The 56,120-nt window shown below is 71.3% G+C and carries 53 protein-coding genes and 3 tRNA genes (1 of these 56 running past the window's edge); 15 read left to right on the top strand and 41 right to left on the bottom strand.

The annotated features are described in order from the left end of the window. The 12 genes from IRX98_RS20540 to IRX98_RS20485 all read right to left on the bottom strand — a co-directional run. A protein-coding gene (locus IRX98_RS20540) for a glycosyltransferase family 2 protein (RefSeq protein ID WP_224279964.1) crosses the window boundary here: on the bottom strand, positions 1-1,442 show its 5' portion. 190 nt of this gene lie to the left of the window's left edge; only the first 1,442 of its 1,632 coding nucleotides appear in the window; it begins with the start codon at positions 1,440-1,442; the stop codon falls past the left edge of the window. Next, entirely contained in the window at positions 1,439-1,798 is a 360-nt protein-coding gene (locus IRX98_RS23675; protein ID WP_224279962.1) for a coiled-coil domain-containing protein, read from the bottom strand. Before IRX98_RS23675 ends, IRX98_RS20540 begins: the two co-directional genes overlap by 4 nt. Before the next feature lie 109 nt (positions 1,799-1,907). Continuing rightward, a complete protein-coding gene (locus tag IRX98_RS20530) occupies positions 1,908-3,881 on the bottom strand; it encodes a TIGR03960 family B12-binding radical SAM protein (RefSeq protein ID WP_224279960.1) in 1,974 nt (657 codons plus the stop codon). Positions 3,882-3,997: 116 nt separating this feature from the next. Next, the gene (gene rodA / locus IRX98_RS20525; protein WP_224279958.1) at positions 3,998-5,200 is read right to left on the bottom strand and encodes a rod shape-determining protein RodA; all 1,203 of its coding nucleotides are present in this window, start codon (positions 5,198-5,200) and stop codon (positions 3,998-4,000) included. A 15-nt stretch (positions 5,201-5,215) separates the two neighbouring features. After that, positions 5,216-7,330, bottom strand: a complete 2,115-nt coding sequence (gene mrdA / locus IRX98_RS20520) for a penicillin-binding protein 2 (protein WP_224279956.1) — start codon at positions 7,328-7,330, stop codon at positions 5,216-5,218. Then, positions 7,327-7,839: a rod shape-determining protein MreD gene (mreD, locus tag IRX98_RS20515; protein WP_224279954.1), complete on the bottom strand. Its 513-nt coding sequence runs from the start codon at positions 7,837-7,839 to the stop codon at positions 7,327-7,329. The genes mrdA and mreD overlap by 4 nt, the downstream gene beginning before the upstream one ends. After that, the gene (gene mreC / locus IRX98_RS20510; RefSeq protein ID WP_224279952.1) at positions 7,836-8,774 is read right to left on the bottom strand and encodes a rod shape-determining protein MreC; all 939 of its coding nucleotides are present in this window, start codon (positions 8,772-8,774) and stop codon (positions 7,836-7,838) included. Before mreC ends, mreD begins: the two co-directional genes overlap by 4 nt. After that, entirely contained in the window at positions 8,774-9,817 is a 1,044-nt protein-coding gene (locus tag IRX98_RS20505) for a rod shape-determining protein (protein ID WP_224279950.1), read from the bottom strand. The genes mreC and IRX98_RS20505 overlap by 1 nt, the downstream gene beginning before the upstream one ends. Positions 9,818-9,988: 171 nt before the next feature. Next, the gene (gene ndk / locus IRX98_RS20500) at positions 9,989-10,420 is read right to left on the bottom strand and encodes a nucleoside-diphosphate kinase (protein WP_224279948.1); all 432 of its coding nucleotides are present in this window, start codon (positions 10,418-10,420) and stop codon (positions 9,989-9,991) included. Positions 10,421-10,457: 37 nt separating this feature from the next. Further along, positions 10,458-10,874, bottom strand: coding sequence for a DUF4233 domain-containing protein (locus IRX98_RS20495; RefSeq protein ID WP_224279946.1), 417 nt, complete (start codon positions 10,872-10,874; stop codon positions 10,458-10,460). Continuing rightward, positions 10,871-12,256, bottom strand: coding sequence for a bifunctional tetrahydrofolate synthase/dihydrofolate synthase (gene folC / locus IRX98_RS20490; RefSeq protein ID WP_224279944.1), 1,386 nt, complete (start codon positions 12,254-12,256; stop codon positions 10,871-10,873). The genes IRX98_RS20495 and folC overlap by 4 nt, the downstream gene beginning before the upstream one ends. Before the next feature lie 34 nt (positions 12,257-12,290). Next, a complete protein-coding gene (locus tag IRX98_RS20485; RefSeq protein ID WP_224279942.1) occupies positions 12,291-13,196 on the bottom strand; it encodes a GNAT family N-acetyltransferase in 906 nt (301 codons plus the stop codon). 77 nt (positions 13,197-13,273) lie between these two features. Here IRX98_RS20485 and valS point away from each other — a divergent pair, with 77 nt between their 5' ends. Further along, entirely contained in the window at positions 13,274-15,892 is a 2,619-nt protein-coding gene (valS, locus tag IRX98_RS20480; protein WP_224279940.1) for a valine--tRNA ligase, read from the top strand. A gap of 100 nt (positions 15,893-15,992) precedes the next feature. On the opposite strand, the gene IRX98_RS20475 is transcribed toward valS, so the two are convergent. The 5 genes from IRX98_RS20475 to IRX98_RS20455 form a co-directional block, all read right to left on the bottom strand. Further along, the gene (locus IRX98_RS20475) at positions 15,993-16,643 is read right to left on the bottom strand and encodes a hypothetical protein (protein WP_224279938.1); all 651 of its coding nucleotides are present in this window, start codon (positions 16,641-16,643) and stop codon (positions 15,993-15,995) included. Positions 16,644-16,836: 193 nt separating this feature from the next. Next, complete coding sequence (clpX, locus tag IRX98_RS20470; RefSeq protein ID WP_224279935.1) at positions 16,837-18,117, bottom strand: ATP-dependent Clp protease ATP-binding subunit ClpX; 1,281 nt, start codon at positions 18,115-18,117, stop codon at positions 16,837-16,839. Between the two features lie 146 nt (positions 18,118-18,263). After that, positions 18,264-18,872, bottom strand: a complete 609-nt coding sequence (locus IRX98_RS20465) for an ATP-dependent Clp protease proteolytic subunit (protein ID WP_207082143.1) — start codon at positions 18,870-18,872, stop codon at positions 18,264-18,266. A 1-nt stretch (position 18,873) separates the two neighbouring features. Next, positions 18,874-19,479, bottom strand: a complete 606-nt coding sequence (locus IRX98_RS20460; protein WP_207085578.1) for an ATP-dependent Clp protease proteolytic subunit — start codon at positions 19,477-19,479, stop codon at positions 18,874-18,876. A 46-nt stretch (positions 19,480-19,525) separates the two neighbouring features. Next, entirely contained in the window at positions 19,526-20,017 is a 492-nt protein-coding gene (locus IRX98_RS20455) for a MarR family winged helix-turn-helix transcriptional regulator (protein ID WP_224279933.1), read from the bottom strand. Positions 20,018-20,041: 24 nt separating this feature from the next. On the opposite strand from IRX98_RS20455, the gene IRX98_RS20450 reads away from it, so the two are divergent. Continuing rightward, positions 20,042-21,247, top strand: coding sequence for a phosphotransferase (locus tag IRX98_RS20450; protein WP_224279932.1), 1,206 nt, complete (start codon positions 20,042-20,044; stop codon positions 21,245-21,247). Between the two features lie 64 nt (positions 21,248-21,311). Here the strand turns inward: IRX98_RS20450 and tig are convergent, their stop codons facing one another. The 11 genes from tig to IRX98_RS20395 form a co-directional block, all read right to left on the bottom strand. Continuing rightward, complete coding sequence (gene tig, locus IRX98_RS20445) at positions 21,312-22,721, bottom strand: trigger factor (protein ID WP_224279930.1); 1,410 nt, start codon at positions 22,719-22,721, stop codon at positions 21,312-21,314. A 137-nt stretch (positions 22,722-22,858) separates the two neighbouring features. Next, a tRNA-Pro gene (locus IRX98_RS20440) sits at positions 22,859-22,931 on the bottom strand. Between the two features lie 46 nt (positions 22,932-22,977). Further along, a tRNA-Gly gene (locus tag IRX98_RS20435) sits at positions 22,978-23,051 on the bottom strand. A 96-nt stretch (positions 23,052-23,147) separates the two neighbouring features. Further along, a complete protein-coding gene (locus IRX98_RS23670) occupies positions 23,148-24,236 on the bottom strand; it encodes a PP2C family protein-serine/threonine phosphatase (RefSeq protein WP_224279928.1) in 1,089 nt (362 codons plus the stop codon). Next, the gene (locus tag IRX98_RS20425) at positions 24,233-25,123 is read right to left on the bottom strand and encodes an Fpg/Nei family DNA glycosylase (protein WP_224279925.1); all 891 of its coding nucleotides are present in this window, start codon (positions 25,121-25,123) and stop codon (positions 24,233-24,235) included. Before IRX98_RS20425 ends, IRX98_RS23670 begins: the two co-directional genes overlap by 4 nt. After that, positions 25,116-25,652, bottom strand: a complete 537-nt coding sequence (locus tag IRX98_RS20420; protein WP_224279923.1) for a ribose-5-phosphate isomerase — start codon at positions 25,650-25,652, stop codon at positions 25,116-25,118. The genes IRX98_RS20425 and IRX98_RS20420 overlap by 8 nt, the downstream gene beginning before the upstream one ends. Before the next feature lie 21 nt (positions 25,653-25,673). Then, a complete protein-coding gene (locus IRX98_RS20415) occupies positions 25,674-26,558 on the bottom strand; it encodes an alpha/beta hydrolase (RefSeq protein ID WP_224279921.1) in 885 nt (294 codons plus the stop codon). Next, positions 26,558-27,139 carry an LURP-one-related family protein gene (locus tag IRX98_RS20410; RefSeq protein ID WP_224279919.1) on the bottom strand — a complete coding sequence of 194 codons (582 nt, stop codon included), beginning with the start codon at positions 27,137-27,139 and terminating at the stop codon, positions 26,558-26,560. The genes IRX98_RS20415 and IRX98_RS20410 overlap by 1 nt, the downstream gene beginning before the upstream one ends. A gap of 13 nt (positions 27,140-27,152) precedes the next feature. Beyond that, complete coding sequence (metG, locus tag IRX98_RS20405) at positions 27,153-28,955, bottom strand: methionine--tRNA ligase (protein WP_224279917.1); 1,803 nt, start codon at positions 28,953-28,955, stop codon at positions 27,153-27,155. A gap of 65 nt (positions 28,956-29,020) precedes the next feature. Then, positions 29,021-29,284: a hypothetical protein gene (locus IRX98_RS20400; RefSeq protein WP_224279915.1), complete on the bottom strand. Its 264-nt coding sequence runs from the start codon at positions 29,282-29,284 to the stop codon at positions 29,021-29,023. Positions 29,285-29,349: 65 nt separating this feature from the next. After that, positions 29,350-29,949, bottom strand: a complete 600-nt coding sequence (locus tag IRX98_RS20395) for a mycothiol-dependent nitroreductase Rv2466c family protein (RefSeq protein ID WP_224279904.1) — start codon at positions 29,947-29,949, stop codon at positions 29,350-29,352. A gap of 80 nt (positions 29,950-30,029) precedes the next feature. On the opposite strand from IRX98_RS20395, the gene pepN reads away from it, so the two are divergent. Next, positions 30,030-32,585: an aminopeptidase N gene (gene pepN / locus IRX98_RS20390; protein WP_224279903.1), complete on the top strand. Its 2,556-nt coding sequence runs from the start codon at positions 30,030-30,032 to the stop codon at positions 32,583-32,585. A 102-nt stretch (positions 32,586-32,687) separates the two neighbouring features. Here the strand turns inward: pepN and IRX98_RS20385 are convergent, their stop codons facing one another. Together IRX98_RS20385 and IRX98_RS20380 are read right to left on the bottom strand one after the other, a co-directional pair. Then, entirely contained in the window at positions 32,688-33,071 is a 384-nt protein-coding gene (locus tag IRX98_RS20385) for a DUF5130 family protein (protein ID WP_224279902.1), read from the bottom strand. After that, positions 33,058-33,459 (bottom strand): hypothetical protein, encoded by a 402-nt coding sequence (locus IRX98_RS20380; protein WP_224279901.1) that lies wholly within the window; start codon positions 33,457-33,459, stop codon positions 33,058-33,060. The genes IRX98_RS20385 and IRX98_RS20380 overlap by 14 nt, the downstream gene beginning before the upstream one ends. 31 nt (positions 33,460-33,490) lie before the next feature. Between IRX98_RS20380 and IRX98_RS20375 the strand changes: the two genes are divergently transcribed. Together IRX98_RS20375 and IRX98_RS20370 are read left to right on the top strand one after the other, a co-directional pair. Continuing rightward, entirely contained in the window at positions 33,491-34,615 is a 1,125-nt protein-coding gene (locus IRX98_RS20375; RefSeq protein ID WP_224279900.1) for a mechanosensitive ion channel family protein, read from the top strand. Positions 34,616-34,658: 43 nt separating this feature from the next. Then, positions 34,659-35,036: a globin gene (locus IRX98_RS20370; RefSeq protein WP_224279898.1), complete on the top strand. Its 378-nt coding sequence runs from the start codon at positions 34,659-34,661 to the stop codon at positions 35,034-35,036. Here the strand turns inward: IRX98_RS20370 and IRX98_RS20365 are convergent. Both IRX98_RS20365 and IRX98_RS20360 read right to left on the bottom strand, forming a co-directional pair. Further along, on the bottom strand, positions 35,020-35,868 hold the full coding sequence (locus tag IRX98_RS20365) for an acyl-CoA thioesterase (RefSeq protein ID WP_224279896.1): 849 nt from the start codon (positions 35,866-35,868) through the stop codon (positions 35,020-35,022). The two genes, IRX98_RS20370 and IRX98_RS20365, sit on opposite strands and share 17 nt — an antisense overlap. A 102-nt stretch (positions 35,869-35,970) precedes the next feature. After that, on the bottom strand, positions 35,971-36,150 hold the full coding sequence (locus IRX98_RS20360; protein WP_224279894.1) for a hypothetical protein: 180 nt from the start codon (positions 36,148-36,150) through the stop codon (positions 35,971-35,973). 120 nt (positions 36,151-36,270) lie between these two features. Between IRX98_RS20360 and IRX98_RS20355 the strand changes: the two genes are divergently transcribed. The 3 genes from IRX98_RS20355 to IRX98_RS20345 all read left to right on the top strand — a co-directional run bounded on the left by IRX98_RS20355 (position 36,271) and on the right by IRX98_RS20345 (position 38,704). Further along, positions 36,271-36,873 (top strand): TetR/AcrR family transcriptional regulator, encoded by a 603-nt coding sequence (locus tag IRX98_RS20355; RefSeq protein WP_224279892.1) that lies wholly within the window; start codon positions 36,271-36,273, stop codon positions 36,871-36,873. An 86-nt stretch (positions 36,874-36,959) separates the two neighbouring features. Next, a complete protein-coding gene (locus IRX98_RS20350) occupies positions 36,960-38,174 on the top strand; it encodes an acetyl-CoA C-acetyltransferase (protein ID WP_224279890.1) in 1,215 nt (404 codons plus the stop codon). A 35-nt stretch (positions 38,175-38,209) separates the two neighbouring features. Continuing rightward, positions 38,210-38,704 (top strand): MarR family winged helix-turn-helix transcriptional regulator, encoded by a 495-nt coding sequence (locus tag IRX98_RS20345; protein ID WP_224279888.1) that lies wholly within the window; start codon positions 38,210-38,212, stop codon positions 38,702-38,704. Positions 38,705-38,813: 109 nt separating this feature from the next. Here the strand turns inward: IRX98_RS20345 and ettA are convergent, their stop codons facing one another. Next, the gene (gene ettA / locus IRX98_RS20340; protein WP_224279886.1) at positions 38,814-40,496 is read right to left on the bottom strand and encodes an energy-dependent translational throttle protein EttA; all 1,683 of its coding nucleotides are present in this window, start codon (positions 40,494-40,496) and stop codon (positions 38,814-38,816) included. Between the two features lie 137 nt (positions 40,497-40,633). On the opposite strand from ettA, the gene IRX98_RS20335 reads away from it, so the two are divergent. Together IRX98_RS20335 and IRX98_RS20330 are read left to right on the top strand one after the other, a co-directional pair. Next, the gene (locus IRX98_RS20335; RefSeq protein ID WP_224279884.1) at positions 40,634-41,155 is read left to right on the top strand and encodes a SigE family RNA polymerase sigma factor; all 522 of its coding nucleotides are present in this window, start codon (positions 40,634-40,636) and stop codon (positions 41,153-41,155) included. Beyond that, positions 41,152-42,024 (top strand): hypothetical protein, encoded by an 873-nt coding sequence (locus tag IRX98_RS20330; protein ID WP_224279882.1) that lies wholly within the window; start codon positions 41,152-41,154, stop codon positions 42,022-42,024. The genes IRX98_RS20335 and IRX98_RS20330 overlap by 4 nt, the downstream gene beginning before the upstream one ends. A gap of 2 nt (positions 42,025-42,026) precedes the next feature. Here the strand turns inward: IRX98_RS20330 and IRX98_RS20325 are convergent, their stop codons facing one another. The 4 genes from IRX98_RS20325 to IRX98_RS20310 all read right to left on the bottom strand — a co-directional run bounded on the left by IRX98_RS20325 (position 42,027) and on the right by IRX98_RS20310 (position 47,321). Next, positions 42,027-42,437: a single-stranded DNA-binding protein gene (locus IRX98_RS20325; protein ID WP_224279880.1), complete on the bottom strand. Its 411-nt coding sequence runs from the start codon at positions 42,435-42,437 to the stop codon at positions 42,027-42,029. Positions 42,438-42,722: 285 nt separating this feature from the next. Next, positions 42,723-44,378, bottom strand: a complete 1,656-nt coding sequence (locus IRX98_RS20320; RefSeq protein WP_224279877.1) for a YfjP family GTPase — start codon at positions 44,376-44,378, stop codon at positions 42,723-42,725. A gap of 43 nt (positions 44,379-44,421) precedes the next feature. Then, entirely contained in the window at positions 44,422-46,215 is a 1,794-nt protein-coding gene (locus IRX98_RS20315) for a dynamin family protein (RefSeq protein ID WP_224279875.1), read from the bottom strand. Then, positions 46,212-47,321, bottom strand: coding sequence for a PrsW family intramembrane metalloprotease (locus IRX98_RS20310; protein WP_224279874.1), 1,110 nt, complete (start codon positions 47,319-47,321; stop codon positions 46,212-46,214). The genes IRX98_RS20315 and IRX98_RS20310 overlap by 4 nt, the downstream gene beginning before the upstream one ends. A gap of 105 nt (positions 47,322-47,426) precedes the next feature. Between IRX98_RS20310 and IRX98_RS20305 the strand changes: the two genes are divergently transcribed. Both IRX98_RS20305 and rlmC read left to right on the top strand, forming a co-directional pair. Beyond that, positions 47,427-48,797: an aminopeptidase P family protein gene (locus IRX98_RS20305; RefSeq protein ID WP_224279872.1), complete on the top strand. Its 1,371-nt coding sequence runs from the start codon at positions 47,427-47,429 to the stop codon at positions 48,795-48,797. 53 nt (positions 48,798-48,850) lie between these two features. Continuing rightward, positions 48,851-49,966, top strand: a complete 1,116-nt coding sequence (gene rlmC, locus IRX98_RS20300) for a 23S rRNA (uracil(747)-C(5))-methyltransferase RlmC (protein WP_224279870.1) — start codon at positions 48,851-48,853, stop codon at positions 49,964-49,966. Between the two features lie 3 nt (positions 49,967-49,969). On the opposite strand, the gene IRX98_RS20295 is transcribed toward rlmC, so the two are convergent. From IRX98_RS20295 to IRX98_RS20280, 4 genes are all read right to left on the bottom strand, one after another. After that, entirely contained in the window at positions 49,970-50,761 is a 792-nt protein-coding gene (locus IRX98_RS20295) for an SDR family oxidoreductase (protein ID WP_224279869.1), read from the bottom strand. A gap of 56 nt (positions 50,762-50,817) precedes the next feature. Then, complete coding sequence (locus tag IRX98_RS20290) at positions 50,818-52,491, bottom strand: alpha-amylase family protein (RefSeq protein ID WP_224279868.1); 1,674 nt, start codon at positions 52,489-52,491, stop codon at positions 50,818-50,820. Positions 52,492-52,493: 2 nt separating this feature from the next. Beyond that, positions 52,494-53,474: a TIGR03885 family FMN-dependent LLM class oxidoreductase gene (locus IRX98_RS20285; protein ID WP_224279867.1), complete on the bottom strand. Its 981-nt coding sequence runs from the start codon at positions 53,472-53,474 to the stop codon at positions 52,494-52,496. 105 nt (positions 53,475-53,579) lie between these two features. Beyond that, positions 53,580-54,182, bottom strand: a complete 603-nt coding sequence (locus IRX98_RS20280; RefSeq protein WP_224279866.1) for a hypothetical protein — start codon at positions 54,180-54,182, stop codon at positions 53,580-53,582. Positions 54,183-54,261: 79 nt separating this feature from the next. On the opposite strand from IRX98_RS20280, the gene IRX98_RS23230 reads away from it, so the two are divergent. From IRX98_RS23230 to IRX98_RS20270, 3 genes are all read left to right on the top strand, one after another. Further along, complete coding sequence (locus IRX98_RS23230; protein ID WP_268929069.1) at positions 54,262-54,390, top strand: hypothetical protein; 129 nt, start codon at positions 54,262-54,264, stop codon at positions 54,388-54,390. 67 nt (positions 54,391-54,457) lie between these two features. Then, entirely contained in the window at positions 54,458-55,855 is a 1,398-nt protein-coding gene (locus IRX98_RS20275; protein WP_224279865.1) for a dicarboxylate/amino acid:cation symporter, read from the top strand. 61 nt (positions 55,856-55,916) lie between these two features. Further along, a tRNA-Arg gene (locus tag IRX98_RS20270) sits at positions 55,917-55,992 on the top strand. The last annotated feature ends 128 nt before the right edge of the window (positions 55,993-56,120 follow it).

The raw sequence follows: 56,120 nt of genomic DNA, 5'->3' as shown, positions 1-56,120 counted from the left end.
AAGAGCGTGCGCAGGCCCGCGGCGCGGACCTTGTAGCAGAGGTCGACGTCGTTGAAGTTGCCCGGCAGCGTCTCGCTGAACCCGCCGATGGCGAAGAACGTGTCACGGCGCATCGCCGCACACGCGGCCGTCACCCCGGTGACCTCGCGGTTGACCACGAGCTCGCCGAAGGGGCCGACCTCGTCGCGGGTCCAGAACTTGAACGGGTGGTGGTAGCCGGCGTTGTAGTAGGCGTGGCCGGCGTGCTGGACGGTCTGGTCGCCGAAGTAGAGCTTGGCCCCGGTCAGCCCCACGTCCGGCTCGTCGAGCGGGGCGACGAGCTGCTCGAGCCAGCCCTGGGAGATCGCCTCGATGTCGTCGTTGAGGAAGACCAGCCGGTCGCCGGAGGCGTGGCAGACGCCGACGTTGACCTTCTCGCTGAAGTTGAAGGGGCGGTCGAAGGGCACCAGCACGAGCCGCTCCCGCGCGATCGCCCGGAGCTCGTCGAGCACCGCGGGCGGCGTCGGGGTGTCGTGCACGACGACGACCTCCACCCGGTCGTGGTCGGTGCGCTCCAGCAGCGAGCGGACCGCCTCGACCACCAGCACCGCGCGCCGGCCGCGCACCAGGGCGGACTGGCCGGCGGTGGGGATGACGACGGAGACGGTGCGCTCGGGCGCGAGGCGACGGCGTACGACGTAGCGGCCCGGCTCCGCGCCCGGGCCGGCCTCGGCGTCGATGCCGACCCGGTCGAGGTGCTCCTGCACGGCGCGGATCCCGGCGGTCTCGGCGTACGGCTTGGCCTCGATGTCGACCGCGGTCGAGCCCTCGACGGCGCGCCAGTGGTAGAGCACCTCCGGGACGTGGACGACCCGGCGCGCGCGCTCGGTGACGCGCAGCACGAGGTCGTGGTCCTGGGAGCCCTCGAAGCCCTCGCGGAAGCCGCCGACCTCGCGGACCAGGCTGGTGCGCAGCACCGAGAGGTGGGAGGTGTACATCTGGCCGCGCAGGCGCTCGGGCGACCAGTCGGGCTTGGCGAAGGCGCCGTAGGTCGTGCCGTCCGCGGTGACCTTGTCCTCGTCGGTGTAGAGGTAGTCGACGTCGTCGTGGCGGTCGATGGCCTCGACGACGCGCGACAGAGCGTGCGGCACGAGGAGGTCGTCGTGGTCGAGCAGGGCGATGAACTCGCCCCGCGCCGCGTCCACCCCGTCGTTGGAGGCCGCGACGATGTGGCCGTTGACGTCGCGCTCGATGAGGGTGATCCGCGGGTCCTGCTGGGCGTAGTGGCCGATCACCGTCGGCACGGCGGCCTGGGTGGAGAAGTCGTCGACCATGATGAGCTCCCAGTCCTGGAAGTCCTGGGCGAGGACCGACTCGATGCACTCCTTGAGCACGTCGATCGGCGGGTCGTAGACGGGCGTGACGATCGAGAAGCGCGGGGTGGCGCTGCGGCGCGGGCTCACCGCAGGGCGCTCCGCACCCGACGCGCGGCGCGGCGGGCCAGCGACGGGCCGCCGCCGCTGCGGGAGCCCTCGAGCTGCGCGACCCGGGCGCGGTTGCGCTCCAGGCGGGTGCGGACGTCCTGGAGCTTCGTGCGCAGGTCGTCGCGCTGGCCGGTGAGGTTCTTCACGCGCTTGCGCAGCTGGCGCAGCTCGGCGGTGACGCGGATGAGGTCGCGGTTGAGGCGGCCGTTCTCGGCCTCGAGGCCCACGATGTGGTCCTGCACGGTGAGCAGGTGGTGCCGGGCCTCGGCGACCTCCTCGCGGAGCCGCTCGAGCTCGCTCCCGTCGCCGGTCGGCGGCGTCGCGTCCTGGGTCACCCTGTCTCCTCCGTGGTGCTGCGCGTGTGTGCGCGGGCCTGCTGCGTGCGCGCGTCAGGCTATCCCAACGGGGCGGGTCAGCCGGTCGGCACGATGCCGGTGCGCGGCGTCAGACCACCGAGAGCGGAAGCAGCCTCTGGCCCGTGGGGCCGACCTGGATCTCGGTGCCCATCTCCGGGCAGACCCCGCAGTCGTAGCACGGGGTCCAGCGGCAGTCCTCGATCTCGATGTCGGCGCCGTCGGCGGCCGCGAGGGCGTCCTCCCAGTCACCCCACAGCCAGTCCTTGTCGAGGCCGGAGTCGAGGTGCTCCCAGGGCAGCACCTCGTCGTAGTCGCGCTCGCGGGTGGTGTACCAGTCGACGTCGACGCCCGTGCCGGCGAGACCGCGTCCGGCGGCCTCCATCCAGCGGTCGTAGGAGAAGTGCTCGCTCCAGCCGTCGAAGCGGCCGCCGTCGCGCCAGACCTCCTCGATGACCCGCCCGACGCGGCGGTCGCCGCGCGAGAGCAGTCCCTCGACGATGCCGGGCTTGCCGTCGTGGTAGCGGAAGCCGATGGCGCGGGCGAACAACTTGTCGTCGCGCACGGTGTCGCGCAGCTTCTTCAGCCGCGCGTCGGTCGCCTCGTGGTCGAGCTGTGCCGCCCACTGGAAGGGCGTGTGCGGCTTGGGCACGAAGCCGCCGATCGAGACGGTGCAGCGGATGTCGTTGCGGCCCGAGACCTCGCGGCCGGTGGCGATCACGCGCTTGGCGAGCTCGGCGACCTGCAGCACGTCCTCGTCGGTCTCGGTGGGCAGGCCGACCATGAAGTAGAGCTTCACCTGGCGCCAGCCGTGGGAGTACGCCGCCGCGACCGTGCGGATCAGGTCCTCCTCGCTGACCATCTTGTTGATGACCTTGCGCATCCGCTCCGAGCCGCCCTCGGGCGCGAACGTCAGGCCCGAGCGGCGACCATTGCGGGAGAACTCGTTGGCGAGGGTGATGTTGAAGGCGTCGACACGCGTGCTGGGCAGCGACAGGGAGACGTTGGTGCCCTCGTAGCGGTCGGCGAGGTCCTTGGCGACCTCCCCGATCTCGGTGTGGTCGGCGCTGGACAGCGACAGCAGGCCGACCTCCTCGAAGCCGGACTTGCGGATGCCGTTCTCGACCATCGCGCCGATGGTCTCGATGGAGCGCTCGCGCACCGGGCGGGTGATCATGCCGGCCTGGCAGAAGCGGCAGCCGCGGGTGCAGCCGCGGAAGATCTCGACCGAGAAGCGCTCGTGCACGGTCTCGGCCAGCGGCACGAGCGGGTTGGCCGGGTAGGGCCACTGGTCGAGGTCCATCAGCGTGTGCTTGCGCACCCGGAACGGGATGCCCGGGCGGTTGGGCACCACGGCCTCGATCGAGCCGTCGGCGGCGTAGGCGACGTCGTAGAAGCGCGGGACGTAGATGTTGCCGGTCACCGCGAGGCGGCGCAGCAGCTCCTCGCGACCGCCGGGACGGTCCTCGGACTTCCACTCGCGCACGACGTCGGAGATCGCGAGCACGACCTCCTCGCCGTCGCCGAGCACCGCGGCGTCGACGAAGTCGGCGATCGGCTCGGGGTTGAAGGCGGCGTGGCCGCCGGCGATGACGACGGGGTCGTCCTCGGTCCGGTCGGCGGCGTGCAGCGGGATGCCGGCGAGGTCGAGGGCGTTGAGCATGTTGGTGTAGCCGAGCTCGGTGGAGAAGCTCAGGCCGAACAGGTCGAAGGCACCGACGGGACGGTGGCTGTCCACGGTGAACTGCGGGATCGGGCCCTGCTCGTCACCGGTGCGCATCACCTGCTCCATGTCGGGCCACACCGAGTAGGTGCGCTCGGCGAGGATCCAGTCGCGCTCGTTGAGCACCTCGTAGAGGATCTGCACGCCCTGGTTGGGCAGGCCGACCTCGTAGGCGTCGGGGTACATCAGCGCCCACCGCACGGTGGGGCCGCCCGTCTCGGAGCTGGCGGCGCAGTCCCAGTCCTTGACGACGGAGTTGAGCTCGCCGCCGACGTACTGGATGGGCTTCTGCACCGACGGCAGCTTGCCCTCCAGGCGCGGGAAGACCGACGCGACTGACATGCTCGGGAACACCTCGATCGGGGATGGGGAACAGGGAGGCAGGGTGCGAGCGCCGCCGCAGGACGGCACGTCGCCTCAGTCGGCAAGGGTACGTCGCCGCGCCCGGCGCGGCCTACTCAGCGGGGTGCGGGGAGCAGCCGGGTCGGCACCGCGCCGGCCGAGCGCAGGTGGATGTTCTGCAGCAGCCCGAGGGCCAGCATGCCGGCGAAGAGGGAGCTGCCGCCGTAGGAGACGAACGGCAGCGGCACGCCCGTGACGGGCATAATGCCCAGGCACATGCCGATGTTCTGGAAGCCCTGGAAGCCCCACCAGCAGGCGATGCCGGCCGCGGCCACGCGGCCGAAGAGGTCGCCGGCCTGCGCCGAGATCGCGAGCGCGCGCCAGATGACGACCGCCAGCAGCAGGATCAGGATCCCCGCACCGACCAGGCCGAGCTCCTCTCCGGCGACGGTGAAGATGAAGTCGGTGTGCTGCTCGGGCACGAAGCCCGACCGGGTCTGCGAGCCGTCGAAGAGCCCCTGCCCGAACAGGCCGCCGTTGCCGACGGCGATGCGGGCCTGCTCGGTGTTGTAGCCGGCGCCGCGCGGGTCGAGCGTCGGGTCCGTGAAGGCCAGGAAGCGGTCGACCTGGTAGGGCTTGAGCACCCCCATCGAGACCGCGGCGATCGCTCCTCCGGCCCCGGCGAGGGTGAGGCCGACCAGCCAGCGCCGGGAGGCGCCGGCCACGGCGAGGACCCCGAAGACGGTGGCGGTGAGCACGAGCATGGTGCCGAGGTCGGGCTGGAGCAGGATCAGGACGGCCGGGATCCCGGCGATGGCGAGCATCGCCACCACCTCGAGGCTGCCCACGCCGCGGCCCCAGCGACGCTCGGTGCGCTCGGCGACGACGAGGGCCATGCCGATGACCACGGCGAGCTTGGCGAACTCCGAGGGCTGGATCGACATGCCGCCGACCTGGAGCCACGAGCGCGAGCCGTTGATGGTCGAGCCGGCGACCAGCACCATCACGAGGCCGCCCACGCTGGCGACGTACGCCAGGGGCGCGAGGATGCGCACCCAGCGGTGGTCGGTGGCCACGACGGCCACCATCAGCACCAGCCCGATCGCGACGTTGACGAGCTGCTTGCGCAGGTAGGCGTCGGGGTCGCCGTCGGTGAGGTCCGCGCGCGTGGTGGTGGCGGACCAGACGAGCAGCGTGCCCAGCGTGACGAGGGCCAGGGCGGCGCCCAGCAGCAGCCAGTCGAGGCCGGGGGCCCGCATCCCCGAGGACGGGCCCAGGCGCCCGGGACGCGTGGCGGGACGGTTGGTCAGGACGGTCACGGTGTCACTCCCTGCTCACGGCTTCACGGCCGGCGGCATGATCGAGCCGTCGTCGAGGAACTGCGGCAGCCGGGCGGGCGGCACGGTCCCGGGGGTGGCGGCGCGGGCGGGCCGCACGGTCTCGCCCTCGATGCCGTAGAGCGCCTCCCAGATCGCGCGGATGCCGTCGCCGGTGGAGCCCGACCCGGTGCCGCCCTGGCTGATCATCATGACCACGACGTAGTCCTCGGAGTAGGACGCGACCCAGCCGGTCGACTGCTTGCCGTAGACCTCCGCGGAGCCGGTCTTGGCGCGGATCGTGACCTCGTCGATGGGGAAGCCTCCGAGCTTCCACGCCATCGTGCCGACGCGCGAGACGCTCTCGAGGGCACCGTCGATGTAGTCGAGGTACTTCTGCGGGACGTCGACGCGACCGGACTTGCGCGGCGCGATGCGGCGCAGCACCTCGCCCTCGGGGCTGACGATCGCCTTGGCGACGGTCGGCTCCCAGAGGATGCCGCCGTTGCTCAGCGCGCCGTAGGCGCGGGCGAGCTGCAGCGGGGTGACGATCGTGTCGCCCTGGCCGATGGAGAAGTTCACGGCGTCGCCGGCGCGGTAGAGGTTGCCCTCGAGGCAGAACTCGCGAGCGAACTTGTAGACGAAGTCGCTGGTGTCGTCGGTCTGCGGCTTGCTGCTGAGCTCGCAGTAGTAGTCCTTCTGCGACTCGTAGTAGTCCTGCTTCCAGTGTCGGTCGGCGATGCGGCCGGGCGCCTCGCCGGGCAGGTCGATCCCGGTGCGGGAGCCGAAGCCGAACTCCTTGGCCTCCTCCACCAGCGGGTCGCGCGCGCCGATGTCGGCGGGGTCGCTGCCGTAGCGCTGCCAGAAGTCGTATCCGATGCGGTAGAAGAACGTGTTGCAGGAGACCTCGAGCGCCTTGGCGAAGCCGATGTTGCCGTAGGCGCCGGACTCGTAGTTCTTGAAGACCCGGTTGCCGACCTGGAAGCCCGAGGAGCACGGGAGCGAGGTGTCCATCGCGTAGCCGTTGGTCAGCGCGCCGGCGGTCATGAAGGGCTTCCACGTCGAGCCGGGGGCGAACTGGCCCTGCGTGACGCGCGAGAGCAGCGGGGTGCCGGCCTCCTCGGAGTAGAGACGGGCGAGCTGGGACTCGCTGATGCCGCCGGTCCACACGTCGGGGTCGTACGTCGGCTGGCTGGCCATCGCGATGACCCGACCGGTCTTCGCGTCGAGGACCACCGCGGCACCGGAGTCCGCGGCGAACTTCCGCCCGGTCACCGAGTCGAGCTGGGTGCGCTGGAAGGCGATCCGCTCCGCGAGCTGGCGCTCCACGACCGACTGCACCTTCGCGTCGATCGAGGTGACGAGGGTGTCGCCGGGGGTGCTCTCGACGATCGAGTCGTCGCCCAGCACGCGGCCCATCGAGTCGACCGCGACGCGGCGGTAGCCGGGCAGGCCGCGCAACCACTCGTCGTACTGCTTCTCGACACCGGCGCGCCCGACGACGGAGGCGCCGTTGAGCGAGCGGTCGTCGCGCTCGGCGGCGAGGTCGTACTCGTCCTCGGTGACGGGGCTGAGGTAGCCCAGGACGTGGGCGAGGTTGATCCCGAAGGGGCGCGGGTAGGACCGCACGCTCTGCTGCTCGGCGAGGACGCCCGGGTAGTCCTCGGGCTGCTCGAGCACCCGCAGCGCCACGTCCTTGGAGACGTCGGTCGCGACCGGGACGGGCTGGTAGGGCGAGCCGTTCCAGCACACCTCGGGCACGCTGCCGGGGTCCCCGCATGTGAGCAGGCTCGCCTCCACGTCCGCGGGGTCGGTCTCCACGGCGACGGCCACGCGGCGCACCAGCTCGGTGCGCTGGCGCTCCTCGAGCTTGCCGAGCAGGGTCCGGTCGAGCGAGATCACCCACGAGGTCCGGTTGGCCACGAGCGGGCGGCCCTGGCTGTCGACGATGAGGCCACGCTGCGGCTGGACGACGATGTCGCGCACCGACTGGTCGGCGGCCTGGGCCTGGTAGGACTCGCCGCCGATGACCTGGAGGTAGTAGAGCCGGACGAAGAGCGTGGCGAACAGCGAGAAGGCCAGCACCTGCACCACGACGAGGCGCAGCCGGCTGCGCTGGCTCGACGGGCTCACGTGGTCGCCCACTGGGGACCGAGGCGGGAGAAGAGCTTCATCAGCGGCGGCAGCACGAAGGGCGTGAGCAGCACGTCCCACACGAGGGCGACCAGCACGACCTCGAGCAGCCCCGCGACCGACATCGCCGGGTCGTCGAGCAGGATCCCGGAGAGGGCGAAGATCGACGTGGCGGCGAAGGACGCGGCCGCGACGGTGCCCACCACGTCGAGCGCGCTGGGGCGTACGTCCTGGCGCACGCGCGCGGCGAGGAAGGCGGCGATGGTCAGGGCCAGCGCCCACCGCCCGGCGACGTGGTCGGCCGGCGGGGCGAGGTCGAGCACGAGGCCGGCGGTGAAGCCGAGGACCAGCGCGAACGGCGCCTCGACGGTCAGCGCCGCCGCGACCACGACCAGCAGGCAGAGGTTGGGCACGATCCCGTGCCACGCCAGGTGCGGGAAGAGGGAGACCTGCACGACGAGGGCGAGGAGCACCGCGCCGAGCGCGGCGAGCCAGCGCAGCTGGGTCATCGCAGGCTCCCGTCCGCCTCGATGACGGCGCGGTCGCTCTCGGAGCCGCTGGGCACCATCACGCCCACCACGTCGAGGGCGGAGAAGTCGACGAAGGGCTTGACGACCGCGCGCTGCGACGCCTCGCGAAGCGAGCTGTAGACGTCGGTGATCGTGCCGATCGGCACGCCGGGCGCGTAGGGGCCGGTGGTGCTCCCCCACGTCACGACCGTGTCGCCGCGGGCCGGGACGGAGGCGTCGTCGACCAGGCGCAGGTCGAGCCCGGTCTCCTGGTCCAGCGAGCCGCTCCCGGTGACGAAGCCGATCTCCATGCTCGAGCCGACGCGACCGCCGACCGTGGAGTCGGGGTCGATGACCAGGAGCACGGTCGCGGTGCTGCGGGTGACCCGGAGCACCCGGCCGACGAGGCCGTCGTCGTTGACGACCGTCATGTCCGGGCCGAGCCCGGCGGCCGAGCCGGCGTCGATGGTGACGGTGAGGCTCTGCGACTGGCGCGGCCCCATCGCCACGACGCGGGCCGGGACGAGGGCCGAGCCCAGGTCGGCCGCGGCGGCGGTGAGGCCGTCGTACTGCTCGAGGCGGTTGCGGTCGAAACCGGCCAGCTCGACCTGGCCGCGGAGCTCGGCGTTGCTGGCCTCCAGCTCGCGCACCTCCTCGGCGAGGTCGCCCTTGCTGCGGAACCAGTCCGGCACCGCGGTGAAGGGGCGTACGGCGGTGGCTGCGGCGGACTCGGCGGGGCCGAGGGCCTCCCCGACCACGCGGCGAGCCGGCTCCAGCGGCGAGTCGCCGCCGCCCGAGACGTCGAGCGTGATGAGCGTGATGCTGGCCAGCACGAGGGCGACCAGCAGCGAGCGCGGGGCGCGGTTGCGCGACTCGAGCCGGTCGAGGCCCTTCCAGCGGCGCTCCCGGCCGTCGTGTCCCCCCCAGGCAGCCATCAGAAGCGCCTCGGGTCCGACACGAGCACCTGCTGGAGCGCCTCGAACTCCTCCACGCACTTGCCGGCGCCGTAGGCGACCGACGAGAGCGGGTCCTCGGCGACGTGGACGGGCATGCCGGTCTCGTGGCGCAGCCGCTCGTCGAGGCCGCGGAGCATCGCACCTCCGCCGGTGAGCACGATCCCGCGGTCCATGATGTCGCCGGCCAGCTCGGGCGGCGTCTGGTCGAGGGTGGCGCGGACGGCGTCGATGATGTTGTGCAGCGGCTCCTCGAGCGCCTGGCGCAGCTCGGAGCTGGAGACGACGACGGTGCGCGGCAGGCCGGAGACCATGTCGCGGCCGCGGATCTCGGCATCGGGCTCGGTGGGGAGCGGGAAGGCCGACCCGAGGGTCATCTTCATCTCCTCGGCGGTGCGCTCCCCCAGCATGAGGGAGTACTCCTTCTTCATCCACGCGATGATCGCCTGGTCGAGGTCGTCGCCCGCCGTGCGCACCGAGAGGCTGGTGACGATGCCGCCGAGGCTGATCACGGCCACCTCGGTGGTGCCGCCACCGACGTCGACGACCATGTTGCCGGTCGCCTCGTGGACCGGGAGCCCGGCGCCGATCGCGGCAGCCATCGGCTCCTCGACGATGTAGACCTTGCGGGCGCCGGCCTGGTAGCCGGCCTCCTTGACCGCGCGCTGCTCGACGGCGGTGATGCCGCTGGGCACGCAGATGACCATGCGGGGCTTGGCGAAGTAGCGGCGACGGTGCACCTGGTGGATGAAGTAGCGCAGCATCTGCTCGGTCGCCTCGAAGTCGGCGATGACGCCGTCCTTGAGGGGGCGGATGGCGGCGATGTTGTCAGGGGTGCGCCCGATCATCCGCTTGGCCTCGTGGCCGACGGCGAGGACCTCGCCCGTCGTGGTGTTCATCGCGACGACCGACGGCTCGTCGAGCACGATGCCCTTGCCGCGGACGTAGACCAGCGTGTTGGCCGTGCCGAGGTCGACGGCCATGTCGCGGCCGATGAGGCCGCCGGTCCTTCTGTTCAGTGCCATGCCGCTGTGCCCTCGGGTCGGTCGTGCCGGGAAGAGGGGTCAGCAGCCCTCCCGCCGACCCTGACTCAGGTTAAGGAGCAGCGTCGCCCGTTCCCGGCAGGACACGCGCGGGGCAGGTGGGACTCAGGTGAAAGATGCCTCGCTCACGGGCTGACCGCGAGCGAGCTCGCGTCAGTCCGTGAGCTCGGGAAACCAGATCCCGATCTCGCGCGCCGCCGACTCCGGGGAGTCGGAGCCGTGCACGAGGTTCTGCTGGACCGCCACGCCCCAGTCGCGGCCGAGGTCGCCGCGGATCGTGCCGGGGGCGGCGACGGTCGGGTCGGTGGCACCGGCGAGGGAGCGGAAGCCCTCGATGCAGCGCTCACCCTCGATGACGATGGCGAGGACCGGCCCGGAGAGCATGAACTCCACGAGCGGGGCGTAGAACGGCTTGCCCTCGTGCTCGGCGTAGTGCTCGGCGAGGATCTCGGGGGTCGCGGTGCGGAGCTCGACGGCCGCGAGCGTGTAGCCCTTGGCCTCGATCCGGCGGAGGACCTCGCCCGAGAGGCCACGGCGTACGCCATCGGGCTTGACGAGGACGAGGGAGCGCTGGACGTCGGTCATGGCCGCAGCCTAGCGAGGCCGGGCCGACGGGTGGGGGCTAGCCCTGCTCGGCGCGGTACGCCGCCCACGCCGCGGCGCGCTCGCGCTCGATCTTGCGGCCCAGACCGTCGGCGGCGGCCCAGAGCATGGCGAAGACGAGACCGAGGCCGAACATCACCGGCACCACGAAGCCCAGCGCGATCGCGCCGACCTGGACGGCGTAGCCGGCGAGGTAGGCCCACTCGGCGCGCAGCATCCCGGCCAGCAGCAGGCACACCACGGCGAGGCCGAGGCCGATGGTGACCGCGGTGCCGGCGGCGACGCCGGCGATGGTGATCATCACGGGCGTGGTCAGCCCGAGGGTGATCGCCTCGAGGCTGAGGACCGCCGCGCACATGCCGCGCCGCGGTGAGCGCTGCGTGGTGGCAGGGTCGGGCGCGGAGTCCGGTGCGGTGTCGGGTGCGGTGTCGCTCATCGTCGTCCCTTCAGCAGGCTGCGCGCCTCGCCGACCGTGACCACCGACCCCGTGACGAGCACGGCGCCGGAGCCGATCGAGACATCGATCGCCTCCCCCGCCTCGGCGAGGGTGGCGCCGCGCTCGATGGCGTCGGACAGGTCAGGCACCACGCTGACCCGGTCCTCGCCGAAGACCTCGACCGCGGCCCTGCCGAGCGCTGCGGCCGACATCGAGCGCGGGGTCGAGTTCTGCGTGCAGACCAGGTAGGCGAGGTGCGGCTCCAGCACGTTCAGCAGTCCCTCGTGGTCCTTGTCCTCCATCACGCCCATCACGCCGACCAGCGGGCTGAAGGCGAACGAGTCCTCCAGCGCGGCGGCGAGGGCCTCGGCGCCGTGGGGGTTGTGGGCGGCGTCGAGGACGATGGTGGGGCTGCGTCGGATGATCTCCAGTCGGCCCGGGGAGGTCACCTCGGCGAACGCGGCGCGGACCAGGTCCTCGTCGAGCTCACCGCTGCCGGCGAAGGCCTCGACCGCGGCCAGGGCGACGGCGGCGTTCTGCGCCTGGTGGGCGCCGTAGAGCGGCAGGAACACGTCGTCGTACGCCCCCCGCAGGCCCTGCAACGACACCATCTGGCCGCCGACGGCGGGCGTGCGGGACAGGACGCCGAACTCGACGCCCTCGCGGGCGACGGTCGCGCCGACCTCGGCCGCGCGCTCGAGGAGGACGGCGGCGACCTCGGGGGTCTGCTCGGCGAGCACGGCGACCGAGCCGGGCTTGATGATCCCGGCCTTCTCGCGTGCGATGGCGACGGGGTCGTCGCCGAGGTACTTGGCGTGGTCGACCGCCACCGGGAGCACGACGGCCACGTCGGCGTCGACGACGTTGGTGGCGTCCCAGCTGCCACCCATCCCGACCTCGACCACCGCGACGTCGACGGGCGCGTCGGCGAAGGCGGCGAAGGCCATCGCGACGATGGTCTCGAAGAAGCTGAGCGGGTGGTCCTGGTCGGCGTCGACGAGGTGGGTGTAGGGGGCGACCTCGTTGAAGGCCCGCACGAAGGCCTCGTCGTCGAGGGGCTCGCCGTCGATGCTGATCCGCTCGCTCATCCGCTCCAGGTGCGGGGAGGTGAAGCGACCGGTGCGCAGGTCGAGGGCCCGCAGGAGCGTCTCGATCATCCGGCTGGTGCTGGTCTTGCCGTTCGTGCCGGTCAGGTGCACCGCACGGAAGCTGCGCTGGGGCTCGCCGAGGAGCTCGGTGAACGCCTGGATGCGGTCCAGGCTCGGCTCGAGTCGGGTCTCGGGCCAGCGCGACAGCAGCGCGTCCTCGACCTCGTCGAAGGTCTGGGCGAGCCGCGGGGCGTCGGCGGGGGCTGCGTGGGGCGGGGCGTGGGGGTCAGTCATCTCGCCCCGAGTCTAGGGCCGCGCGCCCGAGGGCTCAGATCCGCACGACGTGCTCGGCCATGTCGACCACCGGGGCGTAGCCGAGGCCGCTGTAGATCTTGTTGGACGTCGGGTTGGCCAGGTCGGTGAACAGGCACATCCGGTGCCCGGCCTCGAGGCCCCGGCGGGTGAGCTCGCCGACGACGTGGGACGCGATGCCGTGCCCGCGGTGCTCGCGGGGCGTGAAGACCGGCCCGATCCGGGAGACGCCGTACGACGGCAGCCCCGCGCCGCTGAGGTGGGCGACGGTCCCGCCCGGGAGCTCCCACAGCCACTCGACGCCCTCGCGGATCCGGACCAGGACGCTGTCGAGCGTGTTGTGCTCCCCCGAGGTGGGGTCGGGCTCGCGGCCGGCCTGCGCGTCAGCCTCGGCGTGGAACGCCTCGAACCACGACAGCACCAGCTCGGCGTCGTCCTCGGTGGCCTGCCGCAGCCGGCCCTCCGGCGCGGGCGGCACCTCGACCGAGGTGGCCTCCCACAGCCGGGTCGCCTTGTCGGTGACCACCTCTCCCCCGGCCAGCCGGGCCGTCTCCCGCGCCAGTGTGGCGGCGCCGGGAAGGGCTCCGTTGGCCCCGCCGAGGAGCTCCCCGCGCTCGTGCAGCGCCGCGGCCAGCGCCCGGGCGGCCTCCTCGTCCATCGGCATCGCGAAGGTCGGGTGCGGCCGGAAGGGGGCGGTGCGCATGGCGGCCGAGACCACCGTCCCGGCGTCGTCGCGCACGGCGACCCACCAGCGGGCGAAGGGGGCGTCCACCCCGGCCCAGGAGTCGTGGCCGTCGGCCAGCTCGCGGGCGGTCCGCTCGCTCACGCTGGCGATCACGCTGCCGAGGACCGGGTCCTGGGCGAGCAGCCCGCCGGCCGCGTCGAGGAAGGGTCGTGGGGTGTCGAAGAACTCCAGCTCCATGGCGCGACGCTAACGACCGGAGCTGCCGGGGTGATACTCGTTTTCGCAGGCCGGAGGCCCGTCAATAGACTCCCGGCATGACTGAGAACCCCACCCAGACCCCGGACGCGACCACGAGCACCGACCAGCGTGCCGTCGTCGTACCCGAGCGTCCGGCGCTGGAGGGCCTGGAGGACAAGTGGTCCCGGGCGTGGGCCGACAACGACACCTACGCCTTCGACCGCACCCAGCCGCGGGAGAACGTCTACTCCATCGACACCCCGCCCCCGACCGTCAGCGGCTCGCTGCACGTCGGCCACGTCTACTCCTACAGCCACACCGACCTCATCGCGCGCTACCAGCGCATGCAGGGCAAGGCCGTCTTCTACCCCATCGGCTGGGACGACAACGGCCTGCCGACCGAGCGCCGCGTGCAGAACTACTTCGGCGTGCGCTGCGACCCCGCCCTGCCCTACGACGCAGACTTCACCCCGCCGGAGAAGCCGGACCCGAAGAAGCAGGTGCCGATCAGCCGGCCCAACTTCATCGAGCTGTGCGAGCAGCTCGTCGTCGAGGACGAGAAGGCCTTCGAGGCGCTGTGGCGCCAGCTCGGCCTCTCGGTCCAGTGGAACCCGACCTACACGACGATCGGCGACCACTCGCGCACGGTCAGCCAGCGCGCGTTCCTGCGCAACTACGCCCGCGGCGAGGCCTACCTCTCCGAGGCGCCGACGCTGTGGGACGTCACCTTCCAGACCGCGGTGGCCCAGGCCGAGCTCGAGGCGCGTGACTACCCGGGTGCCTACCACCGCGTGGCGTTCCACAAGCCGGACGGCAGCCCGGTCCACATCGAGACCACCCGCCCCGAGCTGATCCCGAGCGTCGTGGCGCTGATCGCGCACCCCGACGACGAGCGCTACCAGGACGTCTTCGGCACCACTGTCACCTCGCCGGTCTTCGGCGTCGAGATCCCGGTGCTGGCGCACCACGCGGCCGAGCCCGACAAGGGCGCCGGCATCGCGATGTGCTGCACCTTCGGTGACCTCACCGACGTCATGTGGTGGCGCGAGCTGGACCTCCCGGTCCGCACCGTGGTCGGGCGCGACGGGCGGCTGCTGCGCGAGACGCCCGAGTGGTTGGGCTCCGAGGCGGCCGCGACGGCGTACGCCGAGATGGCGGGCAAGACGACGTTCAGCGCCCGCGAGGCGATGGTCGGCCTGCTCCGCGGGTCCGGCGACCTCGACGGTGAGCCCAAGGCGACCCAGCGGATGGCGAACTTCTACGAGAAGGGCGACAAGCCGCTCGAGATCGTCGCGACCCGCCAGTGGTACATCAAGAACGGCGGCCGGGACGCGGCGCTGCGCAAGGAGATGCTGGTGCGCGGGGAGGAGATCACCTGGATCCCGACCCACATGAAGCACCGCTACGACAACTGGGTCGGCGGCCTCAACGGCGACTGGCTGGTCTCGCGTCAGCGCTTCTTCGGCATCCCGTTCCCGGTCTGGTACCCCCTCGACGCCGACGGCGAGCCCGACCACGACCACCCGCTGATGCCGTCGGAGGACCAGCTCCCGGTCGACCCGTCCACGCAGGCGCCGGAGGGCTACACCGAGGACCAGCGCGGCAAGCCCGGCGGCTTCGTCGGCGACCCCGACGTGATGGACACCTGGGCGACCTCGTCCCTCACGCCGCAGATCGCGGGCATGTGGGGTGTCGACGACGACCTGTTCTCCCGGGTCTTCCCCTACGACCTGGCCACCCAGGCGCACGACATCATCCGCACCTGGCTGTTCTCCCGCGTCGTCCGCTCCGACTTCGAGCACCAGGTGGTGCCGTGGTCGCACGCGATGATCTCCGGCTTCATCGTCGACCCCGACCGCAAGAAGATGTCGAAGTCGAAGGGCAACGTCGTCGTCCCGACCGACATCCTCGACAAGTACGGCGCCGACGCGGTGCGCTGGCGTGCCGCGATCGGTCGTCCCGGCATGGACTCGCCGTTCGACGAGTCCCAGATGAAGATCGGGCGCCGCCTGGCGATGAAGGTGCTCAACGCCTCCAAGTTCGTCCTGGGCAACGTCGGCGCCACCGCGATCGTCCCGAGCGCCGTCAGCGCGCCCGTCGACTGCGCGCTCCTCGGCGGCCTCGAGATCGTGGTGCGCCGGGCGACGGAGGCCTTCGACGCCTATGACTACACCACCGCGCTCGAGGTGACCGAGAAGTTCTTCTGGGAGTTCTGCGACGACTACCTCGAGCTGGTCAAGGAGCGCGCCTACGACACCGACGGCGGTGCTGCGACCGAGTCGGCCAAGGCCACGCTCGCGATCGCGCTGCACACCCAGCTGCGACTGCTCGCACCGTTCCTGCCGTACGCCACCGAGGAGGTCTGGTCGTGGTGGCAGGAGGGGTCCATCCACCACGCCGCCTGGCCCACCGCGGCCGACCTCGGCTCGGCAGCCGCGGCGCAGCCGCTGGTGCTCGACGCCGTGGCCAGCGCGCTCACCGGCATCCGTGGCGCGAAGTCGCAGGCCAAGGCCAAGATGCGCGCCCCACTGTCGCGGGTGGAGATCACCGGGCCTGCGGCACTCGTCGAGGCGGCGCAGCAGGCGCAGGACGACCTGCGTGCCGTCGGCACGATCGTCGGCGACCTCGTCTTCGTCGCCGACGAGTCGGCCACCGAGCTGCGGGTCACCGCCGAGCTCGCCCCGACCGAGGACTGACCCGGCCCCTGAACGCCACGAGCGGTGCCTGAGCCACCTCCCGAGACCTCGGGACGTGGCTGGGGCACCGCCGTCGGGCGTTTCCGGGGACGGGCGTCGCTCAGCGGTGCGAGCGGGCGCCCTTTGCGGCGTCGCGCTCAGCCTTGCGGTCCGCCTTCGCGGCGTCGCGCTCCGCCTTGGCAGCCTCACGCTCGGCCTTGCGCTGCGCCTTCGCAGCCTCACGCTGCGCCTTCCGGTCCGCCTTCGCAGCCTCACGCTGCGCCTTGCGCTCGGCCTTCGCAGCCTCACGCTCAGCCTTGCGCTGCGCCTTCGCAGCCTCACGCTCAGCCTTGCGCTGTGCCTTCGCCGCCTCACGCTGCGCCTTGCGGTCCGCCTTCGCGGCGTCGCGCTCCGCCTTGCGCTCCGCCTTCGCAGCCTCACGCTCAGCCTTGCGGTCCGCCTTCGCAGCCTCACGCTCAGCCTTGCGCTGGTCCCTGTCCGCCGCGGCGGTCGGTGACGGGCTGGCGGGCACGGAGACCGCGGCAGGAGGCGCCTTCGGCGCCTTCAGGGTGGCGGCGGGCGTGGCTGCGGGAGCCGTGGACGGCTCCGGCGCACCGACCGGCTGCGCGCTCAGCTCGGCCGGCAGGCTCACCGGGGCGGGCTCCGCGGTCGCCGGCGAGGTCTCGACCGGCGGCTCGACGACTGCAGCGATGGGCCTGGCGGGCTGGAACAGGTCCTCGAGTGCCCAGCCCCGGCCGATGGACAGGGTCATCAGGACCGCACAGAGCACGGCAACGAGAGCGAACCCCACGAGCGGCCGCTTCTGGTCAACCCCCACCGGTTCCCCTTCCCACATGCTGACGAGACGTCAGTGTGTCCGGGTCATGACGCGTGATCAAAGCCGATGACCCGGAATAGTCCGAAATGACTAGATCAGACCAGTCAATCCAGGCTACGGGGAGGAGTCAGGCCGACTTCTTCTTGCGGCCCTCGGCCTCGCGCAGGATGAGTGTCGGGGCGACGTCGTCCTCGACGGTCTCGCGGGTGACGATCACCTTGGCGACGTCGCCGCGCGACGGCACGTCGTACATCACGTAGAGGAGGACCTCCTCGATGATCGCGCGCAGGCCGCGGGCACCGGTGCCGCGCTCGAGGGCGGCGTCGGCGATGGAGTCGATCGCCTCGTCGGTGAACTCGAGCTCGACGCCGTCGAGGTCGAAGAGCTTCTGGTACTGCTTGACCAGGGCGTTGCGCGGCTCGGTGAGGATCTGCACGAGCGCCTCGCGGTCGAGCTTGCTCACGCTCGCGATGAGCGGGAGACGCCCGATGAACTCGGGGATCAGGCCGAACTTCGTGAGGTCCTCGGGGCGGACCTGGGCGAGCAGGTCGTCGCCCTCGCGCTCGGCGGCTCCGCGCACCTCGGCGGTGAAGCCCAGCGACTTCTTGCCCACGCGCTGCTCGATGATCTGCTCGAGGCCGGCGAAGGCACCACCCACGATGAAGAGGATGTTGGTGGTGTCGATCTGGATGAACTCCTGGTGCGGGTGCTTGCGACCGCCCTGCGGGGGCACCGACGCGGTCGTGCCCTCCAGCATCTTGAGCAGTGCCTGCTGGACGCCCTCACCGGACACGTCGCGCGTGATCGAGGGGTTCTCCGCCTTGCGGGCCACCTTGTCGATCTCGTCGATGTAGATGATCCCGGTCTCGGCCTTCTTGACGTCGTAGTCGGCGGCCTGGATCAGCTTGAGGAGGATGTTCTCCACGTCCTCACCGACGTAGCCGGCCTCGGTGAGGGCCGTGGCGTCGGCGATCGCGAAGGGCACGTTGAGCATCCGCGCGAGGGTCTGGGCGAGGTAGGTCTTGCCGCAGCCCGTGGGGCCGATGACGAGGATGTTGGACTTCGCCACCTCGACGACGTCCTCGCGCGCCTTGCCCGTGACGGGCTGGAGCCCGGCCTGCACGCGCTTGTAGTGGTTGTAGACCGCGACGGCGAGCGACTTCTTGGCGTGCTCCTGGCCGATCACGTAGGAGTTGAGGAACTCGAAGATCTCCTTGGGCTTGGGCAGCTCCTCGAGGCTGACCTCCGAACCCTCAGCGAGCTCCTCCTCGATGATCTCGTTGCAGAGCTCGATGCACTCGTCGCAGATGTAGACGTTGGGTCCAGCGATGAGCTTCTTGACCTGCTTCTGGCTCTTGCCACAGAAGTTGCACTTCAGCAGGTCGCCGCCGTCACCGATACGTGCCACGAGTCGTGTCCTCCAGTCTCGCCGGGTGGGGGTTCCCGGCGTTCAACGCCTTGCACTGCTGCCTTGTAACGAGCCCCACGACGGTACCCCGAGCCGGCCCCCGGCGGGGGCCGGACACGGGATGTCGGCGAGCCTCTTTGCGCACCTCAGGTGAGGGCGGGAGCACCCTTGCGGGACTCGATGACGGCGTCGATGAGGCCGTACTCGACGGCCTGCGCGGCCGTCAGGATCTTGTCGCGCTCGATGTCGGAGCTCACCTGCTCGATGCTCTTGCCGCTGGAGTCGGCGATCATCTGCTCGAGCAGCTCGCGCATGCGGAGGATCTCGTTGGCCTGGATCTCGATGTCCGAGGTCTGGCCGAACGTGCCCTCCGTGTAGGGCTGGTGGATCAGGATGCGGCTGTTGGGCAGCGCCATCCGCTTGCCCTTGGCGCCGGCGCCGAGCAGGATCGCGGCCGCCGAGGCCGCCTGGCCCAGGCACACGGTCTGCACGTCGGGCTTGATGAAGCGCATCGTGTCGTAGATCGCGGTCAGCGCGGTGAACGAGCCACCGGGGCTGTTGATGTAGATGCTGATGTCGGTGTCGGGGTTCATCGTCTCCAGGCACATGAGCTGGGCGATGACCGCGTTGGCGACGTCGTCGCTGATCGGGGTGCCGAGATAGATGATGCGCTCTTCGAAGAGCTTGGCGTAGGGGTCGATGCGACGGAAGCCGTAGGACGTCCGCTCTTCCCACTGCGGGATGTAGTAGTTCATGTCAGTCCTTCGTCCTGGCCGGGCGGCCCTCGTCTGCGGCTTCGCGGGCATTGGTGACCACCTTGTCGACCAGGCCGTACTCGACGGCCTGCTCGGCGGTGAACCAGCGGTCGCGGTCGGCGTCGGCGACGACCTGCTCGACGCTCTGGCCGGTGTGGTCGGCGATGAGGTCGAGCAGCACCTTCTTGATGTGCAGGGACTGCTGCGCCTGGATCTTGATGTCGGAGGCGGAGCCGCCCATGCCCGAGGAGGGCTGGTGCATCATGATGCGCGCGTGGGGCAGGGCGTAGCGCTTGCCCTTGGTGCCGGCGCAGAGCAGGAACTGGCCCATGGAGGCAGCCAGGCCCATGCCGACGGTCGCCACGTCGTTGGGGATGTAGTTCATCGTGTCGTAGATCGCCATGCCGGCGTCGACGGAGCCGCCGGGGCTGTTGATGTGGAGGAAGATGTCGGCCTCCGGGTCCTCGGCGGAGAGCAGCAGGAGCTGCGCGCAGATCGCGTTGGCGTTCTGGTCGCGCACCTCCGAGCCGAGGAAGACGATGCGCTCACGGAGGAGGCGCTGGTAGATGTGGTCGTCGAGGCCATACATCCCACCGGCGCCGTTCATCTCGGGCGAGAGGGCTGGGCTGGAGTTCTGGTTCACGCTGGCGACATTAGCCGGAAGGTCGGACACTTCCACGCGATGACCCACTCTGTTCGCCCAGAGCGGATTCGCCCGCCCCGCCGAGCGCGACCTCGGCGAGGACCTCGCGGAAGACGCGGTAGCGCTCGGGGCCCACCTGGTCGGCCCACGCCTCGTCGCACGCCCGCAGCACCTCGGCGGAGCGCGCGAGCGCCGCACGGCCACGGTCGGTGATCCGTACACGTCTGGCGCGGGCGTCGTGCTCGGCGACGGACACCTCCACCATCGCGAGGTCCGCGAGCTGGCGCACGAACTGCCCGCACCCCTGGGTGGTCATCTCCGCGCACTCCGCGAGCTCGGTGATGATGAGGCCCTCGGGCGGCAGCCACTCCAGGACCCGCAGCTGGGAGGGGCGCAGCTCCGGCGCCTCCGCTGCGAGCCGCTCGCGCACCCGGGCGAAGACCATCCCCATCATCATCGGCAGGTGGGGCTCCGCAGCGGGGAGCCTCTTGACGTCAGACATGAAAGCAACTTACCTTTCCATGTCATGAAAGCCACTTTCGCACCGACGCCCGCCGGAGGCCGGCGCGAGGTGCTGGGTGCCGACGACGTCGACGACGGCGAGCTGGCGGCGATGGTCGCCGACCTCTGGGGAACCGACGCGGTCGACCTGCTCGACACCGTCGCCGAGCCCGTGGCGTACGACGTGCCCTCCATCCTCACCGGGGCCCGGACCTGGGTGCGCGGTCGCGCCGACGCCGGTGAGGGCCCGCGCGAGTTCGCCCTCTTCGTCAAGCGCGTGCACCACTGGCGCCACTCCCCCGCCTTCGCCTTCGTGCCCCCCGAGATCGCCGAGTGGGCGGCCGCGTCGCTGCCGTGGCGGGCCGAGCCGCTGATCTACGCCTCCGACCTCGCCGAGCGCCTCCCGGCCGGCCTGTCGATGCCGCGGGCACTCCGGGTGGAGGAGCGGCCCGACGACACGGCCACCGTCTGGATGGAGGCGGTGGAGGCGAGTCCCGCGGCGTGGGACCAGGAGGCGTACGTCGAGGCCGCCGGCCTGCTGGGCCGGATGTCCGGGAGCAGCCGGGTCGACGGGCTGGCTGCGATCGACCCGCAACCGTGGCACGTCCAGCACTTTGTCGTGGGCCGCCTCGGTCACACGGTGCTCCCGGGGCTCTTCGACGACGCCACCTGGGAGCACGAGCTCGTCGCACCCCACTTCGGCGACCTGCGCGGCCCGTTGACCGGCGTGGCCGACCACCTCGACGCCCTCGCCGAGGAGTTCGCAGCGATGCCGCACCGCGCGTCGCACGGCGACGCGTGCACCAACAACCTGTTGCGCCACCCGTCCGGCCGCGGCTTCACGCTCATCGACTTCGGCTTCTGGCGCCCGCAACCGGTCGGCTTCGACCTGTCCCAGCTGCTGGTCGGCGACGTCCAGGTCGGGCGCCAGGACGTCGGCGACCTGCCCGCGCGCGCGACCGCGTGCCTCGAGGCGTACGCCGCCGGGCTCGCCGACGAGGGCCTCGACGTCCCGATCGAGGAGGTGCGACGCGGCCACGCGGTGAGCCTGATGCTCTTCAACGGGCTGCCGAGCCTCCCCCTCGAGATGCTGCAGGAGGAGGCCGCCCTCGCGGCACAGGGCCCGGTCGACGACGACTTCCGCGCCCGCCTCGACCACTGGGCCCGCCAGCGGGCCGGGATCGCCCGCTACGCCCTCGACGTGCTGGCCCAGACCGACCCGGCGCGCTGAGCAGGAACGACGAACGGCGCCCATCCGAGGGTGGGCGCCGTTCGTGCGGCGGTGCGGGGCCGGATCAGGCCTTGTCGTCCTCCGGGGCGGCCTCGTCGGCGCTCTCCTCGGTGGTCTCCTCGGCAGCCTCCTCGGCGACGGGCTCACCGATGGTGCCGTCGGGACGCAGGTCCTTCAGCTCGACCACGTTGCCCGAGGCGTCCTTGACGGTCGCGGCCTCGACGATCGTCGCGAGGGCCTTGCCGCGCAGGATCTCCTGCACGAGCTCGGGGATGTGGTTGTGCTCGAACATGTGGTTGGCGAACTCCTGCGGGTCCTGCCCGGACTGCTGGGCGCGACGCACGAGGTGCTCGGAGAGCTCGGCCTGGTCGATGCCGAACTCCTCCTTCTTGGCGATCTTGTCGAGGATGAACTGCGCGGCGACGGCGTCACGCACCCGGCGCTCGAGGTCGGCCTCGAACTCCTCGGCGGTCTGGCCCTCGTCCTCGAGGTACTTGTCCATGGGGATGCCGGCCATGGCGAGCTGCTGCTCGACGTTGGCGCGACGGGCGTTGAGCTCGTCGGTGACCATGACCTCGGGCAGCGGGATCTCGACCTTCTCCAGCAGGGCCTCGAGGACCGCGTCGCGGGCGGCGGCGGCCTGCTCGAGGCGCTTGCCGCGACCGAGGCGCTCGCGCACGTCGACGGTCAGCTCCTCGGCGGTGTCGAACTCCGAGGCGAGCTGGGCGAACTCGTCGTCGTACTCGGGGAGCTGCTGCTCCTGCACGGCGGAGACCTTGACGGTCACTTGGACGGGCTCGCCGACCAGGTCACCACCGACGAGCTCGGAGTCGAAGGTCGCGTCCTCGCCGGCGCTGAGGCCCACCAGGGCCTCGTCGAGGCCGTCGATCATGCCGCCACGGCCGACCTTGTAGGACATGCCGGTGACCTCGCCGCCCTCGACGGTCTCGCCGTCCTTGGCCGCGACCAGGTCGATGGTGACGAAGTCGCCGTCGGCGGCAGCGCGCTCGACCGGGACGAGGGTGCCGAAGCGCTCACGGAGCGCCTCGACCTGCTCGTCGACGTCGGCGTCGCTGATCTCGAAGTCCTCAACGCTGGCCTCGAGGCCCTCGTAGGAGGGCAGCTCGAAGTCGGGCTTCACGTCGACCTCGGCGGTGAACTCGAGGGACTCGTTGTCCTCGAACTTCGTCACCTCGATCTCCGGCTGGGCCAGCGGCTCGAGGTCGTGCTCCTGGAGCGCGGCCATGTACTGCTGGGGGACGACGGCGTTGATCGCCTCGTCGAGGACCGGGCCGCGGCCGATCTGGCGGTCGATGACCGCCGGCGGCACCTTGCCCCGGCGGAAGCCCGGGACGTTGATCTGCTTCGCGATCTTCTGGTAGGCCGCGTCGAGGCTCGGCTTGAGCTCCTCGAAGGGCACCTCGACGGTCAGCTTGGCCCGGGTCGGGCTCAAGTTCTCGACGGCGCTCTTCACAAATGTCTCCTGATGCTGATCGGCTGAGGGGGGCGTGCGGCATCGCCTGGGCTGACACCCGGCGACCGCAAACCCTGCGAGTCTATCGAGGGCGTCGGCGCAGGCCGAATCACGCCGTGCGCTGCAGGGGTGGAGGGTCGGGGCGACAGGACTCGAACCTGCGGTCTCCTGCTCCCAAAGCAGGCGCGCTAGCCACTACGCTACGCCCCGCCAAACCGGCCCCGGGCCGCCTCGTGGGCGGCTCCGGGAGCCTGCTTGGAGCGGATGACGGGAATCGAACCCGCGTAGCCAGTTTGGAAGACTGGGGCTCTACCATTGAGCTACATCCGCGCGTCGCCACGGCGTCGCGGACGCCGGTGCGGGAGTCATGGTGCCACACCCCCGGCCCGCTCTCCCAGCCAGTGCCGCCGCCGCGCGGACCCGTCGTCAGCGACGGTGCACGAGCAGCAGCGCGCGGTCGTCGTTGCGAGAGCCGAGTGACTCCACGAGCCGCTTCGCGCCACCCTCGAACTCGCCGCGCAGCAACCGCTCGGCCTGTCCGAGCATGCGGTCGATGCCGAGCGCGATGTCGCGGTTGCGGGTCTCGACCATGCCGTCGGTGTAGAGCAGGAGCGCGTCGCCGGGGCGCATCTGTCCCGACACCGCTGCGAAGTCTGCGCCGTCGATGAGGCCGAGGACGGGCCCCTCGGACTCGATGACCTCCCAGCGACCCGAGCCGGCATGGCGTACGGCGGCGGGCGGGTGCCCGGCGCTGCGGATGTCGTAGTGGCCGGTCGCGAGGTCCAGGGAGAGGTGGATCGCGGTCGCGAAGCCCTCGTCCCACTCCTGGCGGAGCAGGAAGGTGTTGGCGGCGGGGAGGAACTCGCTCGGGGGCAGGGCGCTCAGGAGACCACCGATGGCTCCCGAGAGGAGCAGCGCGCGGGTGCCGGCGCCCTGGCCCTTGCCCGAGACGTCGACCACGGCCACCTCGAGGCGCTCGCCGACCCGGGAGGCGACGACGAAGTCGCCGGCGAAGGGCGTGCCGCCGGCGGAGCGCAGCTCCGCAGCGGCGTACCACTCGGCCGGGAGGGCCGGGATGCCGCCCTGGCGCAGGATGCGGTCGCGCAGGTCGACGAACATCGTCTCGCCCTCCAGACCGGCCACGCCGAGCCGTGAGCGGCGGAACGACGACATCATGACCACGAGGCCGAGGCCGAAGATGATGACGACGGTGGTGATGATCCGTGCGTTGATGGGGTCCTGCCGGAGCACCGTCAGGGCGAGCACGAAGAGCACGAACACGACGAACCACGGCAGCTGGCGCGGCCCGAGCACCAGGCTGGACAGCACGACCGGCACCAGCAGGCTCACCAGCGGGACGTTGTCGGGGAAGAGCCAGATCGAGGCACCGAGCACCACCGTCAGCACGACCAGCAGCACGAGGATCCGTGACCCGCGCGGCACCACCCGGTTGAGCACGCCCTCGGCCCGCTGCCGGAGGTCGGGCCCGGGGAGGTGCTCGCGCGCAGAACTCACGGTCGAGCTCCTCGCGACGTCGCAGTGTCCTTGTCCGCGAACTGTACGGCGCGCGAGCGGAAGGTGGGCTGACATTTGGGACACCAGAAGGAGTTGCGTCCGGCGAGCTCGGCGGTGCGGACTGCCGAGCCGCAGACGAGGCACGGCATCGAGGTGCGGCGGTAGACGTAGACCTCTCCCCCGTGGTCGTCGCGGCGTGGAGCGCGACCCATCGCCTCGGGGGTGTGCTCGGGGCGGACCGTGTCGATGCGGCCGGTGCGCACCCCCTCGGCCATCAGCTCCACCAGGTCCGCCCACATGGCGCGCCACTGCCCGATCCTCAGGGTGCTCCCGGGGCGCAGGGGGTGGATGCGGTGGCGGAAGAGCACCTCGGCGCGGTAGACGTTGCCCACGCCTGCGAGGACCTTCTGGTCCATCAACAGGTCCCCGATCGTTCGGGGGCTGCGCGAGATGCGGCGCCACGCCAGGTCGGGGTCGGCGTCGGCACGCAGCGGGTCGGGACCGAGGCGTCCCAGGACCTCCGCGCGCCGCTCCGCGCCGATCAGGTCGCACACGATCGCGCCGCGCAGGTCGGCGTACGACAGCGGGCCCGGCTCCCCCGCGACCAGTCGCAGCCGCACCTGCCCGACCGGGTCGGGCACGTCCTCGACCCCCGCGTGCACCGCGAAGGTGCCGATGAGGCCGAGGTGGACATGGACGAAGCGATCGCCCTCGAGCTCGACGAACAGGTGCTTGCCGGCGGAGTCGGCGCCCAGCAGGCGCGCGCCGTCGAGCTGCTCGGCGTCCGCGGCGAAGCGTCCCTGCGGCGAGCTCACCCGGACCGTACGCCCGGCGAAGGCGGCGGCGAGGTCGTCTGCCAGCTTGCGGAGGGTATGCCCCTCAGGCATCCGCGGTCTCGGACGGGGCGTCCGTCCCGCCCGGGCCGCGCAGCGCCGACTCGGGCAGCGGCGGCAGCTCGCGGGTCTCGTCGTAGACCGACAGCTGGCCGATGCGGCGCGCGTGGCGCTCGTCGCCGGGGAACGGGGTGGCGAGGAAGACCTCGACGAAGCGGGTCATGTCCTCCAGCGAGTGCATCCGGCCGCCCACCGAGACCACGTTGGCGTCGTTGTGCTCGCGGGCGAGGACGGCCGTCTCCTCCGACCACACCAGGGCGCAGCGGACGCCGGTCACCTTGTTGGCCGCGATCTGCTCGCCGTTCCCGGAGCCGCCGATGACGACGCCCAGGCTCATCCTTCCCTCGGCCCGGTCCGCGGCCACGCCCTCGCCCGCCCGCAGGCAGAAGACGGGGTAGTCGTCGAGGGCGTCGTAGACGAACGGTCCGTGGTCGACGACCTCGTAGTCGTGGTCGAGCAACCACGTCGTGAGGTGGTCCTTCAGCTCGAGGCCGGCATGGTCGGAGCCCAGGTGAACGCGCATGGCCGACATCATCTCAAGGCCCTACGGCCCGACGCGCTCGAGGTGCTGGTCGAGCCAGCCCGCGACCTGCCGCACCAGTGGCTCGGAGGCGGTGAAGTGCGCGTGCCGCCAGAAGCCGTGCGTCTGGCCCAGGCAGCGGATGCCGACGGTCTCCACGCCGGCCTCGGCGCAGCGGCGCGCCAGCTCCTCGCCCTCGTCGCGCAGCGGGTCGTGCTCGGCGGTCGCGACGAAGGTCGGCGGCAGCGTGTCGAGGCGGTCGGAGCGCAGCGGCGCGAGATCGGGGTCGTCGTAGTCAGCCTCGGTGCGGGCGTACTGCTCCCAGTACCAGCGCGCCTCGGAGGGGTCGAAGCCCGACCCCGGCCCCTCGCTCCACGACGGGAAGCTGTTGTGGGGGTCCAGGAAGGGGTAGACGAGCGCCACGGCGCGGAAGAAGCCCGGGTTGCGCAGGGCCGCCACGAGCGCGAGGTTCGCGCCGGCGGAGTCACCGTGGACGGCGTACGGTCCCTCGGGCCCGCGACCGGCCGCCAGCCAGCGCACCACCGTGTCGAGGTCGTCGGGTGCGGCGGGGAACGGGTCCTCGGGCGGACGCCGGTAGTCCACGCTCAGCACCGGCCGGCGGAGCCGGTTGGCGAATCGGCGGCAGATCCCGTCGTGGACGTCGATGTCGTTGAGCACGAAGCCACCGCCGTGGGCGTGCACGACAAGGCCCGGGAGGGCGTCGGCGGGCGTGAAGAGACGGCAGCGTACGCCGGCAGCGTCGAGGTCCTCGACCGCGGCGACCTCCTCGCGCGGCAGGCGGAGGTTGGCCTGCCGCGCCTCCTCGCGATTGGCAGCGAGGTCGAACCCGGGCGCACCGAGCACGGGGCCGGCGTCGGCCTCCACCGCCGCCCGCACCTCGGGGTACATCAGCGCGACATGAGCGCGTCGAGCGCCACCGCGACCGCGGCGGCGACCCGGAAGTCGACCCGCTGGTCCGGAACCGTGACGCGGTAGCGGTCGCCGATCGACATCTTGCGCTCGACCGAGAAGAGCGGGCTGCCCTGGGCGTCGACGAAGTCGAAGTGGATCGGGATGAAGTCCAGCTCGGTGAAACGACGCAGCAGCCCGGCGACCTGGTTGCGCTCCCGCCCCGTGCCGGAGTAGCCGGGACCCTCGATGTGGAAGGTCGAGCGCAGCAGCGAGGCGCCGAAGTCCTTCTTGAAGAAGCCGATCTGGGCGCCGGACTCGTCGGTGATGTCGTAGCCGGCGTTGAGGTCGAGCTTCTTGCGGGCCTTGAACCCGAACACCGCGCGCGACTTGCCGGCGTCGGCGAAGAAGGTCACCTGCTCCTTGAAGGCCATCCGCTTCTGCTCCGCCAGCGCCATCAGGCGCGTCGGGTTGCCGGCCTCGTCGGACTCGGAGACCTCGTAGCGGTTGATCATCATGGTCAGCTTCTGCTTGACCACGAAGTGCGGAAGGTACATCTCGGCGCGGCTCTCGGAGGACATGCGCAGAGCCTAGTCAGCCGCTGACGCGGGCGAGCTCCTCCTCGACCACCGAGGGGTCGAGCTTGGTGAAGACCGGCGTCGGCTTGTCCACCTTCGCGCCCACCACGACCGGGCGCGACTCCCACGCAGGCGTCGCGGCGTAGTCACCGGTGATGACGGAGTACGACGTGTGGCCCGCACCGTTGTCGGGCTCGAGCTCGTCGACCTGCTCGATGCGCGGCATCGGCATGAACTCGCCCTCCCCGCCGAGCACGGCGTGGACCTTGTTGGCCGAGTGCGGCAGGAACGGCGAGAGCAGCGTGTTGCAGTCGCTGACGCACTGGGCCGCGACCTGCAGGACGGTGCCGAGGCGCTCGCGCTGCGACTCGTCCTTCATCTTGTAGGGCTCGGTGACGGTGAGGTACTTGTTCACCTCGCCGACGATGCGCATCGCCTCGGCGACGGCGGCGCGCAGGCGGTGCTTCTCCACCAGGTCGCCGACGGAGGCGAAGCCGTCGCGGACGGTCGCGAGCACCTGCTCGTCGACCTCCTCCAGAGGTCCTGCGGCGGGGATCTCACCGAAGCTCTTCGCGATCATCGTCGCGGTGCGGTTGACCAGGTTGCCCCAGCCGGCGACGAGCTCGGAGTTGTTGCGGGTGACGAAGTCGGCCCAGGTGAAGGCGGCGTCGGAGGTCTCCGGGCCGGCGGCACAGATGTAGTAGCGCAGCGCGTCGGGGCCGTAGCGGGCCAGGAAGTCGCCGACGTAGATGACGTTGCCGCGGCTGGTGGAGAACTGCGAGTCGCCGAAGGTGAGGAACTCGCTGGAGACCACCTCGGTCGGCAGGTTGAGGGTGCCGAACGTCCCCGCGTCACCGCCGCGCGAGCCCTGGCCGTTGTAGGCGAGGAGCTCGGCCGGCCAGATCTGGGAGTGGAAGACGATGTTGTCCTTGCCCATGAAGTAGTAGGACTCGGCGTCGGCGTCGTTCCACCACTCGCGCCACTTGTCCGGCTCACCGAGGCGGCGGGCCCACTCGATGGAGGCCGAGAGGTAGCCGATGACCGCGTCGAACCAGACGTAGAGCCGCTTCGTCGGCTGGTCCTCCCAGCCCGGCACGGGGATGCCCCAGTCGATGTCGCGGGTCATCGCGCGCGGCCGGATCTCCTTGAGGATGTTCTGGCTGAACTTGATGACGTTGGGACGCCACAGTCCCGTGGCCTCGCGCTGGTCGAGCCACTCCCCCAGCGCCTCGGCGAGCGAGGGCAGGTCGAGGAAGAAGTGCTGCGTGTCCCTGAACTCCGGGGTCTCGCCGTTGATCCGCGACTTCGGGTCGATCAGGTCGGTCGGGTCGAGCTGGTTGCCACAGTTGTCGCACTGGTCGCCGCGCGCACCGGCGTACTTGCAGATCGGGCAGGTGCCCTCGATGTAGCGGTCCGGCAGGGTGCGGCCGGTCGACGGGCTGATCGCGGTCTGCGTCGTCTCCTCGACCATGTAGCCGTTGCGGCGACACGTCTCGAACATCTCCTGCACCACGGCGTAGTGGTTGCCGGTGGTGGTGCGGGTGAACAGGTCGTAGGACAGGCCCAGGCCGCAGAGGTCGTCCACGATGACCTGGTTGTACTTGTCGACCAGCTCGCGGGCAGGCACGCCCTCGTTGTCGGCGAGCACCAGGATCGGCGTCCCGTGCTCATCGGTGCCGCTCACCATCAGCACGTCGTGGCCCGCCATCCGCATGAACCGGCTGAACACGTCGGAGGGCACACCGAAACCGGCCACGTGGCCGATGTGGCGCGGGCCGTTGGTGTACGGCCAGGCGACGGCGGACAGGACACGAGTCATGGCGCAAGCCTAGTGAGCGTCGCGCGCCGTCCTCACGGCGGTACGACGCGCGGACGGCCGAGCCCTCAGGCACGCCCCGGCGTGGGTGGACGCATGCCGGACCGCGCCAGTCCGACCGACAGGCAGGTGAGGAACAGGCTCAGCCCCACGACCCCGGACTCGGGGACGGTGACGACCGTGCCGACGAGCATCCACGCGAGCACCGCCGCCGCGATCCCCGCCATCGTCGTGCCGAGCACGCGCGCCCGTGTCGGTGCGCTGCCGCGGGCGAGGGCGGCCACCCCCAGGCACGTCGTCATCGCGACGGCCACCAGCAGTGTGGCGAGCATGTGCGTTCCCCGTCCCTCGTGCGGTCGCCCGAGGCTACTCCAGCGACGAGGGACGGGGAAAGGACTCAGCTGAAGTCGAGGTCGCCGGTCCGCGAGCGCTTGAGCTCGTAGAAGTAGGGGAACTTCGCGACCGCGACGGCGCCGTCCCAGAGCTCGCCGGCCTCCTCGCCACGCGGGATCTTCGACAGCACCGGGCCGAAGAAGGCCGAGCCGTTGATGTGGATCGTCGGGGTGCCGACGTCGTCGCCGACCGGGTCCATGCCCTCGTGGTGGCTCGTCGCCACGGCCTCGTCGAGGGACGCGTCGTCCCAGGCCTCGATGAGCTCGGCGGGCAGGCCCACGTCGGCCAGGGAGGCCGCGACCGTCTCGCGCGTCAGCTCCTCGCCGTTGTTGTGGTGACGGGTGCCGACAGCGGTGTACCACTCGCCGAGGGTCGCGTTGTCGTGCTCCTGCGCGATCCTGATCGCCACGCGCACGGGCTTCTCGGTGCCCTGGAGCATCTCGCGGTACTCCGCAGGGATGTCCTTGTCCTTGTTGAGGTAGGCCAGCGACATCACGTGCCACTGCACCTCGATGTCACGGACCTGCTCGACCTCGCGGATCCAGCGCGAGGTGATCCAGGCGAACGGGCAGAGCGGGTCGAACCAGAGGTCAGCGGTAGCCATGTCCACATCAATCCCTCGCCCCGGCCACCTATTCCCCACCGGTGTGGGTCCGGCCACTTCCCGGTGGCAGGATGCCCCGCATGCCTGGAACCAACCTCACCCGGGACGAGGCCGCCACCCGCGCCGCCCTCCTGGACGTCACGTCGTACACCATCGACCTGGACCTCACGAGCGCCACCCAGCCCGACCAGGGCACCTTCTCCTCCACCACCACGCTGGAGTTCACCTGCCGCGAGCCCGGCTCGAGCACCTTCGCCGACCTCGTCGCACCCGCCGTCCGCGAGATCACGCTCAACGGCCGCAGCCTCGACCCCGCGACAGCGTACGCCGACAGCCGCATCGCGCTGGACGACCTCGAGGCGACCAACACGCTCGTCGTGACCGCCGACTGCGCCTATTCCAACACCGGCGAGGGCCTGCACCGCTTCGTCGACCCGGCCGACGACAAGGTCTACCTCTACAGCCAGTTCGAGGTGCCCGACGCCCGCCGCGTCTTCACCACCTTCGAGCAGCCCGACCTCAAGTCGGTCTTCACCTTCAACGTCACCGCGCCCTCCCACTGGGTCGTGGTCTCCAACGCCGAGACCCCCGAGCCCCGCGAGCTGGGCGACGGCGCCTCGGTGTGGAACTTCCCGACCACCAAGAAGATGTCGACCTACATCACCGCCGTCGTGGCCGGTGAGTACCACGGCGAGTTCGACACCTACGAGGGCAAGTTCGGCACGATCCCGCTCGGCCACTACTGCCGTCAGTCGCTCAAGGAGCACATGGACACCGCCGAGCTGGTCGCGCTGACCAAGCAGAGCTTCGCGTGGTTCGAGGAGCAGTTCGACTACCCCTACCCCTTCGGCAAGTACGACCAGCTCTACGTCCCGGAGTACAACGCCGGTGCGATGGAGAACGCCGGCTGCGTGACCCTGCGCGACGAGTACCTCCCCCGCAGCCGCCAGCCGCGCTCGTTCTTCGAGTTCCGCACGTCGGTGATCACCCACGAGATGGCGCACATGTGGTTCGGCGACCTCGTGACCATGAAGTGGTGGGACGACCTCTGGCTCAACGAGTCGTTCGCGGAGTGGGCCTGCTACTGGTGCGAGGCCAACGCGACCGACTTCACCGACGCATGGACCGGCTTCGCCAACGCCCGCAAGCAGACCGGCTACCGCGCCGACCAGCTGCCCTCGACGCACCCGATCGCAGCCGACAACGTCGACCTGCACGCCGTCGAGGTCAACTTCGACATGATCACCTACGCCAAGGGCGCGTCGGTGCTCAAGCAGCTCGTCGCATGGGTGGGCCTCGAGCCCTTCCTCAAGGGCCTGCGCGCCTACTTCAAGGAGTGGGAGTACGGCAACCCGGAGTTCAAGGACCTGCTCGCCACCCTCGAGAAGTCGTCGGGCCGCGAGCTCCAGGGCTGGGCCCAGGAGTGGCTCCAGACGGCCGGTGTGAACACGCTCTCCCCGTCGTTCGAGCTCGGCGAGGACGGCACCTACTCGTCCTTCGCGGTCGCGCAGACCGCGTCGGCGGAGTGGCCGACGCTGCGTCGCCACCGCCTCGGCATCGGGCTGTACGACGTCGACGCCGCGGGCCGCCTCGTGCGACGCGACTACCTCGAGGTCGACGTCGAGGGCGCCAGCACCGACGTCCCCGAGCTGGTCGGCGTCCAGCAGCCCGCGCTGCTGCTCCTCAACGACGAGGACCACGCCTACGCCAAGATCCGCCTCGACGAGCGGTCGCTTGCCACCGCGATCTCCGCGCTGTCGACCTTCGAGGACTCGCTCCCCCGCGCGCTCGTGTGGGGTGCGACGTGGGACATGACCCGCGACGGGGAGATGCGGGCCCGCGACTGGGTCGACCTGGTGCTCGCCAACATCGGCGAGGAGACCGACGCCTGGGCCGTCACCCGGATCCCGTCGTCCACCGCGCTCGCGGTCCACTCCTACTCCGACCCCGCGCACCGCGCCGAGCTGCGCACGACGTGGGAGCGCGGGCTGCGCGAGCTGCTGCTCGCCGCCGAGGCCGGCAGCGACCACCAGCTGACCTTCGCCCGGTCGTACGCCGCCGCCGCGCACAGCGACGCCGCGCTGGACGACCTCATCGGCCTGCTCGACGGCTCCTTCACGATCGAGGGCCTCGCCGTCGACCAGGACATGCGCTGGGTGCTCATCACCGCACTGGCGAAGTCCGGCCGCTTCGGCGACGCCGAGATCGACGCCGAGCTCGAGGTCGACAAGACCATCTCCGGCAAGGAGCAGGCTGCCGCCGCCCGGGTCTCGCAGCCCACGGCGGAGGCCAAGGAGGCCGGCTGGAACGCCATCCTCGATCCCGGGACGCCCAACGAGACGTCGCGCGAGATGGTCTTCTCGATCTTCCGCTTCGGCCAGGAGGACGTGCTCGAGCCCTACCTCGAGAAGTTCCTCAGCGCGGCCGAGACGGTCATCGACACCCTCGGCTTCCACAAGGCCTCGACCGTGCTCGAGTACGGCTTCCCCAAGCCCCTCGGCTCGCAGGCGACGCTGGAGCGCCTCGACGCGTGGCTGGCCGACAACAGCGCCCCCAAGGGTGCGCAGCGCTACGTCGGCGAGGCGCGGTCCGAGATCGCCCGGGCGCTCGCCGCGCAGGCCTGCGACGCCCGCTGACCGGGCACTTCCTCGCGGTAGACCACGTCGACCGGGCAGTTCCTCGCGCTGCAGCGCGAGGAACTGCCCGGTCAGCGCATTTCAGCGCGACGAAGCGCCTGGTCAGGCGTGGAGGGTGTTCTGCGGGCGGGCGTGCTCGGCGAGCATCGCGATGCCCCGCTGCAGCCCGCTCAGCAGCTTGCCGGAGGCGAACTCCGACGTCATGGCCAGCACGGCCAGCTCCACCTCGGCGTCGGTGAGGTGACGGCGTACGTCTCCACCGGTCACCACCTCGGTGACCCGGCGCGCAGGGTCGACCAGGATCAGCACGCTGCGTGCGGGCGCGACGAGCCGGTTGTGCAGCCGGGTCGCCCAGGCGCGCGTGTCGTCGCCCTCGGCCGGACCGGCGTAGACGGAGAACTCGAAGCGGCAGGACTGCTCGGCGACGCGGATCGCCTTGTCGAGGGCGAGACGGTCGCTCTCGCTCAGCAGCTCACCAGCTGCCACTTGCTCCACCTGCTCGGGAGTCGTCGCCGTCGGGGGCAGGGAGCTCGGCGACACCCTGACGGGGTCCGCCGATCCACTGGGCCTCGCCACCGGAGTGGTCGGGCAGCAGCTTCTCGCCGCGGACCATCGCCGGGAGGTAGACCGCGAGGCCGATGAGCACGAACAGCAGCAGCGGCGCACCGGCGTAGAGCGCGAGCGCGCCGAGGAAGTCGAGGTTGTTGACCTCGTCCTGACCGGCCCAGCCCTCGGGCACGTCGGCGTGGGCCGGCGCGGCCAGCAGGGCCAGCACAGGGGCGCCGAGGACGACGCTCGAGACGGCGGCGGCGCGGCCGGTCCGCCGGGGACGGGAGCGCCGGGTGCGGGTGGAGAGGCTGACGGGCGTGGTCACGGGTAGAAGGGTATCGCCCATACTGGCGGGCATGCCTCACCCCCTCACTACCCCGATCATCGACGTGACCAGGGTCTCCGGGAGCGAGACCAACACCCTCACCGCATGCTCGACCGACGAGTTCCTCTGCACCCGGGTGCTCGAGTGGACCGGCAACCAGGATCTCGCCAACGCGGCGGACTGGATCGTCGGGAAGCCGAGCGCCCTCGTGGGACTGATCCTGATCGGACTCGTGGTCCGGTGGGTGCTCCACCGGGTCATCGACCGCGTCGTGAAGCGCGCCGAGGTGGGCATGCTCCCCAACCGCGTCAGCAAGGCGATGACCGGCGGCCGGATGGGTGCCGCGCTGAACCTGACCGAGGATCCCTTCCACACCCGCCGCGTGCAGCGCGCGGCGACCATGGGCTCGCTGCTGAAGAGCATCGTCACCGGCGTCGTCATGGTCGTGATCGCGCTGATGTTCATCGCCGAGCTCGGCTACGACATCGCCCCGCTGATCGCCAGCGCCGGCATCATCGGCGTCGCGATCGGCTTCGGCTCGCAGACGCTGGTCAAGGACTTCCTCTCCGGCATCTTCATGATCTTCGAGGACCAGTACGGCGTCGGTGACGAGGTCGACCTCGGCGAGGCCATCGGCACCGTCGAGGCCGTGAGCCTGCGCGTCACCCGCCTGCGCGACGTCAACGGCACGGTCTGGTACGTCCGCAACGGCGAGATCCTGCGCGTGGGCAACATGAGCCAGAACTGGGCCCGCACGGTGCTCGACGTGAGCGTCGGCTACGGCGAGGACCTCGCGCGCGTGCGGAGCGTGCTCGCCGACGTGGCGCACGACCTGTGGGAGGACGAGGACTTCAAGGGCCGGATCATCGAGGAGCCGTCGGTCTGGGGCGTGCAGGACCTCGGACCGGACGCCGTCCTGGTCCGCGTCGCGCTGAAGACCGCCCCGCTCGAGCAGTGGGCCGTCGCCCGCGAGATGCGGCAGCGGATCAAGTACCGCTTCGACCACGAGGGCATCGAGATCCCCTTCGCCCAGCGGGTGCTGTGGATGCGCGACGGCGATCCCCGGGCCGCCGGTGACGCAGCGGACTCCCCGGCCGAGCCCCCGGCCGGTGCGGCGCCCGCCGAGGGACCGGCGCGCGCCGAGGGACCCGCCTGAGGGCGCCTCCGGTGCGTTCCGGTGCACCCGACACAATGGTCGGGTGACCACCACCTTCTACGACGAGATCGGCGGCGAGCAGACGATCCGCACGATCGTCCACCGCTTCTACGAGGGTGTGGCCGACGACGAGCTGCTGCGCCCGATGTACCCCGAGGCCGACCTCGGCCCTGCGGAGGAGCGCTTCGCGCTGTTCCTCGTGCAGTACTGGGGCGGTCCGTCGACGTACTCCGAGACCCGGGGGCACCCGCGCCTGCGGATGCGGCACGCGCCCTTCCAGGTCACCCCGGCCGCCGCCCAGCGCTGGCTGGTCCACTTCCGGGCCGGCCTCGACGCGGCGGACCTGACGCCGGAGCAGGACGAGCGGTTCTGGGACTACGTCACGCACGCGGCCCAGTTCATGGTCAACACCCTGGAGTGAGGTCCCGGTAGGCGTCGGGCACGGGCGCCGGCCGGCCCGTGGCGTTGTCGATGCACACCCCCACGACGCGGGCCCGGGCCAGCACGTCGTCGCCGTCGCGCACCACGGACTCGAAGACCACCGACGTCCGGCCGATGTGGGAGACCCAGGTGCGGCAGTCGTACGGCTCGGGCCGGAACAGGATCGGGCGCCGGTAGTCGACGTCGGTCTGCGCGACCACGAGGTGGTAGCCCTCGCCGAGCTCGCCGGCCTGGGACACCATCAGCTGGATGCGCGCCTCCTGGAAGTACTCGAAGTACTTCACGTTGTTGACGTGGCCGTAGATGTCCACGTCGCTGAAGCGCACGTGCACCGGGTAGGTGCCGCCGGGCACCTCCACGACCTCGACCGCCGCGGGAGGACGTACGGGCTCGTCCGGCTCGAGGAGGCGGGTCAGCGACTCCTTCTCCCCCGCGTGCAGGCGTCGCGGCCGCTCGGTGGCGAAGACGTACGGCGTCAGCACGGTGCGGGCGCGCAGGAAGACCGTGCGCTCCCCGGCCTCGTCCTCGGCGAAGATCTCGTAGCCCATGGTGAAGCTCGCGGCGCGGATCTCGGTGACCCAGCACTCGATGGCGACCGGCTCGAAGGAGAAGGTCAGCGAGGAGACGTAGGTGACCTCGTGACGCACCACGACCACACCCTCGGCCAGGTCGTCGGCCCGGCTGTCGGGGGCGTGGGTGCGGAACATGTCGACCCGCGCCTCCTGCATGTAGTCGACGTAGGTGACGTTGTTGACGTGGCCGAGCAGGTCGAGGTCGGCCCACCTGAGCGGGCAGCGGTAGAGGTGGCGCACTCACCGATCGTCGCAGAGGTCGCGGTCGGCGCAGCAACCAGATCGGTCAATGGCCCGACGTCACCGGGTCCGCTCGGTCGAGCGGGCCCCAGCGGGCCCGTCTCAGTGGGCGAAGTAGCCGCGACCGTAGTAGGCGGGGATGGACTCGTGGCGGGCGATGCGGTCACGACGGGTCTCACGGAAGGCGAGGGTCAGGACCACTGAGGCCAGGACGAGCGCCAGCGCACTGACGACGCCGATGAAGACCAGGTAGGTGGTGATGGCGGTGGAGTCGGCGAGCATGATCGATCCTTTCTACAGGCGTAGATTTTTCTACGTACGTAGAAGGCTACTCCTCCCCCGCTGGATCGCAAGTCGACCCGGTAGTGTCGTGCGACACCGCAAGTGAGGAGCGTGAAGACCGTGGGGCCAGGGCGTCAGGAGCTGTCGCCGCGACGTCGCGAGATCCTCACTGCCGCCACGACGGTGCTCGCCCGGCAGGGCAACCGGGGCCTGACCCACCGCGCGGTCGACCGCGAGGCCGGGCTGTCCGAGGGGAGCACCTCGGCCTACTTCCGCACCCGAGAGGCGTTGCTGACCTCGGTGGGCGACGTCGTCGCCGATCGCCTGACCGCCGACGTCGACGCGCTGGGCACCCGACTGGCGGACTGCCCCGGCGACCACGAGAGGGCGGTGAGCGAGGTGTCGCGCCTCTTCGGACGCTGGCTCGCCGAGCCCGACCTGCTGGCTGCACGGCTCGAGCTCACCGTGATCGCGATCCGCGATCCGGGGCTGGCCGAGCGCTTCCGGGTGTGGCGTGAGGACCTGACCGCACTGGTGCGCGAGGTGATGCTCAGATCCGACTACGCGGACAGCGCGTCGGCCGACACCCTCGTCGCTGCGCTCGACGGAGTGCTCCTCGCCTCACTGGTGCTGCCCACCCGGCAGCGCCGCGCCTTCGTCCACGAGAGCGTCGAGGCGCTGCTCACCGGTCTTGGTCCGCGAGACCCCGCCGCCATGACGTAGGCCACACCGGGGCCGGTGCCGTGCCGGAGGACGGCGGACTAGGGTGCCGGGAGACCGTGCCAACCCACGAGTAACCGGAGTTCCCCATGCCCGAGGCAGTGATCGTTTCCGCAGCGCGTACCCCCATCGGCCGGGCCAACAAGGGCTCGCTGAAGGACTTCCGTCCCGACGACCTCACCGCGCTCGCCGTGCAGGCCGCCCTCGACAAGATCCCCGACCTCGACCCGACCACGATCGAGGACCTGCTCCTCGGCTGCGGCCTCCCCGGTGGCGAGTCGGGCAACAACATGGCCCGCGTCGTGACGACCCTCCTCGGCCTCGAGGTCCCCGGCGCCACGGTCACCCGCTACTGCTCCTCCTCGGTGCAGACCACCCGCATGGCCTTCCACGCCATCAAGGCCGGCGAGGGCGACATCTTCGTCTCCGCCGGTGTCGAGACCGTCTCGCGCTTCGCCAAGGGCACCTCCGACCACATCCCCGGCACCCGCAACCCGCTCTTCGAGGACGCCGCTGCGCGCACCGACGAGTACGCCAAGGGCGGCCGGGACTGGCACGACCCGCGCGAGGACGGCCAGCTGCCCGACATCTACATCGCGATGGGCCAGACGGCCGAGAACGTCGCGCGGATGCGCGGCCTGGACCGCAAGGAGCTCGACGAGTTCGCCGTCCGCTCGCAGAACCTCGCCGAGAAGGCGATCGCCGACGGCTTCTGGGAGCGCGAGATCACCCCGGTCACGACTCCCGACGGCACGGTGGTGACCAAGGACGACGGCCCGCGCGCCGGAGTGACGTACGACGCCATCGCCGGCCTCGACCCGGTCTTCCGCCCCGACGGCGTGGTCACCGCGGGCAACTGCTGCGCGCTCAACGACGGCGCCGCCGCCGTGGTCGTCATGTCCGACACCAAGGCCGCCGAGCTCGGCCTCACCCCGCTCGCGCGGATCGTCTCCACCGGCGTCTCGGGGCTCTCCCCCGAGATCATGGGACTCGGCCCCGTCGAGGCGACGAAGAACGCCCTCAAGCACGCCGGCATGAGCATCGGCGACATCGACCTGGTCGAGATCAACGAGGCGTTCGCCGCGCAGGTCGTCCCGTCCTACCAGGACCTCGGCATCGACCTGGACCGCCTCAACGTCAACGGCGGCGCCATCGCGGTCGGCCACCCCTTCGGCATGACGGGTGCCCGCCTGCAGAACACGATGCTCAACAGCCTGGACTGGCACGACAAGTCCACCGGCCTGATCACCATGTGCGTCGGCGGCGGCCAGGGCATGGCGATGATCCTCGAGCGCGTCGGCTGACGGGTCCGGGCCCTGCACGGCACTAGGCTGGCGCCATGACCACCACGGGGGAACCGCGCTGGCTCGACGACACGCAGCAGCACTCGTGGCGTGCCCTGATGATGGGCATGACGCTGCTGATGGAACGTCTCGACGACGACCTGCGCCGCGAGTTCGGAATGTCGCTCACCGAGTACGAGGTGCTGGTGCGGCTCTCCGAGCGTCCGGGCCGGGCGATGCGGATGGCGCAGCTGGCCGACGCGATGGCGCACTCACGCAGCCGGGTGACGCACACCGTCGCCCGGATGGAGGCCGTCGGCTACGTCACCCGCGGCACGACGCCGGAGGACGGTCGTGGCGTGGTCGCGACGATGACCGACCAGGGCTACGAGCTGCTCGAGCGGGCCGCGCCGTGCCACGTGGAGAGCGTGCGCCGCAACATCGTCGACCTCGTCGGCGACGACGACTTCGCCGCAGTCGGGCGGGTCTTCGACCGGGTCGCCGACCACCTCGTGACGCGGCACCCGGAGTCGGAGATCCGTACGCAGTAGCGGGGTCTCGATACGTCCCTTGCGCGACCTCGTTCCTCGGTCGCGGGGCCACTCGACCTGGCCGAGCCCACGCCGCCCGCTCGTTCCTCGCGGGCGGCTGCTCGTCTCATCAGTCGCGCGTGAGACGGCGGTGCGTGACGCGGTGCGGACGTGCGGCCTCGATGCCGAGGCGCTCGATCTTGTTCTCCTCGTAGGCGGCGAAGTTGCCCTCGAACCAGAACCACTTGGCCGGGTCCTCGTCATCGCCCTCCCACGCCAGGATGTGGGTCGCGACGCGGTCGAGAAACCACCGGTCGTGGGAGGTGACCACGGCGCAGCCGGGGAAGTCGAGGAGCGCGTCCTCGAGCGAGGACAGCGTCTCGACGTCCAGGTCGTTGGTGGGCTCGTCGAGGAGCAGCATGTTGCCACCCATCTTGAGCGTCAGCGCGAGGTTGAGGCGGTTGCGCTCTCCACCGGAGAGCACGCCGGCCTTCTTCTGCTGGTCCGGGCCCTTGAAGCCGAACGACGCGACGTAGGCGCGGCTGTTCATCTCGAAGTTGGCGACCTTGATGAAGTCCAGGCCGTCGGAGACGACCTCCCAGACGTTCTTGTTGGGGTCGATGCCGCCGCGGCTCTGGTCGACGTAGGAGAGCTTGACGGTCTGGCCGACCTTGAGGTCGCCGGTGTCGGGCTGCTCCTCCCCCGTGATCATCCGGAACAGCGTGGTCTTGCCGACGCCGTTGGGCCCGATGACGCCGACGATGCCGGCGCGCGGGAGCTTGAAGGACACGTCGTGCATGAGGGTGCGGCCCTCGAAGCCCTTGCCGAGCCCGTCGGCCTCCAGCACGATGTCGCCGAGGCGCGGACCGGCCGGGATGTTGATCTCGGAGGTGTCGATCTTGCGCATCCGGTCGGCCTCGGCCGCCATCTCCTCGTAGCGCGCGAGACGGGACTTGCTCTTGGTCTGGCGGGCCTTGGCGTTGGAGCGGACCCACTCGAGCTCGCGCTCGAGGACCTTGGCGCGCTTGGCGTCCTTCTGGCCCTCGATCTTGAGCCGGTCCTTCTTGGTCTCGAGGTAGGTCGTGTAGTTGCCCTCGTAGGGATGCGCCTTGCCGCGGTCGAGCTCGAGGATCCACTGCGCGACGTTGTCGAGGAAGTACCGGTCGTGGGTCACGGCCAGGACGGCACCGGGGTAGGAGGCGAGGTGGCCCTCGAGCCACTGCACCGACTCGGCGTCGAGGTGGTTGGTGGGCTCGTCGAGGAGCAGCAGGTCGGGCTGCTGGAGCAGCAGCTTGCACAGCGCGACGCGGCGGCGCTCACCACCGGACAGGTTGTCCACCAGGACGTCCGGCGGCGGGCAGCGCAGCGCGTCCATGGCCTGGTCGAGGCGGCTGTCGAGGTCCCACGCGTTGGCGTTGTCGAGCTCGGTCTGGAGGTTGCCGGTCTCCTCCATGAGCGCGTCTTGGTCGGCGTCGGGCTCGCCCATCTCCATGTAGGCGTCCTCGAGGCGCTTCATCTTGGCCTTGAGCTCGCCCACGGCCTCCTCGACGTTCTCCAGGACGGTCTTGCCCTCGCTGAGCGGGGGCTCCTGCTGGAGCATGCCGACGGTCGCCTCGGGGTCGAGGATCGCGTCCCCGTTGTTGGCGTGGTCGAGCTGCGCCATGATCTTGAGCAGCGAGGACTTGCCCGTGCCGTTGGGTCCGACGACGCCGATCTTGGCGCCGTGGAGGAACGAGAGGGTGACGTTGTCGAGGACGACCTTGTCACCGTGGGCCTTGCGCACATTGCGCAGTGTGAAGACGTACTCAGCCATGCGGGCGAGCCTACGGGGAACCGGACCCCGCCCGACAATCGCGCCCGGGACGCAGCGGACCTGAGACCATCCACCGCGGTCACCGCGTCGAGCAGGGTGGGGGCCGCCACCGAGGGGGCCTGCAGAAGGGGGATGCCATGCGTGGGAGCACCGGCGTCGACGAGGAGTTCACCTCGTTCGTCGCGTCCGCCTCACCCCAGCTCCACCGCAAGGCGTGGTTGCTGACCACGTCGTCGGTCGCGGCCGAGGACCTGCTCCAGACGGCGCTGGCCAAGGCGTACGTCCACTGGCGCCGGGTGAGCGCGGCCGACGACCCGACCGCCTACGTGAGCGGCATCGTGCTGAAGACCTTCCTCAGCGATCGGCGCCGCCGCAGCAGCACCGAGGTGGCAGTGGCGGAGGTCGACGACGTCAGCACGGAGGACGACGACCCGGCGCTGCGCCTGACGCTGCTGGCCGCCCTCCGCACGCTGGCGCCGCTCGACCGCGCGGTGGTCGTGCTGCGCTACTGGGAGGACCGCTCCGTGGAGGAGACCGCCCGCACGCTCCACCTGAGCAGCGCCGCGGTGAAGAACCGTTCGCTACGTGCCCTTGCCACCCTGCGCACCCAGCTCGACGACGTGCGCGACCCGTTCCTGCTCCCGAAGGGTTCCCGATGAGCACCCACCGCACCGACGCCGCCCCCCTGCCCGGCTCCGACGAGGCCTACGTCCGCACCGTCATCGAGGCCGCCATGGCAGACGCGCGGCCCCCTCTCGACCTGCCGGGCGCAGCACTTGCCCGAGGCCGGCGGCTGCGTGCCCGCCGCCGGGTGACCGTCGCCGCGGCCGCCGTCGCCGCCGGACTCGCGGTCGGCGCGGCGGGACCGTGGCTGGCTGCCGGGGGCGGAGCCGCCACCCGGAGCAGCGACCTCGTCGCGACGCAGCCGGCAGCGCCCGAGCCGGGTCTGCCGCAGACGCCGAGCGGCTGGTGGGACATGCCAGCCAACGAGATGGTCGAGACCCTGACCGGGATCCTGCCCGACGGGGTGATCCTCACCGCTACGGGCCCGCTCGCAGGCGACACCGAGCAGGGCGGCCCCGCCCACGGCTTCATCAACTCGACCCTCGGCGTTTCTGCCGGCGGCGAGGTCGCCACGGGCAACGTGAACATCATGATGTGGCCGGCAAGGACGGCCCCTGTCGCGCTGGAGGGCGTCGGCGCGGAGGAGGCCACCTTCGAGGTGGGCGTGCAGGACGGCTGGCTCACCTGCCCGGGGGATCTGGGTCCCAGCACGACCTCCTGCACCGAGATCCGCGGCCCCGGCGGCGAACGGACCGGTCGGCGCAGCACCACGGTGATGGGGGACGTCAGGATCGTCGAGGTGGTCGTGGTCTTCGGCGACGGCATCGTCTACGGCGCCACCGCCAACACCGACGACGACAAGTGGGGCGCCGAGTCCCCGATCACGGCGCCCCGACCGCCCCTGACGATGGCGCAGCTCGAGGCGATCGTGCGCGACCAGGTGTGGACGTCCTACCAGCCGTGAGCTCAGGCCGCCTGCGGCTCCTCAGCGCTCGTCATCGGCTGCACCTCGGCGACCTCGGGCGCCACGGCCTTGGCGAACCTGGTCGTGCCGTGGCTCAGGTCGTGGCCGACGGAGGTGGCGACCACCTCGAAGGAGGTCTGCGGCTTGCCCTCGCGCTCCCACACGTCGGCGACGAGCCGACCGTGCACGACGACGGGGTCGCCGCTGCTCAGCGAGTCGGCGACGTGGCGCGCGAGCCGGTTCCACGCCTTCACGGTGTGCCACGAGGTGGTGCCACGGACCCACTCGCCGTCGCGGTAGCGGCTGGGGGTGCAGGCGACGCGGAACGAGGCGACCTGGCGGCCCTCGGCGAGCTCGCGCAGCGTCACGTCGCCGCCGATCCAGCCGGTCAGGGTGATCTGGGTGTCGTACATCGGGATGCCTCCTGGACTCGGCGGCGGTGGTTCCGCCGCGGTCCTCCGAGGTTCGTCGCTCGGACCGACAGGCACGGCCCGTAGACGCGTGGAGCTGTGGACAACACCCGAACACGAGCCGCTGTGGACAGTTCCTGGCTCGGTCCGTCGTCGATGGGGCGCGAGGCCCCGGTCCGGACTGGACGTACGGCCTGGACGCTGGACGGCCGGCATGGCGGCCGTTGAGCGGCCGTTGGTCCGCTCGACCCCCGCCGGAGACAGCAGGCCAGCGCTGGCCGGAGACCGTCAGCGCAGGGCGGTGGTGAGGCCGTCGCGGACCTCGGCGTAGGACGCGAGCTCGGCCTGGATCGGGGCGACGACGACCTCCGCGGACACCTCGGAGATCGCCTCGCGCAGGCGCTTGTCCGCCGAGCGCGCGCGCGACCTCGCGGTGAGCGACACCAGCCAGCGGCACACCAGTGCCAGGAGGATGCCCAGCCCCACCCCGCCCAGCAGCATCAGCGTCGGCAGCGGGAAGGCGCCGACCTCCGGGGTGGGCGGCTCGGGCAGCCGGGCGTACGAGCCGAAGGCGAGCAGCGCCAGCCACCCGGCGCCGAGGACTGCGGAGACGATCAGGACGTACTGAAGGACGCGCACGAGGCCGGCCCACACGGGGATCTTCGCGGCACCGAGGTCGGTCGAGGCGACCGCCCGGTCGAGCCGGTCCCCGAGGTCGGGCAGGCGGGAGACGGAGGCTGCCCGGACGGCAGAGGCCCAGGCGGGGGACATGCCCTCGCCGACGTGGTCGGCCAGGGCGCGGACCTCGGTGTCGACGCGGGCGCGCTGGACTCCGGTGGCCTTGGGCACCGAGGTGCGCGCGGTGCCGGTGAGCTCCTTGCCGGACGCGCCGAGGTCGAGGTGCAGGCGCTTGAGCGGGTCGGGCTTGAGCCGGGAGAACCACGCCGTCACCGGCCACCCGGTCGCGCGGTTGGCCCGCAGGCGGGTGGAGTCGGCGACGGCCTTCACGACGGTCGGCACGCCGGCCGCCTCGGCGAAGGCGTCGTCGAGGGCGGCGATCCGCTCCTTCGACAGGGTCGGCGCCTTGCCGGTGCCGGTGGCCTCCTGGAGGCGCTGGGCGGCGCTCTTCACGTCGGCCTCGAGGCGCGAGCGGGTGACCTTCTTGGCCGCGACGCGCTCGGCGATCATGCCGCGCAGCTCGTCGACGCCCCAGCCGTGGCGCGCGCTCACGCCGAGCACCGGGACGCCGGCCAGGCCGTCGGCCTCGAGCAGGCGGCTCACGTCCTCGATCATCGAGGCGCGCCGGTCCTCCGGCACGGTGTCGATGTGGTTGAGCACCACCAGCATCACGTCGCGGTGCCCCGACAGCGGCTTGAGGAAGCGGTCGTGGATGGCGGCGTCGGCGTACTTCTGGGGATCGAGCACCCACACCAGCATGTCGGCGAGCTGCACCAGGCGCTCGACCTCGAGGTGGTGGGAGACCTCGGTGGAGTCGTGGTCGGGGAGGTCGAGGAGCACCACGCCGCGCAGCTCGACGTCCTCGTCGGCCTTGGAGAGCATCGAGTCGCGGGTGACCTGGTGGCGCGAGGGGATGCCGAGCCACTCGAGCAGCTCCTCGGCGCCCTCCTTGCCCCACACGCAGGCCGTGGCCCACGACGTGGTGGGACGGCGTACGCCGACCGCGGCGAGCTCGAGTCCGCTCAGTGCGTTGAAGGTGGAGGACTTGCCCGAGCCGGTCGCGCCGGCGAGCGCGACGACGGTGTGGTCGGCGGACAGCTTGAGGCGACCTGCCGCGCGGGCGGCGACCTTCTCCGCGTCGTCCACGACGGCGTCGTCGACGCGTCCGCGGGCGGCCGTGGCGGCGCGCTCGAGCCCGTCGACGCGGGCTCCGATGTCAGAGCTCCGGGTGACCAGCTTCTTGGCCCCTTCGAGCAACGACGTCATGACTCCCTCACGGTTGGGTGGTGCGGTTGTTGGGGACTCAACCCTAGGGGGCGCTCTCGGGAGCGTCCGAACCCTGGGGCTGCTGCGTCGCGGCGTAGCGGAGGTCGTCGACCTTGCGGGCCGCGGAGCGCATTCGCTCGGGCGCCTCGGGCGAGATCTCGAGGCTGTCGAGGAGGTCGGTGTAGCGGCGTCGCTCGGCGTCGAGCAGGTCGCTCATCGAGGACTCGAGCCGCTGGCGCGCGCGCTCGGCGAGGCTGCGCACCGCCTGGTCGCCGAAGACCGCCTCGAGCAGCTTCTGCCCCAGGAGCGCCGAGCCGCCGGCGATGCCCGCCTCCGCGCCGACCAGGAGGCCGCCGGTGTGGGCGAAGACGACGATCATCAGCGCGACCGCGAGGCCGTTGACGCCGAAGGCCAGGAAGCGCGCGGTGGAGCGCTTGTCGGCGCCCTCGCTGCGCACCATCTCGAGCACGTCGTCCTGCCAGTCGCGCACGGCGCGCTCGGCACGGCGACGGAAGTCACGGGACGCACGACCGAGGTCCTCGCCGGCGTCGCGGAGCAGGATCTGACCGGCGGCGGTGCCGCGCCACGACGCCTCGGCACGCTCGGCGGCGGCCTCGGCGTGCTCGAGGATGAGGGTCTCGAGCCCGGACTCGACGGCGACGGTGACGCGCTCGGCCTGCTGCGGCTTGCCCTTGACCGCGTTGACGACCCGGTCGCGGATCCATCCGACGCGCGTCTCGAGCGTCTTGAGCAGCTCCCCGGTGCCGACGAACTCCTGCCAGCGGGCCAGCACCTCGCCGCGCAGCAGCGAGCCGTCGGCCGAGGCCTCGCCGACCGCCTTCACGGCCCGGTCGTAGGCCTCGTTGGCGTCCTCGCGGAGGCGGCGTACGGCATCGGTCTGCTCGGTCGCGGCGTCGGCGACGGTGTGCGTACGCCGACCGAGCGTGCGGATCGCACCGTCGAGGGTCTGCTGGACGACCGCGGCGCGGGCGTCCTGGTCGTCGGCGAGCGCCTGGAGCCAGCGGCGGATGTCGATCACCGAGTCCGAGGGCAGCAACCCCATCTCGGAGACCTCGCCCTCCTCGACGGTGAAGAGCGGGGAGTCCTTCAGGCCGCGGCTGGCGAGCATCCGCGCGAGGTGGGTGGCGATGGTGTCGACCGCGTCGGCAGGCGTGCGGTCGAGCACGATCGCCACGGCTGCCGAGCGCTCGGCGGCCTTGCGCAGGAAGTCCCACGGCACCTGGTCGGCGTAGCGCGCGGCCGAGGTGACGAAGAGCCACAGGTCGGCGGCGGCGAGCAGCTGGGCCGCAAGCACGCGGTTGCGCTCCTCGACCGAGTCGATGTCGGGGGCGTCGAGGATCGCCAGGCCCGGCGACATCGCGGGCGAGGCGACGAGCTGGAGCGCCTCGGGGTCGTTGGTCTGCCGGGTGACGCGCTCGAGCTCGGGCAGCAGCCGGTCCTGGCCGAACCACTTCGCGTCGTCGGGGTGGTGCACCAGCACCGGCGAGCGGGTCGTGGGGCGCAGCACGCCCGGCGTGGTGACGCGGGTGCCGACGAGCGAGTTCACCAGGGTCGACTTGCCGGCGCCGGTGGAACCGCCGACGACCGCGAGCAGCGGTGCGTCGAGGGTCATCAGGCGCGGGATGACGTAGTCCTCGAGCTGGTCGACCATCTCGGCACGGGCCGCACGCTGCTCCTCGGCGCCGGGCAGCTCCAGCGGCAGCCGGGCCTCCTGCAGCGCCCCGCGCAGCCGCACGAGGGCGGTCACCATCGCGGTCGTGGCGTCGGGCGTACGACGGCCGGGGAACGGCGTCTGGTCCGCCTCGGGCTCGCTCATCGGGTGGGTACCACCTGTCCGGGGAAGGAGATGTAGGGGCGGATGAGCCGCAGCTCCTCGACGTGCTCCTGCCCGCGGACGGCGAAGTCGTCCGGAGCGGTGCCGCGGAGGTAGCGGTGGTGGAGGTAGCCCAGCTCGATGGCCGCCGCCTGGTACTCGCGCATGCCGCGCTCGGCCTGCTTGCCTCCGTGGTGGAGCGCCCAGCGGCGTGCGTGCCTGCGGGCCCGGAGGTCCACCAGCCACGGGATGTCGGTGGCGGGCAGGAGGCCGCGCTCGGCGGCGTCCTGCAGCGCCTCGGCCAGGAGCGGCCGCTCGGAGCGCCGGCGGTAGACCGCGAACGCCACCACGCCGAGGAAGGCCGGCAGCATCAGCGTGGCGTAGACGACGAGGAACGTGCCCTGGATCGTGGAGTAGTTCCACAGCCCGTGCAGCAGAGCGGCGAGCGCGAGCCCGACGATGGGTGCGAGGCGGCGTACGAGCGGGCGGGAGCTGGAGATCGCGAGCCCCACGCCGATGCCGGTGAAGACCGTGAAGAGCGGGTGGGCGAACGGGCTCAGCAGGCACCGGACGATGAAGGTGGCGGTCAGCGCCACCGAGCCGCCCTCGAGGCCGTCGGTCCCGCTGTAGGCGGCGGCGAGGTAGAGGATGTTCTCGGTGAAGGCGAAGCCGATGCCGACCATGCCGGCGTAGACGATGCCATCGAGCACGCCGTCGAGCTCGTGGCGCCGCCACCACAGCAGCAGCACCAGGAAGGCACCCTTGGTGACCTCCTCGGTCACCGGCGCGACGACGGAGACCGAGTCGGACTCGCTCGCGCCGCCGGCCATGCCGAGGACCTGGAGCACCAGCGCGGCGGCCGTGGCGACGAACGCACCCCACAGCAGCCCCGCGGCGAGCAGGCCCCGCGGCTCGGGCTCGTAGCGGTCGAGCCACATGAAGCATCCGACGAGCGGACCCACCGGCAGGGCCGCGAGGAGCGCGGCCAGCGCGAGGGTCCCCGGAGCCCCGGAGAGGGCGACCACGAGGGCCATCGCAGCGGCGCCGACGAGCACCAGGACTGCCACCACGACCGTGAAGGCAACGCTGTCGCGGCGGCGTCGATGCATGGTATGACCCTAACGGAGCAAGGCTCCTCGACCGCGGTTGCCGCACCCCAAGGGGCGTGCACCACGCCCTCGTGGGCTGGGGCCCCCGCGTCGTACAGTGACCGCGTGAGCGAGCAGACGACCCCCGAGAGCACCGAGCCCAAGACCGAGTCGCACGACCCGGCGGTGCCCGCCGCCTACGCCGCCTTCATGCGCGAGGGCTGGGGCGACCGGGCGCTGGACATGCCGCGGCACCCTGTCGCCGACCGCGCCGCGACCCGCCGTGCCGCCCTCGCGAAGGCCTTCCCCGACGACCGGCTCGTGCTCCCCGCCGGCACCTACAAGGTCCGCGCCAACGACACCGACTACCGCTTCCGTCCCGACACCGCACACACCTACTTCACGGGCAACCAGACCTCCGACGCCGTGCTGGTGATCGAGGACGGCGAGTCGGTGCTCTACGCCCGCCCGCGCTCCGAGCGCGACACCGACGAGTTCTTCCGCGACCGGCAGTACGGCGAGCTGTGGGCCGGTCGCCGCCCCTCGGCGCAGGAGATCTCCGACTCGCTCGGCATCGAGGTCCGCCACGTCAAGGACCTGCCGTCCTTCGACGACGACCGCAAGACCCGCGACGTCACCACCGACGAGGACCTCGCCCGCGTGGCCGACGAGCTGCGGCTGGTCAAGGACGAGTGGGAGGTCGGCGAGCTCCAGGAGGCCTGCGACATCACCACGCTCGGCTTCGAGGACTCGGTGCGCGAGTGGGACCGGGTGCTGGAGTTCGGCGAGCGCTGGATCGAGGGCACGTTCTTCCGCCGCGCCCGCGCGATGGGCAACGACATCGGCTACGACTCGATCTGTGCGGGCGGCTCGCACGCCACGACGCTGCACTGGATCGACAACACCGGCTCCATCGAGCCCGGCAAGCTCGTGCTGCTCGACATGGGCGTCGAGGGCAGCAACCTCTACACCGCCGACGTGACGCGCACACTGCCCGTCGACGGCACCTTCACCCCGCTCCAGCGCGACCTCTACGACCTGGTCTTCACCGCCCAGCAGAAGGGCATCGAGGCCGTACGCCCCGGCGTCCCGTTCCTGGCCGCCCACCACGCGGCGATGGAGGTGCTGGCGCACGGGCTCGAGGACCTCGGCCTGCTGCCCGTGTCGGCCCAGGAGGCGCTCGACCCCGAGTCGAAGGTCTACGCCCGCTGGACGCTGCACGGCACCTCCCACATGCTCGGCATGGACGTGCACGACTGCGGCCGCGCCTCGGCCGACATCTACCCCAAGGGCGACCTCGCCGAGGGCATGGTGCTCACCGTCGAGCCGGGCCTCTACTTCCAGGAGGACGACCTGCTCGTCCCCGCGGAGCTGCGCGGCATCGGCATCCGGATCGAGGACGACATCCTCGTGACCGCCGACGGGCACACCAACCTCTCGGCCTCGCTCCCCCGCTCGTCGGCGGACGTCGAGGAGTGGATGGGCCGCAACCGCTGACCTCCCTCGGTGGTCGAGTGCCGACCGAGGAACGAGGGAGGTGTATCGAGACCATGGACTGCCACCACTACGACGCCTTCCGCTGCCGCTCGTGCAGCCTGCTCGAGGTCCCGCGGGCGCGCCAGCTCTCCGACAAGGAGGAGCACGCGCGCTCGCTGGTCGGCTCCCCCGTGTGGCTGCCGACGGTCGCCGGCGCGGAGGCGGGCTTCCGCAACAAGGCCAAGATGGCCGTCGGGGGCACGGTCGACGCCCCCACCCTCGGCATCCTCGACCGCGACCTCGCGGGGGTGGACCTGCGCGACTGCGCCCTGCACTCCCCCGGCCTGACGACGGCCCTCGGCCGGGTCGCCGAGTGGATCAGCGACGCCGGCCTGGCGCCGTACGACGTCGCGACGCGCAGCGGCGAGCTCAAGCACGTCCTGCTCACCGAGTCGCCCGACGCGGAGCTGATGCTGCGGCTGGTGATGCGCTCGACGGCACTCGAGGCACGCGTCCGCTCCCGGCTCCCGGGACTGCTCGACTCCGTGCCGGGCCTGCGCGTCGTGACGGTCAACGTCCAGCCCGAGCACAAGGCGGTGCTCGAGGGCGAGCGCGAGATCGTGCTCACCGAGCACGCCACCCTGCCGATGCGACTCGCCACCGGGGTCACGCTCCGGCTCGGGCCGAAGTCGTTCTTCCAGACCAACACTCCCGTCGCCGAGGCGTTGTACGCCCAGGCGCGTGCGTGGGTGGACGCGCTGCCAGACGTCCGCAGCGTGTGGGACCTCTACTGCGGGGTCGGCGGCTTCGCGCTGCACCTCGCACGCGCCGACCGCGAGGTGGTCGGGGTCGAGGTCTCGGCCGACGCGATCGCCGCCGCGCAGGCCACCGCAGCCGAGCTGGGGGTGACGGCCGGGTTCGTTGCCGCCGACGCGACGGCGTACGCCCTGGGCGCCGGCGACGCGCCCGACCTGGTCGTGGTCAACCCGCCCCGACGCGGGATCGGCGCCGACCTGGCGGGCTGGCTCGAGGCGTCAGGCGTGGGCCACGTCGTCTACTCGTCGTGCAACGCCGATTCCCTGGTGCGCGACCTCGCGCTCATGCCGTCGCTGCGCCCGGTGGAGGCGCGGGTGCTCGACATGTTCCCCCACACCTCCCACTACGAGGTGCTGGTGCTGCTCGCGCGGTGAGGATCAGAGCTCGCGCCACCCCGTGGCGGAGTCGTGCCCGTGGGCGGCCATCAGGCTGAGTCCACCGTCGACGGTGTACGACGAGCCGGTGACGTACGCCGACCGCGGCGAGGCCAGGAAGCCGATGACCGACGCGACCTCGGCCACGTGCCCGGGGCGGCCGATCGGGTTGCCCGGCCGGTCCTGGTGGTAGGCCTCGGACTCGTCCTGGCCGGTCATGGGCGTGGAGATCTCGCCGGGAGCGACTGCGTTGACGGTGATGCCGTGCTGGGCCAGCTCGAGGGCGAGCACCTTGGTCAGCATGCCCAGCCCGCCCTTGGCGGCGCAGTAGGCGGCTGCGCCGTAGCGCGGGAGGTGCTCGTGCACGCTCGTGACGTTGATGATGCGCCCACCCGATGCCTGCTGCACCATGAGGCGTGCGGCGCGCTGGGAGCACAGGAACGGTCCGTCGAGGTCGGTCGCCAAGACGTGGCGCCACGTGTGGGGGTCGAGGTCGAGCACGCGGTCGGAGTGGCCGGTCCCCGCGACGTTGACGAGCACGCCCAGTCCCCCGAGCTGGTCGGCCAGCCGGTCGACGACCTCACCGGCATCGGGCGACGAGGCGTCGAACGGCTCGACGAAGCTGCGCTGTCCCCTCCTTGTGACCTCCTCGGCGGTCTCGCGGATGCCGACCTCGTCGCTGTGGAAGGTCAGGCCGACGTCGAAGCCCTCGCTTGCCAGCAGGGTGGCGGTCGCCTGTCCGATGCCTGAGTCGCTGCCGGTGACGATCGCGAGCCGGGGGTGGTGGTTGCTCATGTCGGAGGCGTACCCCACGACGGCCGTGCCGATGCGTCCCCTGCGTCAGGCATGGCTCAGGGCAGGTGCAGCCCGCCCCTGGGGCGCAGGCGGTACCACCGGAACCCGTAGCCCTCGAGGCTCACCTCCACCGAGCCGTCGCTCGTGGCCACCTCCTGGTCGTGGAGCAGGTCGACGAGCTCGCGGGTGTCGTCGAACCCGTCGACCACGAGGTCGACCACCACCGGGTCGGCGCCCAGGTTGTGCACGGCGACGAGGGCGACGTCGTCGAGGTCGCAGCGGTGCGCGAGCACGCGGCCCTCGGCCTGCTCGACCACGGAGAACTCGCCCCAGCCGAGCTCGGGACACATCCGGTAGGTGCCGATGAGGGTCCGCATGAAGCTCCACAGGGAGTCGGGAGCGCGGCGTTGGTCGGCGACATTGACGTGCGCGGGGCCGTAGCCGTCAGGCACCACGCGCTGTACCAGCCTGCCCGGCGCCGCCTGCGAGAAGCCGCCGTTGCGACCGGGGGTCCACTGCATCGGCGTACGCACGGCCATCCGCCCTTCCGCGGCCGGGTCCTCTCCCATCCCGATCTCCTCGCCGTAGTAGAGCGTCGGGGTGCCGGGCAGCGTGAACAGCAGGCTGTAGGCCATCCGGACGCGGCGCGGGTCTCCGCCCATCATGGGTGGCACGCGCCGCTTGAGGCCCCTTCCGAAGAGCTGCATCTCGGGGTCGGGCCCGAAGGCCGCGAAGACCTCCTGCCGCTCGTCCTCGCTCAGCTTGTCCAGCGTGAGCTCGTCGTGGTTCCGCAGGAAGGTCGCCCACTGGCAGGTCGGGTGGATCGGCGGTCTCGCCTGCAGCGCCTCGACGAGTGGCGCCGCGTCCTCGCGGGCCAGCGCGAGGTAGGTGGCCTGCATTCCGATGAAGTCGAACTGCATGTGCAGCTCGTTGCCGGCCTCACCGCCGAAGAACTCCAGCTGCTGGGCATGCGGGAGGTTCACCTCCCCGAGCATCATCGCGTGACCGGCCCGCCGGTTGAGGAACGCCCGGATCCGCCGCACCAGGTCGTGGGGGTCGACCACGAGGTCCGGGTCGCCGCCGTCGTCGACCGTCTGCTTGAGGAAGGGGATCCCGTCGACCCGGAAGCCGTCGAACCCGAGCTCGAGCCAGAAGCCCACGACCCGCAGGATCTCCTCGACCACCTTCGGGTTGGCGAGGTTCAGGTCCGGCTGGTGCTTGTAGAAGTGGTGGAGGTACCACTCGCCCGTTCGCTCGTCGAGCTCCCAGATGGAGTCCTCCTGGTCGGGGAACACCACGGATCCGGACGTGTCGGGCGGCTCGGTGTCGCGCCACACGTAGTAGTCGCGGAAGGGGTTGTCGGTGCTGCGGCGGGCGGCCTTGAACCACGGGTGTCGGTCGGAGGTGTGGTTGACGACAAGGTCGGCGATGACGTTGATCCCACGGTCGTGGGCGGTGCGGAGCACCTCGACGAGCTGGCCGTGGTTGCCCAGGCGCGGGTCCACCCCGTAGAGGTCGACGATGTCGTAGCCGTCGTCACGGTCGGGGGTGGGGTAGAACGGCATCAGCCACAGGCAGGTGATCCCGAGCTCGGCGAGGTAGTCGATGCGCTCGGCCAGGCCGGCCAGGTCGCCGACGCCGTTGCCGTCGAGGTCGTAGAAGGTCTCGACGTCGAGGCAGTAGACGACCGCCGTCTTCCACCACACGTCGCTGGTGTCGGTGACCTGCACGGTCAGCTCCTGCCCTTGTCGGAGACACCGCGGAGCTGCGGCAGCACCCTCTCGGCGAACGTGTCGACGAAGCGCTCCTGCTCCTGCCCCACGTGGTGCAGATAGATGTCGTCGAAGCCCAGCTCCGCGTATTCGGCCAGCCACGCCGCGTGCTGCGCCGGATCGGCGGAGACCAGCACGGCACGGCGTACGGACTCCATCGTGACGTGCTCGCCGATCTCGTCGAAGGCTGCCGGGGTCTCGACGTCCCACGGGACGTCGCCGCCGAGCACGTTCGTGCGCCACTGGTCGAAGGCGATCGCCTCGGCCTCGGACTCGCTGGGAGCCCAGGAGAGGTGGACCTGGAGCGCGAGCCGGCCCTGCCCGCCGCTGTCGCGGTAGGCGGCGACGAGGCGCCGCAGCGTCTCGTGCGGCTGGTTGATGGTGACCAGCCCGTCCGCCCAGGCGGCCACGCGCGCCGCAGACGCCACGCTCACGGCCGGACCGACCAGGAGCGGTGGCTCGTCCGGGACGTCCCACAGCCGTGCCCGGTCGACCCGCACGCGTCCGTCGTGGCTCACCTCCTCGCCGGCGAGGAGCCGGCGGATGATCTCGACGCACTCCTCCAGCCGGCGCGTGCGCTCCTCCTTGGACGGCCACCGGTCGCCGGTGACGTGCTCGTTGCTCGCCTCGCCGCTGCCGAGGGCGACCCAGAAGCGGCCGGGGAACATGCCGGCCAGCGTGGCGATCTTCTGGGCGTGCACTGCAGGGTGGTAGCGCTGACCGGGAGCCGACACGCACCCCATCGTCAGGCCCGTCGTCGCCAGGGCGGCACCCAACCACGACCAGGCGTAGCCGGAGTGGCCCTGGCGGGCACTCCACGGCCCGAGGTGGTCGGAGCACATCGCCATGTCGAAGCCTGCCTGCTCGGCACGCTGCACGTCGCGCAACAGCTGGCCCGGGGAGATCTGCTCGTGTGAGGCGTGGAAGCCGATCCGGGTCATGGACCCACCACACCGCAGCGTCGCCCGCGCCGCAACCGCGGCACCTCTGCAGATACGACGTGCTCCCCTGTCGGGGTGGGTTGCCGCCCGGCGGGAGCGGGCGCCTCAGCCGCGGAAGACCTTGGGGCCCTTGGCGAGGGCGTCGCGGACGGTTCCGTCCCGGTGAGCGTCGTCGGCGTAGAGGGCCGCGAGCTCGGGCTGGTCCTGGTCCGCGGCGATGCCGACGACGCCCACTCCGACCTGCACCCAGCGCGGCGCGTCGAGGCAGGCGGTGGGCAGCGAGGTCGTCAGCGTGCCGGCTCCGCGGTCCACCTTGGACTTCAGGGCGCCGCACTCGACGGTCTTCCCGCGACGCTCGATGCTGGAGATCGGCTTCCCGCCGAGGCGCTCGACGACGACGTCGAAGGGGCCCCTCGGCGTGCTGACGCGGAGCACCGTGAACTGGAACGGGTCCTTCTCCAGCGCCCGGAAGCCGACCGTCAGCCGCAGCCGGTTCGCGCCGTGCGCCACCGCCGTCCGGACCACGTCGACCCCCTGGTAGCCGGGCGCCGGGACGGCATCCTCGAGCTCCATCGACCCGTCCACGAGGGTGACGACGTCACCCACGCTGTCCTGGGTCACCACCTTCTCGGCGTGGGCCGCCACGGGCAGCAGCAGGGTCACCGGGACGAGGAGGGCAGCGAGACGCGCGCCGAGACGAGAGGACATAACCGGGATCCTAGGGCTCGGGTGTCCCGTGTGAGGCGGACCACGGAACAGGTGGCCGAAAGTATCGGTTGCACCCGACGTGAGCGCGCCTTCCACCTCCTCCTCGACGGCTCCCGCGACCGTCGGCGACCTGCTGACGCAGCGTCGCGCCGTGGACCTCGCGCGCACCGAGAGCGCACTCTGTCGCCTCCTGCTCGCCGCCGACTGACCAGCGCACCTGCGCATCCCGGCGACCGCGGACCACGCGCGCCGTTCCGAAAGGTTATCTTTTCACTATGACTACTTCAGTTAGCGAGACCGAGAAGCCCACCCGCTTCCGGCTCCCGTCGTTCGGCGCGCAGGTCCTGATCGGGCTCGTGCTGGGCGTGGTCCTGGGACTGGTGGCCCGCAGCATGGGTGCCGACGGCGTCGACGCCACGACCGGCGAGGTCGACCCCAACTGGCTCACCGAGACCCTCAGCACCATCGGCGGCACGTTCGTGACACTGCTGCGCGCGGTGGTCCCGCCGCTGGTGTTCCTGGCGATCGTCGCCTCCATCGCCAACCTGCGCGACGTCACCGGTGCCGCACGCCTGGCGTGGAAGACGCTGGCCTGGTTCGCCATCACCGCACTGATCGCCGTGGTCATCGGCATCGTCCTCGGCCTGGTCATCCAGCCCGGCAACCACACCAGCGTGGCCTCCGACGCCGCCTCCGCCCCGTCGTCGACCGGCTCCTGGCTGGACTTCCTCACTGGCCTCGTCCCCGCCAACGTGCTGGGCCTCGAGGGCTCCGCGGGCGACGACGGCAGCGTGTCGATGTCGTTCAACGTGCTCCAGATCCTGGTCGTCGCCATCGCCATCGGCATCGCCACCCTCAAGGTCGGCGAGGCCGCCGACGCGTTCCTCACCTTCGTCCGTTCGGCGCTCGCGGTCGTGCAGAAGGTCCTGTGGTGGATCATCCTGCTCGCCCCGATCGCCACGGTCGGCCTGCTCGGGAACGCCGTCGCCAGCTACGGCTGGGACGCACTGGGCTCGCTGGGCATGTTCACGGTCGCGATCTACGCCGGCCTGGCGCTCGTCCTGCTCGGCGTCTACCCCGCCCTGCTGCGCCTCAACGGGCTCTCGGTCAAGCAGTTCTTCACCGGCGCATGGCCGGCGATGACCCTGGCCTTCGTGTCGCGCTCGTCGGTGGGCACGATGCCCGTCACCCAGAGCGTGACCGAGCGCAACCTGGGCGTCCCGCGGGCGTACGCCTCCTTCGCCGTGCCGCTGGGCGCTACCACCAAGATGGACGGCTGCGCCTCGATCTACCCCGCGATCTCGGCGATCTTCGTCGCGCAGTTCTTCGGCCTCGACCTGTCGGTCACCGACTACCTGCTGATCGCGTTCGTCTCGGTCATCGGCTCCGCGGCCACCGCCGGCGTCACCGGTGCGACGGTGATGCTGACCCTGACGCTGTCGACGCTGGGCCTCCCGCTCGAGGGCGTCGGCCTGCTGCTCGCCATCGACCCGATCCTCGACATGGGTCGCACCGCGGTCAACGTCACCGGCCAGGCGCTCGTGCCGACGCTCGTGGCCAAGCGGGAGGGCATCCTCGACCAGGAGGCGTACGACGCACCGCGCGGGCGCACCGCGTGGCGCGAGGACGCCGACGTCGAGGCGCGTCCGGTCTCGGCCACCGCCGCCGCCTGATCCGTCCAGGCCCGGCCCTCCGCACACTGCGGGGGGCCGGGCTTGGGATACTGGCGCCACGGCCCCCGTGGCGCAACGGATAGCGCACCGGATTTCTACTCCGCTGGTTGCAGGTTCGAATCCTGCCGGGGGCGCCATTGTGATGTCTCAGGACATTGGAATAGCCGGACCTACGAAGTTGTAGGTCCGGCTATTGCTTTGTGGGGCCGGGCGGCCGTCCGGTGGGCTGGTAGTCGCGGGTGGGGTCGAGTGTGAGCTCGCGGAG

It is taken from the genome of Nocardioides lacusdianchii, assembly GCF_020102855.1.
GTDB classification, from domain to species: Bacteria; Actinomycetota; Actinomycetes; order Propionibacteriales; family Nocardioidaceae; genus Nocardioides; species Nocardioides lacusdianchii.
This window is presented reverse-complemented; position numbering and strand designations above follow the sequence as displayed.

Excerpts from the sequence above, each read along its gene's own strand:
- IRX98_RS20450 (WP_224279932.1), top strand. The coding sequence starts at position 20,042 with ATGAAAGCCACTTTCGCACCGACGCCCGCCGGAGGCCGGCGCGAGGTG.
- IRX98_RS20410 (WP_224279919.1), bottom strand. The coding sequence starts at position 27,139 with ATGTCCTCCGAGAGCCGCGCCGAGATGTACCTTCCGCACTTCGTGGTC.
- IRX98_RS20360 (WP_224279894.1), bottom strand. The coding sequence starts at position 36,150 with ATGCTCGCCGACTCCACCGCCATCACCACCTACCTGGTCTTCATCGGC.
- IRX98_RS20465 (WP_207082143.1), bottom strand. The coding sequence starts at position 18,872 with ATGAACTACTACATCCCGCAGTGGGAAGAGCGGACGTCCTACGGCTTC.
- IRX98_RS20455 (WP_224279933.1), bottom strand. The coding sequence starts at position 20,017 with ATGTCTGACGTCAAGAGGCTCCCCGCTGCGGAGCCCCACCTGCCGATG.
- IRX98_RS20460 (WP_207085578.1), bottom strand. The coding sequence starts at position 19,479 with ATGAACGGCGCCGGTGGGATGTATGGCCTCGACGACCACATCTACCAG.
- IRX98_RS20345 (WP_224279888.1), top strand. The coding sequence starts at position 38,210 with ATGACCACCACGGGGGAACCGCGCTGGCTCGACGACACGCAGCAGCAC.
- IRX98_RS20505 (WP_224279950.1), bottom strand. The coding sequence starts at position 9,817 with ATGGCACTGAACAGAAGGACCGGCGGCCTCATCGGCCGCGACATGGCC.
- rlmC (WP_224279870.1), top strand. The coding sequence starts at position 48,851 with ATGGACTGCCACCACTACGACGCCTTCCGCTGCCGCTCGTGCAGCCTG.
- IRX98_RS20400 (WP_224279915.1), bottom strand. The coding sequence starts at position 29,284 with ATGCTCGCCACACTGCTGGTGGCCGTCGCGATGACGACGTGCCTGGGG.
- IRX98_RS20495 (WP_224279946.1), bottom strand. The coding sequence starts at position 10,874 with ATGAGCGACACCGCACCCGACACCGCACCGGACTCCGCGCCCGACCCT.
- IRX98_RS20315 (WP_224279875.1), bottom strand. The coding sequence starts at position 46,215 with ATGAGCGAGCCCGAGGCGGACCAGACGCCGTTCCCCGGCCGTCGTACG.
- IRX98_RS20395 (WP_224279904.1), bottom strand. The coding sequence starts at position 29,949 with ATGGCTACCGCTGACCTCTGGTTCGACCCGCTCTGCCCGTTCGCCTGG.
- mreC (WP_224279952.1), bottom strand. The coding sequence starts at position 8,774 with ATGGCTGCCTGGGGGGGACACGACGGCCGGGAGCGCCGCTGGAAGGGC.
- ettA (WP_224279886.1), bottom strand. The coding sequence starts at position 40,496 with ATGGCTGAGTACGTCTTCACACTGCGCAATGTGCGCAAGGCCCACGGT.
- metG (WP_224279917.1), bottom strand. The coding sequence starts at position 28,955 with ATGACTCGTGTCCTGTCCGCCGTCGCCTGGCCGTACACCAACGGCCCG.
- IRX98_RS20475 (WP_224279938.1), bottom strand. The coding sequence starts at position 16,643 with ATGACCCTGTCCATCGGCCGGGGCTGGGCACTCGAGGACCTGTTCCAG.
- IRX98_RS20280 (WP_224279866.1), bottom strand. The coding sequence starts at position 54,182 with ATGTCCTCTCGTCTCGGCGCGCGTCTCGCTGCCCTCCTCGTCCCGGTG.
- valS (WP_224279940.1), top strand. The coding sequence starts at position 13,274 with ATGACTGAGAACCCCACCCAGACCCCGGACGCGACCACGAGCACCGAC.
- ndk (WP_224279948.1), bottom strand. The coding sequence starts at position 10,420 with ATGACCGACGTCCAGCGCTCCCTCGTCCTCGTCAAGCCCGATGGCGTA.
- pepN (WP_224279903.1), top strand. The coding sequence starts at position 30,030 with ATGCCTGGAACCAACCTCACCCGGGACGAGGCCGCCACCCGCGCCGCC.
- folC (WP_224279944.1), bottom strand. The coding sequence starts at position 12,256 with ATGACTGACCCCCACGCCCCGCCCCACGCAGCCCCCGCCGACGCCCCG.
- IRX98_RS20310 (WP_224279874.1), bottom strand. The coding sequence starts at position 47,321 with ATGCATCGACGCCGCCGCGACAGCGTTGCCTTCACGGTCGTGGTGGCA.
- IRX98_RS20425 (WP_224279925.1), bottom strand. The coding sequence starts at position 25,123 with ATGCCTGAGGGGCATACCCTCCGCAAGCTGGCAGACGACCTCGCCGCC.
- IRX98_RS20335 (WP_224279884.1), top strand. The coding sequence starts at position 40,634 with ATGCGTGGGAGCACCGGCGTCGACGAGGAGTTCACCTCGTTCGTCGCG.
- IRX98_RS20415 (WP_224279921.1), bottom strand. The coding sequence starts at position 26,558 with ATGTACCCCGAGGTGCGGGCGGCGGTGGAGGCCGACGCCGGCCCCGTG.
- IRX98_RS20350 (WP_224279890.1), top strand. The coding sequence starts at position 36,960 with ATGCCCGAGGCAGTGATCGTTTCCGCAGCGCGTACCCCCATCGGCCGG.
- IRX98_RS20295 (WP_224279869.1), bottom strand. The coding sequence starts at position 50,761 with ATGAGCAACCACCACCCCCGGCTCGCGATCGTCACCGGCAGCGACTCA.
- IRX98_RS20285 (WP_224279867.1), bottom strand. The coding sequence starts at position 53,474 with ATGACCCGGATCGGCTTCCACGCCTCACACGAGCAGATCTCCCCGGGC.
- IRX98_RS20325 (WP_224279880.1), bottom strand. The coding sequence starts at position 42,437 with ATGTACGACACCCAGATCACCCTGACCGGCTGGATCGGCGGCGACGTG.
- mreD (WP_224279954.1), bottom strand. The coding sequence starts at position 7,839 with ATGACCCAGCTGCGCTGGCTCGCCGCGCTCGGCGCGGTGCTCCTCGCC.
- IRX98_RS20320 (WP_224279877.1), bottom strand. The coding sequence starts at position 44,378 with ATGACGTCGTTGCTCGAAGGGGCCAAGAAGCTGGTCACCCGGAGCTCT.
- IRX98_RS20485 (WP_224279942.1), bottom strand. The coding sequence starts at position 13,196 with ATGGAGCTGGAGTTCTTCGACACCCCACGACCCTTCCTCGACGCGGCC.
- IRX98_RS20275 (WP_224279865.1), top strand. The coding sequence starts at position 54,458 with ATGACTACTTCAGTTAGCGAGACCGAGAAGCCCACCCGCTTCCGGCTC.
- IRX98_RS20420 (WP_224279923.1), bottom strand. The coding sequence starts at position 25,652 with ATGCGCGTTCACCTGGGCTCCGACCATGCCGGCCTCGAGCTGAAGGAC.
- IRX98_RS20530 (WP_224279960.1), bottom strand. The coding sequence starts at position 3,881 with ATGTCAGTCGCGTCGGTCTTCCCGCGCCTGGAGGGCAAGCTGCCGTCG.
- IRX98_RS20330 (WP_224279882.1), top strand. The coding sequence starts at position 41,152 with ATGAGCACCCACCGCACCGACGCCGCCCCCCTGCCCGGCTCCGACGAG.
- IRX98_RS20375 (WP_224279900.1), top strand. The coding sequence starts at position 33,491 with ATGCCTCACCCCCTCACTACCCCGATCATCGACGTGACCAGGGTCTCC.